Source organism: Brevundimonas sp. Root608, from assembly GCF_001427825.1.
In the GTDB taxonomy this organism is placed as follows: Bacteria; Pseudomonadota; Alphaproteobacteria; order Caulobacterales; family Caulobacteraceae; genus Brevundimonas.
Genome location: NZ_LMGT01000005.1, coordinates 1 through 53591 on the forward strand (window position 1 = coordinate 1; position 53591 = coordinate 53591).

Genomic DNA, 53591 nt, shown 5'->3' on the forward strand with positions numbered 1-53591 from the left:
CCCCGCCGCACGTTGATGGCCCTGGCGCCAGACGCCCTCCCCCGCGACGGGATGCAGATAGTATGCGGCCGCCGGGAGGGGGTGCTGACAATAGAGTTTGAGAAAAGCGGAAGCGGTTGATCGGGGAGGATATTTTCTTCCGAACCCGACTATATCAAACCTGATCCTTCCCCCATTTCGGGGGAAGGTGCGCGGCGGAGCCGCCCGGATGGGGGCTCTGTCCGGGTCAGCGGTCGGCGGACGGTGGTCCGCGATCAGACAGCCCCCACCCGTCTCGCTGCGCGAGCCACCTTCCCCCGAAATGGGGGAAGGGGCGATTTGGTCAGTTCCCTTCGCGCGGGGCCGGGGCGGCGTCCGCCGGACTGGCCGGTGTCGCGCCGGCGGCGTCGGCGGCGGCCTGGCAGTCCTGACCGGCGTAGAGGCCGTTCAGATAGTACCAGCGGTGGCGGACGGCGGCCTCCTCGGCCTCCTTGCGCTCGCGGTCGGGGCGGGTCAGGGCCTCGGCGCCGGCGATGGCCAGACCGGCCCCGGGGATCAGCAAGGCCGCGCCGGCCGTAGCCACGCCGGTGATCGAGGAGAGAATGCCGCCGCCCGGCGTTCCGCCCAGCCGCTGGCTGAGCTGGGCCGCTTCTTCCGAAATCTGGGGGCAGGTCATGGCGGTGTCGCTGGCGCGCATGATCTCGACGGGGCCGTCGGCGGAAGCCGAGGCTTCCTGTGCGACGGCGGGCTGGACGACGCCCACGGTCAAGGCGGCGACGGCGGTCAGGATGCGGATATTCATTTTACTCAACCCTCAAAGCCCCGCGACAGAACGGGCTCAGAGGGCGAGGGTTGCGTTCTCCCTCCCCTTCATGGGGAGGGGGGCGCCGAAGCGACCGGGTGAGGAATTCCAGCCCTGACCCACCCTGTCGCCGCTTCGCGCCGACATCCCTCCCCATGAAGGGGAGGGAGAACGCGTGCTTACGCCCGCACCGCCCGCGTCGCCTCGACGCCCAGCGCCTGAAGGGCGGCGGCGGCGATGTGTTCGGCGTTGAGGCCCGCGGTCGCGTACATGGCGACCGGATTGTCCTGGTCCTGGAAGACGTCAGGCAGGCAGAGGGTGCGGATCTTCAGCCCGGCGTCGAGCGCGCCCTTTTCGGCCAGCAACTGCAGCACGAAGGCGCCGAAGCCGCCCATGGCCCCCTCCTCGACCGTGATCAGGCATTCGTGCTCGCGGGCCAGACGCAGGATCATGTCGGCGTCCAGCGGCTTGGCGAAGCGGGCGTCGGCGACGGTGGCGGAGACGCCGCGCGCGGCCAGGGCGTCGGCGGCCTTGAGCGATTCCTGCAGGCGGGTTCCGAGCGACAGGATGGCGACCGTCGTGCCCTCGCGCACGATGCGGCCCTTGCCGATCTCGAGCGGGGCGGCGAGCTCGGGAATCTCGACCCCGACGCCGTCGCCGCGCGGATAGCGGAAGGCAGACGGGCGGTCGTCGATCTCGAGGCTGGTGGCGATCATGGCGGCCAGATCGGCCTCGTCGGCCGCGGCCATCAGCACCATGCCGGGCAAGGCGCCCATGAAGCCGATGTCGAAACTGCCCGCGTGGGTGGCCCCGTCGGCGCCGACCAGACCGGCGCGATCCATGGCGAAGCGCACCGGCAGCTTCTGGATGGCCACATCGTGGACGACCTGGTCGTAACCGCGCTGGAGGAAGGTCGAATAGATGGCGCAGACCGGCTTCATCCCGTCGGCGGCGAGGCCGGCGGCGAAGGTGACGGCGTGCTGTTCGGCGATGCCGACGTCATAGGTGCGGGTCGGGAAGGCCTGGCCGAACAGGTCCAGCCCGGTGCCCGACGGCATGGCGGCGGTGATGGCGACGATGGAGGGGTCGAGATGGGCGCGCTTGATCAGCTCGGTCCCGAACACCTTGGTGTAGCTGGGGGCGTTGGAAACGGATTTGGACTGTTCGCCCGAGACGACGTCGAATCTGGCGACGGCGTGCAGCTTGTCGGCGCTGCTCTCGGCGGGGGCGTAGCCCTTCCCTTTTTGCGTCACGACGTGGACGATCACCGGACGGTCGGTGATGGCGGCGGCGTTCCTGAGGATGGGGACCAGGTTGTCCATGTCGTGGCCATCGACCGGCCCGACGTAGTAGAAGCCCAACTCCTCGAAGAAGGTGCCGCCCACGATCATGCCGCGGGCGTATTCCTCGGCCTTGCGCGCGGCGTTGCGGAACGGGCGCGGCAGATGTTCGGCGACCGACTTTCCGAAGCGGCGGAAATTGCGGTAGGCGCCGCCCGAGACCTGTTTGGCCAGATAGGCGCTCATGCCGCCGACCGGCGGGGCGATCGACATGTCGTTGTCGTTGAGGATGACCATCAGCTGGCCGTGGGTCGTCTCGGCGGCGTTGTTCATGGCCTCATAGGCCATGCCGGCGGACATGGAGCCGTCGCCGATGACGGCGACGACGCGGTTCGTTTCGCCCTTCTGGTCGCGGGCGGCGGCGAAGCCGAGGGCGGCGCTGATCGAGGTCGAGGCGTGGGCCGCGCCGAAGGGGTCGTATTCGCTCTCGCTGCGTTTGGTGAAGCCCGACAGCCCCCCCGGCTGGCGCAGGGTGCGGATCCGGTCGCGGCGTCCGGTCAGGATCTTGTGCGGATAGCACTGATGGCCGACGTCCCAGATCAGGATGTCCTTCGGCGTCTCGAAGACTTGGTGCAGGGCCACGGTCAGCTCGACCACGCCGAGGCCGGCGCCGAGGTGGCCGCCGGTCGTGGAGACGGCGTCGATGGTTTCGGCCCTCAGCTCATCGGCCAGCTGGCGCAGCTGGGGGATGTCGAACCCGCGCGTGTCGGCGGGGAGGTGAACCTGGTCGAGCAGCGGGGTGTCGGGCATGAACTCACGTGTTCCTTACGAGCTCTTCTCTACCCGTCATCCTCGGGCTTGTCCCGGGGATCAGACGTTCCGGCGCTCGGTATTCCAGGGTGGCCGGCAGTCAGAGAAGCCTTTGGATAGCCAGCTGTTCCCAACCTCTGATCCTCGGGTCAAGCCCGAGGATGACGGCGAAGGGTCGTCAAGAACGGCGCTGAAGGACGTAATCCACACTGGCCTTGAGGATTTCGGCGTCGGGACCGAAGACGTCGAGGTGGGCGCGGGCCTGGTCGGCGAGATGCGCGACGCGATGCCGCGCGGCGTCGACGCCCAGCAGGGTGACGAAATTGGTCTTGCCCTGGGCCGCGTCCTTGTTGGCCGCCTTGCCGAGGATATCCTCGTCGCCCTCGACGTCGAGCAGGTCGTCGACGATCTGGTAGGCCAGGCCGATGTCGTGGGCGAAGCTGATCAGGGCCTGGCGCTGGGCCTCGCGGGCGCGGGCGATGATCAGGGGAATCTCGAAGGCGTAGGTGAACAGGGCGCCGGTCTTGAGCCGCTGCATGCGGGCGACGCCGCCGAGATCGTCGCGCACGCCCAGCAGGTCGATCATCTGGCCGCCGGCCATGCCGCGCGCGCCCGAGGCCAGCGACAGGCGGGCCGCCAGTTCGCAGCGGACCTCGGCGTCGTCGTGGGTGTCGGGGTGCAGCAGGATGTCGAAGGCGGCGGTCTGCAGGGCGTCCCCGGCGAGGACGGCGGTGGCCTCGTCATAGGCCTTGTGCACCGTCGGGCGGCCGCGGCGCATGTCGTCGTCGTCCATGCAGGGCAGGTCGTCGTGGACCAGGCTGTAGGCGTGGACGCATTCTAGGGCGCAGGCGGCGCGCAGCACCGGCCGCTCCTCGATGTCGAACAGATTGGCGGCCTCGAGGGCGAAGAAGGGGCGCAGCCGCTTGCCCGGGCCGAGGGCGGCGTAGCGCATGGCCTCGGTCAGGCGCGATTCGGGGCCGCTGGCGCGGGGCAGAAGCTCGTCGAGGGCGACGGTGACCAGATCGGCGATCTCGGCCACGCGGTCGATGACGTCCTGCTCCGGGGAGTTGGCGGCGGGGGCCTGGGGCGGGTGGAGGGTCAGAACAGCCTCCCGCCGATCTCGACCTCGCGGTCGACGCCGACCAGCACGACCTCGCCCGCGGCGTCCGGGAAGCCCAGGGTCAGGACCTCGGACATGAAGTGGCCGATCCGGCGCGGGGGGAAGTTGACCACGGCGGCGACCTTGCGGCCGACCAGGTCGTCGCGCGTGTAGTGGGTGGTGATCTGGGCCGAGGACGTCTTGACGCCGACCTCGGGGCCGAAGTCGATGGTCAGCTTGTACGCCGGCTTGCGCGCCTCGGGGAACGGGTCGGCGGTCAGGACCTGGCCCACGCGCACGTCCACCTTCATGAAGTCGTCGAAGGCGATCGGGGCGGCCGGGGCCGGCATCAGCTGAACTCGGCGGGTTCGACGCCTTTCGCCTGGCCATCGGGGCCGACGACGATCTTCTCAACGCGCAGCTGGGCGGCCTTCAGGCGGTTTTCGCAGTGAGCCTTGAGCCGGGCGCCCTCCTCGTACAGGGCGATCGATTCCTCGAGCGGCGCCTGGCCGGACTCGAGCTTGGACACGATGGCCTCGAGACGCTGCAGGGCGTCCTCGAAGCTGAGATCGGCGGGAATGGCGGCGGGGTCGGTCATCGGCGACGACCCTAGAGGGGGCGGCGGCCCGTCTCAAGCGGAAGGCCGGACTTTCCTGCTAGGGGAGGCGGCGGACGGAGACGACGCCGATGCGCGGGTCCAGCATCTGGCCGCGCATGAAGCCTTCGCCCTCGGTGGGGGATTTGGGGGCGGCGAGGATCCGGCGGACGATGTCCATGCCCTCGACCACGCGGCCGAAGACGGCGAAGCCGGGGTCGCCGGGGGCGGACTTGCCGGCGTCGAGCGAGCTGACGTCGCCGACGATGATGAAGAAGTCGCCCGTGGCCGTGCCGGGATCGAAGCGCGCCATGGAGAGGGCGCCGTCGGTGTGGCTGAGGCCTGTCTCGCTGGTCGGCTCGTGGGCGATGGGCGGCAGGACGCGTTCCGGCGCGCCGCCGGTTCCGCCCTGGATCAGGCCGGCGGCGGGGCCGAGGACCATGCCGCGGTAGAAGGTCACGCCGTTGAAGCGGCCCTCGTCGACATAGCGCAGGAAGTTGGCGGAGGTGACCGGGGCGCGGGGGTCGGTTTCGGCCAGAATGGTTCCGGCGGTGGTTTCGATGGCCACGCGCACCGCGCCGGCGGGAGCCGGGTCTTGGGCGGAGGCCCGGTCCGGAGCGAGGAAGGCCAGGCTGAGGACGAGGGAAAGCAGGGACCGTCGGATCATCGTGCTCTCCGCGCCGTCAGCGCTTCTCGTAGCGGCGCTGGGACCAGTATTTGAAGCCCTGGTTGTGGACCAGATCCCAACCGTCGGCGCGCAGGCGGCGACCGACCATGTGGTTGAAATAGCCGTGGGCGAGGACCAGCACATCCTGACCGCTCTCTGCCCGGGCGATCAGGGCCCGGGCGGCGGCCTCGGAACGGGCCTCGGCCTGGGCGCGGGTTTCCTGACCCTCGTGGTGATTGAAGGCGTGCCACCAGAAGCGGGCGACGGCGCCCCAGTATTTGGGCGGCAGCTTGAACCACGACGGGAAGTGCGGCGGCGGCAGGGGCGCCTCGATGAACAGGGCGTCCGACATGACCTCGCGGCCGGCGGCGATGGCCGCGGCGGTTTCCTGGGCGCGGGGACGGGTCGAGGCGTAGATGGCGCCGGCGCCCTCGGCCGTGGCCAGCAGTTCGGGCGGCGGGGTCTGGCCGGCGCGCAGGCCGCCGACTTCGTATTTCGCCCACCAGTCGCGATACTGGTCGGAGGTCAGCAGGCATTTGCGCGACAGGGCCGGCTCGCCGTGGCGGGCCAGGATGATGGCGCCGGGACGCACCGAGACCAGAGCCGGGCGGGCCGGCGGGGCAGTCACGGGAATCGGCGGGTCTGCCATCAATGGGTCTCGGGCGGGGGCGGGCATGATTTGCGGAGGGATAAGCCTTTGGCGAACCGTCCTTATTCCTCCCCCAAGGCCTGAACGTGAGCGACCGCGGAACGGCCCAGCCCTTCTAGGTCGTAACCGCCCTCGAGCGAGGCTGCAACCTTGCCGCCACAACACGAACGCGCGACCTCGAGAACGGCGCGGGTGGCCCAGGCGAAATCGTCGGCCTCCAGACTCTGATGCGCCAGCGGATCGCGGCGGTGGGCGTCGAAGCCGGCGGAGATCAGGATCAGGTCCGGATTGAAGGCCTGCAGCGCCGGCATCAGCCCGCCCGAGAAGGTCGCGCGCCAGGCCTCGCGGGCCGCGTGGGGCGGCACCGGGGCGTTGACGATATTGCCGACGCCGGTTTCGGAGGCCGCGCCCGTGCCGGGATAGAGGGGCATCTGGTGGATCGAGCCGAGGAAGAGGCTGGCGTCGTTCTCGAACGCGGCCTGGGTGCCGTTGCCGTGGTGGACGTCGAAATCGATCACGGCGACGCGGGCCAGTCCCTCGGCCTGGGCGACGCGGGCGGCGACGGCCACGTTGGAGAACAGGCAGAAGCCCATGGCCTGATCGGGCTCGGCGTGATGGCCGGGCGGGCGGACGGCGGCGAAGGCCCGGGTCGTCTCGCCGCGGGCGATGGCGCGGACCGCGTCGATCACCGCGCCGGCGGCGAGGCGGGCGGCGCGGAGGCTGCCGGGGGACAGGACGGTGTCGGCGTCCAGCTGGTTCAGGCCGGCGGAGGGCGAGGCCCTGAGCAGGCGGGCGACGTAATCAGCGGGGTGCAGCCGTTCGAGGTCGGCGACGGTCGCCTCCGTCGCGGCGCGGCGGTCGAGGGACAGGCCGGAATCGTCGAGGGCGTCCAGCACGGCCTTCAGCCGCTCGGGCCGCTCGGGGTGGCCGACGCCGGGACGGTGCTCGATCATGTCGGGGTGGGTGAACAGGGCGACGCTCATTGTTGGAGACTAGGCGGGCGGCCTGACAAAATCATCCGCTCATCCCGGGGAAAGCCGGGACCCAGTTCTTTGGGCGATCCGGTCGTTCAGAATTTTCACAGCCGCTGCCCCACGCATCCTGCATCACGAAAGCACTGGGTCCCGGCTTTCGCCGGGATGAGCGGAGGGGGTTGAGTCCCGGGGTGCAATGGCTGAAAGCGGAAGCATGAGCGAACCCATCATCCGTCCCGCGACCGACGCCGACGCCGACGCGCTGGCCGCGATCGGGCGCCAGACCTTCATCGACACCTTCGTGGCCGCCGACGGCTTCGCCATCCCGTATCCGGCGGATGATCTGACCGCCTTCCTCGACGCCAGCTTCAGCCCGGAGACGATCCGCACGAAGTTGAGGGAGCCCGGCGCGGCCTGGTGGGTGGCGGAGCGCGACGGCGAGTTGCTGGCCTTCGCCAACACCGGGCCGAACACCCTGCCCCACCCGGACGCCCGGCCCGGCCACGCCGAGCTGCGGCGGCTGTATGTGGCGAAGGCGGCGCAGGGCCTGGGGCTGGGGACGAAGCTGCTGGCCGTGGCGCTGGAGTGGATGGAGGCGCACAGCGACGGGCCGCTGTGGATCGGCGTCTGGAGCGGCAATCTGAAGGCGCAGAAGCTGTACGAGGCTTTCGGGTTCGTGAAGGCCGGGGAGTATCAATACCCCGTCGGTCGGTGGCTGGATGACGAGTTCATCTTGCGGCGGGGCTGAGCCGGGCTCAGGTTGGTCCCATGCTCCTCCCCTTCTTCACCGCCCTGAGACACGCGCGCGTGCCCGTGTCGATGAAGGAATGGCTCCATCTGATGGAGGCCATGGACCGGGACGTGGCCGGGCGGAAGGTGGATGATTTCTACCACCTGTCGCGGGCGGTGCTGGTCAAGGACGAGAAGCACTACGACCGGTTCGACCAGGTGTTCGGCAAGGTGTTCGCCGGGATCGAGACCGTCGGGGCGGGCGAAGAGCCGTCGCTGGACGTGCCCGAGGACTGGCTGAAACTGCTCAACGAAAAATACCTGACCGACGAGGAGAAGGCGCAGATCGAGGCCTTGGGCGGGTTCGACAAGCTGATGGAGACGCTGAAGCAGCGTCTGGAAGAGCAGAAGGGCCGGCACGAGGGCGGCAACAAATGGATCGGCACCGGCGGGACCAGCCCGTTCGGCCACGGCGGCTACAATCCCGAGGGCGTGCGCGTCGGGGGGCCCGGACGGCAGGGGCGGGCGGTCAAGGTCTGGGAGAAGCGCGAGTACCGAAATCTGGACGACCAGGTCGAGCTGGGCACGCGCAACATCAAGGTGGCGCTGCGGCGGCTGCGCCGGTTCGCGCGGCAGGGCGCGCCGGACGAACTGGACATGGACGCCACCATCGACGGCACGGCGCGGCAGGGCTGGCTGGACATTCACATGCGGCCCGAGCGGCGCAACACCATCAAGGTGCTGCTGTTCCTCGACATCGGGGGGTCGATGGATGCCCATGTGAAGATGTGCGAGGAGCTGTTCTCGGCCGCGAAGACCGAGTTCAAACACCTCGAGTTCTTCTACTTCCACAACTGCCTCTACGAAGGCGTGTGGAAGGACAACCGGCGCCGGCACGAGCAGAAGATCCCGACCTGGGAGGTGCTGAACAAATACCCCGCCGACTGGCGCGCCATCTTCGTCGGCGACGCCACCATGAGCCCCTATGAGGTGACCATGCCCGGCGGCTCGGTCGAGCACTGGAACGAGGAGGCGGGCGCGGTCTGGATGAAGCGGGCGACGCAGCAGTGGGACAAGGTGGCCTGGCTGAACCCGTCGCCCGAGCGCTACTGGAGCTATTCCGCCTCGGTCGGGATGGTGCGCGAACTGGTCGACGAGCGGATGTATCCGCTGACCCTGGAAGGCCTGGAGAAGGCGATGCGGGCGCTGGCCAAATAGGCTAGGGTGCGGGCGGTTTCCGGGAGTGTTCCGACATGCTCGCCATCGTGTTCGCCGTGATGCTGCAACAGGCCGCCGCGGGTCAGGTCGTTTGGGAGGAGCCGCCTCCGCCGCCGCCCGCCGCGCCGGTCGGGATTCCCGCCATCCCCGACAGCGCCCGCGCCGACCCCTATGGCTATGAACGGGCCGAATGCAGCCCGCTGATCCGCAAGGCCTCGGAGTCGATGGAGGCTTGCCAGGCCCGGGTTCGGACCGCGCTGGCGGCCAATCTGGGGGCCGATCTGCCGCCCGGCCTGGCGCCCGCGGGCGCGCCCGACGCAGGCCGGCTGGCGGCGGCGGGCGACCGCTACGCCCTGCAGTGCGGCGCTCCGGATCGACCTGCCCGCGCCGCCCTCGCGCCGCAGGAGCAGACGTGTGAAACCCGCCCGCAGGCGCGGCCCCAGGGCGGTGTGGCCTGGACCGAGGAATGCCGGCCGGCCGACGGACGGGCGCCGACGCAGGATGGGCTGAGGGTCCGGTTGGGCGGGGACTGACCGGACGCGCAAACGCCGCCCGCGGTGCGGACGGCGTCACGGTCGTTGAACGCGAAACCTAGTTGCGGTTGTCGCGGAGGGTGTCCTTCAGACCGCCGACGGCGTTCTGGATCTTGCCCTCGGCCTGATCGGCGCGTCCTTCGGCCTTGAGCTTTTCGTCGCCGGTCAGCTTGCCGGCGGCTTCCTTGATATTGCCGCCCATGTTCTTGGCGGCGCCTTCGATACGGTCATGATCGGGCATGGAAATCTCCTCACTGACACGCCGTCGGACTGACGGCGCCTGTGCAGGAAAAAGCGAACGACGGCCGCGCCCGTTCCGTATGGTTCAGCTGGCGTGGCGTCGCAGCCAGAGCGTCACGGCCCAGGCGTGGGCGTCGTGGCGCAACCGGGCGGCGGCCGTATGCGGATGCAGCCAGACCAGTTCGTGATCGATCTCGACCTTGACGGCGGGATCAAGCGACAGTTGTTCCGCGATCCAGAAGCCGCCGTGGTTGTTGATCGGCGATCCGTCGGACTTGCGGAAATACTGCGAGGCCTCGGCCAGGCGAAGCAGAGGCCGGACGGACATCCCCGTCTCCTCGATGAATTCGCGGACCAGGGCCTGCTCCTCGGTCTCGTCGCCGTCGACGGCGCCGCCGGGCAGGTCGAAATAGCTGCCTTCGCCCCGGTCCACCCGGACACAGGCCAGTTTCGCATCGTGGAAGACCAGGCCGAACGCCGTGGGGCGCGGGGCGTAATCAAGGTCGGGATCTCGGCAGCCGAACTGGAGCATGGGCGGATAATGCGTCCGAAGCGTCAAAGATCGAAGGCGAGGCGGGCGCGTACGCCGCGGTGCTCGCCGTCGTACTCGACCTTCGAGCGCAGGCCCGAGGCCATGGCGGTGATGATCTTGCCGCCCAGACCGGTGCCGCGGGCCTTGCCGTCGCCCATGCCGGGGCCGTCGTCCTCGACCGTCAGCAGGGCGCGGCCGTTGGCGTCCGGCTCGAGAATGACCCGGATCTCGCCGGCCTGACCGGGAGCGTAGGCGTATTTGACGGCGTTGGTGACCAGTTCGGTGACGACGACGCCCAGCGACACCGCCTGATCGGTCGAGACGCGCATGGGCTCGGCGCGCAGGGTGATGTTCGGCGAGTTGTCGCCGGGACCGACCGACTTGCCCAATTCGTCGATCAGGCCTTCGAGATATTCGTCCATGGCCACGGAGGACATGTCGTCGGATGTGTAGAGGCGGCGGTGGACGTGGGCCACGGCCTCGATCCGGGCCTGGGATTCCTTCAGGGCGGATCGGGCGCCTTCGTCGGTCATGTGGCGCAGCTGCAGAGACATGAAGCTGGACACCAGCTGCAGGGAATTGCCGACGCGGTGGTTGACCTCGCGCAGCATGGCCTCGGCGCGGTCGCGGGCGAGGCGGACCATCTCCTGGGCCGCCTCGTTCTCGCGCTGGAGCCGGCGGCGCGACACCGCCTCCTCCAGCGCGTTGCGCAGCAGGGCGGTGAAATCCTCGGACACGTCCTTGATGACGTAGTCGGCGGCGCCGGCGCGCAGGGCGGCCACGGCGATACGGCCCTCCTGGGCCCCGGTGACATAGACGACGGGCGGCGGGTTCTTCAGCGCGATGATCTCGGGCAGGACGTCCAGGCCCTCGCGGCCCGGCATGTAGTGGTCCAGGGCGACGACATCGAAATCAGCGGCGCGCTCGACGAGGATTTCCAGACCCGCGTCCCCGTCGGGGGCGCAGGCGACGGCGAAGCCGTGGCGGCCCAGCTCCTTCTCGACCAGCCGCGAGAGGCCGCGGTCATCGTCGATATAGAGCAGGCGGATGACCTCCCCCTCGGGCTTCACTGTGCGCTCACTCGATGTCCGGCGCCTGCATCACCGACAGGAACAGCCCCAGTTGGCGGATGGCCCCGGCGAAGCTTTCATAGTCCACGGGCTTGGTGATGTAGACGTTGCAGCCGAGGTCGTAGCAGCGCTGGATTTCCGTCTTGTCGTCCGTGGTGGTCAGGACCACGACAGGGGCGCGGCGCAGGCGCTCGTCCTTCTTGACCCGCTCGAGGATGTCGGTGCCCGACATGTCCGGCAGGTTGAGGTCCAGCAGGATCAGCATCGGCCCGTTCAGCCGAACCTCCTCGCTGAACAGATAGTCCATGGCCGAGCCGCCGTCGGCGAAATGGGCGATGTCATTGGCGATGTTGGCGCGGCGGATGTTCTTTTCGATCAGCTTGGCGTGACCGAGGTCGTCCTCGACCATCACGATCTTCACGGCAGTGCTCATCAATCGTCTCCGGCGTCCGCGAGGACGAGGCGTGTGGGGAATTTCAGTGTAAATGTCGAGCCTTTTCCGAGCTCCGACCCGACGGTGATTTCGCCGCCCAGACGACGCACGCTGTTGCGCACGAAGGCCAGACCGACGCCCTCGCCCACCCGGTCCTGCTTGCCGGAGCGTCGGAAGAGTTCGAAGATGCGTTCGTGATCGCGGTCGGAAATTCCGCGCCCGTTGTCGGCGATCCGGTAGACGACGTGGCCGTCGCCGGTTTCCCGACCCGAGACGACGATGCGTCCGGGACGGGCCGGGTCCAGATATTTGACGGCGTTGTCGACCAGATTGCCCAGCACCTGCTCCATCGACAGCCGGTCGCTTTCGACCGACGGCAGGGGTTCGACGACGATCTCGGCGTCCGAGGCCTCGGTCTGGTGCCGGACGCTGTCCGCCACGCCGCGGGCCATGGCGGTCATGTCGAGCCATTCGGGCGTGAGATTGCGGCGACCCTCACGGGACAGCTTCAGGATGGCGTTGATCAGCCGGTCCATCTTTTCGGTCGAGGCGCGGATGAAGCCGACGGCTTCGGGAAGGTCCTCGCGCACCGCCGTCAGGGCGTCCTGCTCGACCAGCTTGGGCGCCCGGGTTTCCACCGCCGTCATCTGACGGTCGATGACCTTGCCGGCCTGCTCCAGTTCCGAGGTGAACCCCATGACGTTGACCAGCGGGGCGCGCAGGTCGTGGCTGACGATATAGGCGAAACGCTGGATTTCCTCGTTGGCGCGGGTCAACTGGAAGGTGCGGTCGCGGACCTTGTGCTCAAGCCCGGCGTTCATCGCATCGAGGGCGTCGCGCGCCTGCTGGATCTCGAGCACATAGCGGCGGATCAGCCAGGCGCTGACGCCCGCCAGCGCCAGGATCAGCAGGGCCGCGATGGCGTTGACGAGAACCGTCACGCCGGCGGCCCACTCCGTCTGGCGGGTGCTGAACTGGAGACGGGTCTCCTGCACCTCGTCGATCGCGGCGGTTTCGGCGCGCATCTGATCCATCACCCGCTTGCCGGAGCCCTCGCGGATAATCCGCACGGCGTCCTCGAAGCGGCCCATCCGCCCCAGGGCGATGGTGCGATCGATCACGTCGAACCGTTGCTGGGACAGGCTGCGCAGCTGCTCGACGCGCGGCGACAGGTCCGGATCCCCCGCCGTCAGCCGCGCCAGTTCGTCCAGCCGCTCGGGCAGCCGGGCCGTGCTGATGTTATAGGGTTCGAGATACTCAGGCTGCCGCGTCAGCAGAAAGCCGCGCTGACCCGTTTCAGCGTCGATCAGCAGGCGCATCACCTCGACCGCCGCCAGCCGGATGCGCTGGCCGCGCTCCACATTGTCGTTGAAGTCGCTTGTCCGCTGCAGCATCACGAAGACGCCGACATTGACGATCAGCAGCAGGCTGATCGCGCCGGTCAGCAGCGCCACGACGGACCGGCTGAGCGACGGAGTGCGCAGGAAGCGGCCAAGGGCCAGAAGCGTGGGACGCAGCGCCGGTATCATCGGGCGCGAGCATTAGCGGCGCGTTCGGCCCTGTCCAGTCGCGTCCCGGGAGAAACCCTGCCCGTTCCGGCGATTTAAGGTAAAGGTGCGTTCGTCAGGATCGGGGGAGAACGACATGGTGTGGTGGTGGTGGATCGTTCCGGCGGTCGTCGGACTGATCGGCGTCGTCCTGCTGCTCAAGGGCCTGGGAGCCCTGTTCAGGGGCCGGATCTTCAGCGGTTTCCTCGTCGGCGCCGGCGGCGCGGGCTTCATGGCGGCGGCGGTCATCGCCTCCCTCCTCGCCCTCGACATCCAGACCTATGGCCGGCTGACCTATGAGCGTCCGGTGGCCACGATCCAGACCCGCCAGCTGGGGCCGCAGTTTTTCGAGGCGACAGTGATCCAGCCCGACCGGGGCGAGCACGCGCCGGCGGCGACCAACCTGTATCCGCTGCACGGCGACGAATGGCGCATCGAGGCCCAGGTGCTGAAGTGGAAGCCGTGGGCCAATGTGCTGGGTCTGGACACGCAATACCGGCTGGATCGCCTGTCCGGGCGGTACGCCTCGATCGAACAGGAAATCAACGCCGAACGCAGCGTCCATCCGCTGTCGGGCGGCGACCCCTCGGTCACCTGGCTGCCGTGGACGATCAGCACCTGGGACACGGCGCGGCGTTACCGGCGCTATGTCGACGCGGTCGACACCCTGTACGGCGGCGGCGCCTATATGCCGATGGCCGACGGGGCGAAATACGAGGTGTGGATCACCCAGTCCGGCCTGGTGGCGCGCCCGGCCAACGACGCGGCGCGCACCGCGTCGTCGGGGGGATGGACCGAGGTTCGGTAGAGAACTCTCCTCCCCGCATCGTGGGGAGGTGGCGCGGCGCGAAGCGCCGTGACGGAGGGGGCGACGCGGTGGCTGACGGAAAGAGCTACGAACGCGCCAAGGCTTTCCGCAAGGCGCTGACGGCGCCGGAAGCCCGGCTCTGGCTGTACCTGAAGGCGCGCAAGCTTCGGGGCCTGCGGTTCCGGAAGCAGCATCCTCGACTTCTTTTGCGCGGAAGCCGCTCTCGCGGTTGAGATGGACGGGTCGTCTCACGAGCATCCTGAGCGAGCCGAGCATGATCGGCGACGGACGGTCTGGCTGCGCGGGCGGGGCATTCGCGTGGTTCGCGTCGCGGCGCGTGACGTGCTGGGTGAACTGGAGGGCGTACTCGGGTTCATCGCGGGGGTTGCGAGGAACGATTGCCGTCCGCGTCGCCCCCTCCGTCACGGCGGCTGCGCTGCCGCGCCACCTCCCCATCTGGCGATGGGGAGGAGATTGACGGGTCGGCCTAGACCGTGCCGATCGTCCTCAACCGCGCCCGCGGATGGACCTCGTTCTGGCTCATCACCACGGTCTGGCCGCGGAAGCGTTCGATGATCGAGCGAACATAGGGCCGGATCTGCGGGCCGGTCAGCAGGACGCCGGTCTCGCCCGCCATGGCGGCGCGCTCGAAGACGTCGCGGACGGCCCGGATGAAGTCCTGGAGACGGGACGGCGCCATGGCCAGCTGGCGGTCCTCGCCCTGTCCGACCAGGGCGTCGGCAAAGGCGGCTTCCCATTCCGGCGACAGGGTGACGATCGGCAGGGCGCCATCGTCGCCCTTGTGCTGCCAGCACAGCTGACGGGCCAGACGGCCGCGGACGTGTTCGACCAGGGTGGTGACGGAGCTGGTGTGCGGCGCGGCCTCGGCGAGGCCCTCGAGAATGGCGCCGAGATCGCGGATCGAGACCTTTTCGCGCAGCAGGGTCTGGAGCACGCGCTGCAGGGTGGTGACGGTCACGACCGAGGGGATCAGTTCGTCGACCAGCTTCTTCTCCTCGGTCCCCAGCTCCTTCAGCAGCTTCTGCACCTCGGCGTAGGAGAGCAGGTCGGCCATGTTCTCCTTGAGGATTTCGGTCAGGTGGGTGGTCAGCACCGTCGAGGGATCGACGATGGTGTAGCCGCGGAACGTCGCTTCCTCGCGCAGGCTTTCGTCGATCCAGGTGGCGGGCAGGCCGAAGGCGGGTTCCTTGGTGTGTTCGCCCGGCAGTTCGACCTGGCGGCCGGCGGGGTCCATGGCCATCAGGGAGCCGAGACGGACCTCGCCCTGTCCGGCCTCCATCTCCTTGATGCGGATGGCGTAGCCCTGGGTCCCCAGACGCATGTTGTCGAGGATACGGACCGACGGCATGACGAAGCCGTACTCCTGGGCCAGCGAGCGGCGCAGGGCGCGAACCTGGTCGGTCAGGCGGCGGCCCTCGAGATCGTTGATCAGGGACAGCAGGGAATAGCCCAGCTCGATCTTGACCTCGTCGATGGTCAGGGCGGTGCCGATGGGCTCCTCGACATCCTCGCGCGGGCCGGAGGCGGTGGCGGCCATTTCGGCCTCGGTGGGCTTGGGCCTGAGCCGTTCGCGGCCCAGCTTCCAGGCCATGAAGCCCGTACCGATGGCCAGCGCCGCGAACGGGATCAGGGGCATCCCCGGAATCAGGCCGATCAGGGCGGCGGCGGCGGAGACGACGCCGAGGCTGACGGGGTTGGTGGCCAGCTGGGCGACCAGGGCCTTGTCGGCCGTGCCCTCGACGCCCGCCTTGGACACCAGGAAGCCGGCGGCGATGGAGATGACGATGGCCGGGACCTGGGTCACCAGGCCGTCGCCGATGGTCAGGGCGACATAGGTGTCGGCCGCCTCGCCGATCGGGAGGCCGTGCTGGATCGTGCCGATCAGGATGCCGCCGATGGCGTTGATGAAGACGATGATCAGGCCGGCCACGGCGTCGCCGCGGACGAATTTCGAGGCGCCGTCCATGGCTCCGAAGAAGGTCGATTCCTGCTCCAGCTCCTTGCGGCGCAGCTTGGCCTGGTCCTCGGTGATCAGGCCGGACGACAGGTCGGCGTCGATGGCCATCTGCTTGCCCGGCATGGAGTCGAGGGTGAAGCGGGCCGAGACCTCGGCGATGCGGGTCGAGCCCTTGGTGATGACCACGAAATTCACCACCAGGATGATGGCGAAGATGATGATGCCGATGATGAAGCTGCCGCCCATCATCAGGGCCCCGAACGACTGGATCACCTGGCCGGCGGCGCCGTGGCCCTCGTGGCCGTGGGTCAGCACCAGGCGGGTCGAGGCCAGGTTCAGCCCCAGGCGGAACAGGGTGGTGACCAGCAGCACCGTCGGGAAGATGGCGAAGTCCAGCGGCCGCTTCATCATCACGGCCGTCATCAGGATCAGCACGGACGAGACCAGCGAGATGGCCAGCAGCAGGTCCAGCAGGAATTTCGGCACCGGCAGGATCAGCAGCAGAATGACGCCGATGACGCCGATGGCCATGGCCACCTCGCCGCGCGCGACCCAGCCCATCATGTCGCGGCCGGTCGGACGGGCGTAGCCGTCCTTCATCATCACCGAGGCGGGGATGTCAGTCATGGCCGAGCGCCTTCAGGGCCAGGCGGGCGGCGTCGGCGATGACGGCGTCGTTTGCAGCCGCCGAAGACGCCGAGGTCGCGTGATAGTAGGCGGCGACGATCACCGGCTTGCCGTTGGGTGGATAGAGCAGGCCGATGTCGTTGGTCGGGCCGTAGCCGCCGGTGCCGGTCTTGTGCGCCACCCGCCATCCGGCCGGGACGCCGGCCTTGAGGCGATCCGCGCCGGTCGGCGAGTCGACCATCCAGCGCAACAGCCGCGCCTGCGACCCTGCCGTCAGCGGCGAGTTCGGTGAAAGGAAGAGACGCTGCAGGTTCGTGACCGACTGCGCCGGCTGGATCGTGTCCTTGTCGCCGTCCAGCCGGTTCATCTCGGGCTCGAAACGATCGGCGCGGGTGCTGTCGTCGCCGATCGAGCGGTAGAAATTCTGCATGGCCGCGATGCCGCCGTTCGCCTTGAGCAGCAGGTTGGCGGCGGGGTTGTCGCTGACCTCGACCACCGCCTGCATCAGCCGCCCGACGCTGAGGCTGGAGCCGATGGCGGGCTCGGTCACCGGCGCGTGGTTGACCATGTCGGCCCGGCTGATCGGGATCATCCGGTCGGCGGTTTCGCGGCCGTCCTGGATGCGGACGAAGGTCGCGGCGGCCAGATACATCTTGAAGGTCGAGCAATAGACGAACCGCTCGGTCGCCCGCCAGCCGAGGCTGCGGCCCGTCGCCGTATCCAGCGCGACGAAGCCGAGACGGCCGCCGTTGCGCGTTTCCAGCCCCGAGACGTCGATGGCCTGCATCGCCACGGCCGGTCGTTCCGGCTGGGCCGTCGGGGCCGCCTCGGGGGCGGCCTGCTGCGAGCAGCCCATGACGCCGATCGCGCCGAGGCCGGTCAGGACGCTTCTGCGGTCCGTACCCGAGGTCATGCTCAGGCCGCCGCGTAGCCGACAGCGGCGATGCCCGATTGCGGAGCCGGGATGCTGGTCCCCTCGTCGGCGTATTCGTTCAGCTTGTTGCGCAGCGTCCGGATCGAGATGCCCAGGATGGTGGCCGCATGGGTGCGGTTGCCGAGGCAGTGCGACAGGGTGTCGAGGATCAGGGTCTTTTCCATCTGCGCCACCGTCTGGCCGACGTGTGCGCGGGTGACGGCGTCGGCGGTCTGGGCGGCGCGGGCGGCGGGGTTGTCATAAGCGGCGGCGCCGTGCGAGCCGGCGCTGAGGGGCTGGCCGTCCGGCAGGCGGATGGCCTCGACGTCGATCTCGGGCCCGACCGCCAGCAGCACGGCGCGGTGCATGGCGTTCTCCAGCTCCCGCACGTTGCCGTTCCAGCGATGCGAGACCAGGGCGCGGCGGGCGTCGACCGAGATCGGCCGCGCCGGCACGCCGTTGGCGGCGGCGTATTTCTTGACGAAATGATCGGCCAGAACGGAGATGTCGCCGGGCCGCTCGCGCAGGGCGGGCAGGCGCAGGTTCACGACGTTGAGGCGGTAGAGCAGGTCTTCGCGGAAGGTCCCCTCGGCGACCGACTTGGCGAGATCGCGGTTCGAGGTTGCGATGATGCGGATGTTGACCGGCACAGGCTTCGTTCCGCCGACGCGATCGATGACGCGTTCCTGGATCGCGCGCAGCAGCTTGGCCTGCAGGCGCACGTCCATCTCGGAGATTTCGTCCAGCAGCAGGGTGCCGCCGTCGGCTTCCTCGAACTTGCCGATGCGGCGGGCCATGGCGCCGGTGAAGGCGCCCTTCTCATGCCCGAACAGCTCGGATTCCAGCAGGTTGTCGGGGATGGCGGCGCAGTTGACGCTGATGAAGGGCCGCTCGGCGCGCTTCGAGCCGGTGTGGAGATAACGGGCCATCACCTCCTTGCCGACGCCGCTTTCGCCGGTGATCAGGATCGAGGCCTCCGAGCGGGCGACCTGGTCGGCCAGCATGACCACCGCCTTCATCGACGGATCGGCCGAAATCAGCGGCCGATCATCGTCGGCGACGGCGGACAGGACGGCGGCGATCAGATCGGCTTCCGGGGGAAGCGGGATGAACTCCTTGGCTCCGGCGCGGATGGCGTTGGCCGCGTCATTGGCGTCGGCGTCGACGCCGCAGGCCACCACCGGCACATGGATGCGCTCGGCCTCGTTGGCCGCGATCAGGGCGGCGATGTCGATGCGGTAGTCGACCATCAGCAGGTCGGCGCCCTGCCCCCGGCGCAGCTGTTCCGTCGCCTGATCGCCACGCTCGACGTGGCTGACCTTGGCGCCGTGCGCCATGGCCATCTTCACCGCCGTCGCCAGCTGTCCGCTGAGCCTGCCAACCACCAGAAGCCGCATGGGTCTTCTCCTCTAATCACTACAAGCCGCGCCGATCAGGCGTTGCTGTCTTCCGTCTTGATGATTTCCGTCATGGTCACGCCGAGCCGGTCCTCGACGACGACGACTTCTCCGCGCGCGACCAGCCGGTTGTTGACGAAGATGTCGATGGCCTCGCCGACCTTGCGGTCCAGCTGCAGCACCGATCCGCGGTTCAGCTTGAGCAGCTGGGCGACCGACATATGGGCCTTGCCCAGCACCGCCGAGATGTTGACCGGCACGTCGAAGACCGGGGCCAGGTCGCTGGCGGTCTTGTCGGTCGCCTCGTCGTTGACGGTGATCGCGGTGGAGTCGGGAAACTCCTCCAGAGCCATGGTGTCGGACGCCATTACGGCCTCTCTTCCAGCGGGGTTTCGGGGGTCAGGGTTTCGGCATGGCCGGCTTCGGCGGCCAAGGCGGAGTTCAGGGCCTCGCTGATGCGGGCGAAGGCGTCCGCGGGGTCAAAGGCGGCGCGCCCGTCGGCCCATTCCAGCTGGAAGGCCGCGGCGGGCATCATGGGTTCGTTGCGGAAAGCCACCACCCCGGAGAAGCCGGCGTCCGTGCACAACTGTTCGATACGGGCGCGGGTCGCGTCGTCCAGATCGCCGGTGCGGATGACCAGACGGGGCGAGGCGTCGACTTCCTGGCCCAGGGCTTCCAGCGCGGCCTGGAGAGGGGCGGCGGGGAACCGGTCCAGCGCCGAGGCGGCCACCACGCGCGCGGCGGACATCGCCAGATGGGCGGACTGTTCGCGGTGGGCCTGGGCCACCTGCGTCAGGGCGGGGACGGCGGCGTCCAGGGCCTGGGCGATGGCGGACAGGGCCATGGCCTGCACGTTCGCGCTCTCGGCCAGGGCCTCCCTACGGGCCTCCATTCGAGCCTGGGCGATCAGGGCGTCGACCTCGAGCGGGGCGTAGGACCGCTTGGTCGGGCGGAAGGACGAGGCGTGGACGACCACGCCCGAGGCGTCGAACTCGGTATCGAAGGAAAACGGGGTGCTGAGGGGCTGATGGGTCATGTCAGTAGATCAGCTCGTCGTCGCCGCCCTGGCCCACCAGCATGATCTCGCCCTTGGCGGCGAGATCCTTGGCGACCTGGACCATGGCCATCTGGGCCTGGTCGACGTCCTTGAGGCGGACCGGGCCCATCGACTCCATGTCCTCGCGCATGATCTTGGAGGCGCGCTCGGACATGTTGGAGAAGAACAGTTCGCGCAGGGATTCCGACGATCCCTTGAGCGCCAGGCCCAGGGAATCCTTCTCGACCGCGCGCAGCAGCGTCTGGATGCCGCCGGGGTCCAGCTTGGCGAGGTCCTCGAACACGAACATCAGGGCGCGGATGCGTTCGGCCGCCTCGCGGTTGCGTTCCTCCAGGGCGCCGATGAAGCGGGCCTCGGTCTGGCGGTCAAAGCTGTTGAAGATGTCGGCCATCATCTCGTGGCTGTCCCGCTTGGACGTGCGGGCCAGGTTGGACATGAATTCGGTGCGCAGCGTCTGCTCGATCTTGTCGAGAATCTCGCGCTGCACCGGCTCCATGCGCAGCATCCGCTGGACGCATTCGAGGGCGAAGTCCTCGGGCAGGCTGGTCAGCACCCGGGCGGCGTGGTCCGGCTTGATCTTGGACAGGACCACGGCGACGGTCTGGGGATATTCGTTCTTCAGATAGTTGGCGAGGACGGCCTCGTTCACATTGCCGAGCTTGTCCCACATGGTGCGGCCGGCGGGACCCCGGATCTCCTCCATCAGGCCTTCGACCCGATCGGCGGGCATGAAGGAGGCCAGCAGGCGCTGCGTCTGTTCGAAGCTGCCCATGACCGCGCCGGAACCGCTCATGCCCGAGACGAACTCGACCATCAGTTCCTCGACCACGCCCGACGTGACCGTGCCCAGGCTGGCCATGGCCTGGGAGATTTCCTTGATCTCCTCGTCGTCCAGGCTCTGCCACAGGCGGGTGTGGTCCTCGCCGAGGGACAGCAGGATGACGGCGGCCTTCTCGGGCCCCGTCAGCTTCCTGGCGTCCTCGACGGCCGGCTTCTTGGAGGCGAGGCGCGCCGCCATCAGCCTTCGTGCACCCAGCTGCGCAGGATCGAGGTGGATTCGTCAGGATGTTTCTCGACGAAGTCCGCGACCTTCTTGACCGACGACGCCTTCACCTGACCCTCGATGCGGGCGATGTCGAGCCGCTGCTCCATCTCGGACGGGGGGCCGGTCAGCTGCTGCATCGGCGAGCCGCCGCCCATGACCGTCGTGGTCTGCAGGGAGGTTACGGAACCGCCGCCCGGCAGGGCCCCGGCCAGCTGCATCGCGCCGCCGCCCGACGCCGACTTCAGCAGCGGACGCAGGACGAAGAAGATCAGCAGGACGCCGGTGATCAGGAGAACCAGCAGCTCGACGCCGCGCATCAGGTCGTTCTTGGTGAAGTCGAACAGCGACGATTTGGCCTCCTCGCCGCCGACCACCGCAAGGTCGCGGTTGAAGCGGGTGTTCAGCACCTCGATCTTGTCGCCGCGCGTCAGGTCGATGCCGACGGCGGCCGAGACCAGGGCCTTGATCTGTTCGATCTCGGCGGGCGTCCGGGCGGCGTAGGTCGGAGCCGCGCCGTCGGCGCCCGGCGTCCATTTGCCGTCGACGGCGACCGAAACGGCCAGGCGCTTGATCTCGCCGGCCTCCTTCACCGTGGTCGTGGTGGTGTTGGAGATTTCGTAGTTGGTGGTCTCGGTGTTGGCGGTGTCGCGCGAACCGGCGGTTCCGGTCGCGGGGGCCTCGGCGCCCGGGATGTTGTTGGTGGCCGTGGCGCCGCCGTCCGAGGTCGGCGTGGTGTCGCTGGATTCCGTGCCGTTGGTCGAAGTCGAGCGCACCACCTGGCCGTCCGGATCGTAGCGCTGTTCCTGGGTGGTCGAGCGGCTGTGGTCGATGTCGGCCGTGACCTGGACGCGCGCGGAGCCGACGCCGACGACGCCCTCGACGATGTCCTTGATGCGGGCCTGCAGCCGGGACTCGGTGGTCTCCTGCGCGTCCTGGGCCGAGGCGGCGCTGAAGCCCTCGGCGTCGGCGCCGGCGGCCAGGGTGCGGTTGGAGGTGTCGGTCAGGGTGACCTTCTCGGGCTTCAGGTTCGGCACCGACGAGGCGACGACGTTGCGGATGGCCTGGACCTGGGCGGCGGCCAGCTGGCCGCCGGTGACGCCGACGACGATCGAGGCGGTCGGGGCCGCGGCTTCCGACTGGAACAGTTCGCGCTGCGGCAGGGCGATCATGACGCGGGCGGAGTTGATGCCGCGCATGCTCATGATGGTGCGCGACAGCTCGCCCTCGAGCGCCCGCTTGGCATTCAGGTTCTGCTGGAACTCGGTCTGGCCCAGCACCGACTGGTTGTCGAAGATTTCGTAGCCGACGCTGCCCGAGGTCACGAGACCCTTGCCGGCGACCAGCATGCGGGCCTCGCCGACCTGGTCGCGGCTGACGAAGATGGTCGAGCCGTCGCCCTTCGAGGAATATTTGATGCCGGCGCCGTCCAGGGCGGTGGTGACCTCGGAGGCCTCCCGCAGGTCCAGACCGGAATACAGCAGGGCGTCGGGGGCCTGACCGACCCGCATCATGATCAGGATGAGGGCGATCGTGATGCCGGCGGCGACGCCCAGCACCACGGTCAACCGACCGATCCCGAATCTCTGCAATGCCGCCGTGAAGCCGCCCACGCGTCCCGCCCCGGTTACTCACGGGTACCGACTGGAGGCCCGCCAGGCAGAAAATGCCGGGCGCATGGTAAATGGCGGGTTAAGAGTGTTGAACGATCAACGCTTCTTCCGCTTCTGCATCACGAAGCCGATGACCCTGGCGGCCGCCTCGAAATGCTCGCGGGGAATGGTCTGGTCCACCTCGACGGCGGCGTAGAGGGCGCGGGCGAGCGGCACGTTCTCGACGATCGGCACCTGGTGCTCGCGAGCGACCTCGCGGATGCGCAGGGCCAGGGCGTCGACGCCCTTGGCGACGCAGATGGGCGCCGGATCGCCCTCGCCCGGCTCGTAGCGCAGGGCCACCGAATAGTGAGTGGGGTTGGTGATGATGACCGTGGCCTTGGGGACGTTCTGCATCATCCGCTGGCGGCTGCGCTGGGCCCGGATCTGCTTCAGCTTGGCCTTGACGTGCGGATCGCCCTCGGACTGTTTGTAGTCTTCCTTGATCTCTTCCTTGGTCATCTTCATCCGCTCGGCGAAGCGGAATTTCTGCCACAGGAAGTCGGCGCCCGCGGTGAAGGCCAGCAGGATCAGCGTCGCCACCACCAGAGCGAGGATCATGTCGCGCGCGACGGGCAGGATCATCGCCGGCGGCATGGCGGCCATATTCTCGAGGTCGCGCAGGCGCGGCTTCAGCACCATCCAGCAGATGAAGCCGACGGCCAGCAGCTTGATGAAGGTCTTGATGAACTGAACCAGGCCGTCGGGGCCGAAGATGCGTTTGAACCCCTTCATCGGACTGACCTTGGACCAGTCGGGCTTGAGCTTGTCGGCGGAGAAGATCAGGCCGGACTGGGCCACGTTGCCGCCGACGCCGCCGAGGATGGTGGCCAGCATGACCACGCCGAGGAAGGGCGCGACGGCCCACAGGGCGATGGCGCCGATCTCCACGCCCGCCCCCGCCTCGAGCCCGCCCAGCATGGTGTGGGGCGCGGCGATGAAGGGCAGAAGCTGTTCGGCCATCGACGTCGCGAAATAGCCGCCGGTCATCAGGACGGCGGCGGAGGCCCCCGCCAGGGACAGGGTCGAGGCGACGTCGGGCGACTTGGCGACGTCGCCCTTTTTTCGCGCGTCCTCGAGTTTTCGGGGTGTCGCCTCTTCTGTCTTCGACTCTGGATCGGCGCCTTCAGACACCCGCGCCTCCCGCGAAGATCCGGGCCAGGGCGCGGTAGCGGTCGATGAAGACCGTGCCCACGACGCCGAGGCTGAGGGCGAAGACCGACAGGCCCAGGATGATGCTGAGCGGGGCGGCGGCGAAGAAGACCTGGAACTGCGGCATGACGCGGCCGATCAGTCCCGAGGCGACGTTGAAGATCAGGGCGAAGACCAGCAGCGGCGCCGACAGCTGGACGCCCAGCATGAAGGCGTCGCCGAGGGTGCGGATGGCCAGTTCGGCGAAGTCGCCGGTGACCAGCGGCCGCGCCGGGGCGATCAGCTCATACGAACCGACCAGTCCGGCGATGAACAGGTGATGGGTGTTGGTGGCGAAGACCAGGGTCGTGCCCAGCAGCATCAGGAAGGCGGCCAGGGTGGCGCCCGGCTGGGCCTGCATGGGATTGGCGGTCTGGGCGAAGGCCAGGGTGGTCTGCAGGGCCACGATCTCGCCGGCGGTCGACAGGGCGGTGGTGAAGCTGCGCAGCAGGGCGCCGATCATCAGTCCGACGATGACCTCGCGGATGATCCAGCCGGCCACGCCGCCGACCGTCGCCGGCAGGGCGGGCAGCACGCCGGCGATGACCGGCCACAGGGCCAGCGACACCACCAGGGCCAGCGACAGGCGAATGCGGGGCGGCACATAGCTCTCGCCGATGCCGGGCAGCATCATCAGCACCGCGCCGATCCGCGCGAAGATCAGCGCGCCCTGCCAGACCTGGTCCGATGTGGCGTATGGCTCCACCGATCAGGCGATCACATGCCGGCGATGCGGGCGGCGATCTCGCGCATGAAACCGCCCAGCAGGGCGCCCATCAATGGCAGGAACAGAAGCAGCGAGACGAAGATGGCGATGATCTTGGGGGCGTAGATCAGGGTCTGTTCCTGGATCTGGGTCAGGGCCTGGACCAGGCCGATGACCACGCCGACGACCAGACCCACCAGCAGGACGGGGAGGCACAGCTGGATCGTCAGCCACAGGGCGTCGCGCCCCACATCCAGAACTTCCGCGCCGTTCATTTTACGCTCCACCAAACACCGGGCAGAAAATGCCGGGAGCGTGGTTAACGGGGCGTTAGGATGGACGAAGCCCTTGCCCTGATGTCATGAGGCCCCAGCTAAAGGCCGCAGTCGCAGAGTTGAGGATTCCCCCATGACCGACCCCCGTCACGTCCATGATGAGAATTGCGACGGCAGCTGGCGGGAACGCGAGGCCCTGGCGCGCGCCGCCGGCACGCCACTGCCGCGCCGGGGCGGACAACGGCCCGAGGTCGATCTGCCCGACGAGGACGAGGTCCGGGCCGCCGTCCGCACCCTGATCCGCTGGACCGGCGACGATCCGGACCGCGAGGGCCTGGTCGACACGCCCGACCGGGTAGCCCGCAGCTATCGCGAGATGTTCGCCGGCTACGACGTGGATCCCCGCGAATATCTGGAGCGGACCTTCGAGGAGGTCGGCGGCTATGACGAACTGATCGTGCTCAGGGACATCCGCTTCGTCAGCGTCTGCGAACACCACATGCTGCCGGTGATCGGGCGCGCCCACGTCGCCTATCTGCCGACCGACCGGGTGGTGGGCATCTCCAAGCTGGCGCGCGTGGTGCGGGGCTATGCTCGGCGGCTGCAGATCCAGGAGAAGATGACGTCCGAGATCGCCAAGGCCATCCAGGAGGTGCTTCAGCCCCAGGGCGTCGGCGTCGTGATCGAGGCCGAGCACAGCTGCATGACCCTGCGCGGCGTCAATGCGCCGGGCACCAGCCTGATCACCAGCCATCTGACGGGCGTGCTGCGCGACGACGCCCGGACGCGGGAAGAGTTCCTGCGGCTGGTGCGGGGCGGCTGAGGCCTCTGGTCTTCAGCCCCTCTATCGACCACTGTCTCCCGACATTCATCGGGGGACGGCCATGGGACTTTTCGATTTTCTGACAGGAAGCAAGGCGGCGCCCGCCGGCGTGAAACGCCAGTCCACGGCCGAGCTGCGCAAGAGCCTGATGGCCGTCAACCGGGCGACGGCGCCGTTCGTCATCCGCGACGGCAAGAAGGAAGGCGTCGACATGGTCGCCGAATGGCGGATCGTCGATGCGAAATGGTACGAGATCTTCGCCAAGGCCGGCATCAAGAAGGTGTTCAAGGTGCTGATGAAGTTCGACGAGGCCAAGGGCGAGGTCCGGGCGGTCGACGAGCTGTGGGAGGTCGAATGGCGCGCCGGCGTTCCGACGCTCAGCGCCGCCGCCAGCGCCTCGCGCGGCCAGCAGTTCGAGAAGAGCTTCGAGACCGTCTACGCCTTCCGCGAGGACGGGTCGTTCGGCGAGGTCTACGACTACGCGTTCGACACCACCGAGATCAAAAACCCGGTGCGGGCCGCCGTCCTGGCGGCGGGCTGGGGCTGGCGGGGCGTGGCCTTCGGCAAGCTGTAGGGTTCCCGCCGCGGCCCGGTCCTTGCGGAATTCGCCTCGAAGGAGGCCTTTCCCATGGCCTGGACGGCGATATCGACCCGAAATGAGACAACGCCCATCGTTCGGGGCGGGTGGCTGGACGCCCTGCGTTTCATTGTGGCTGCTCTGATCATCCTGCACCACTTCCAGGGCGCGGGGCCCGCGCCGCTGGCCGAACAGTGGCATCCGGTGTTCGAGCGCGGCGGCTTCCTGCTCACCAACTTCTTCCTGATCGACAGCGGCTATGTGCTGATGCGCGTCTATGGCGCGGCGGTGGCCGGGGGCCGGATGTCGGCCGGCGACTTCTTCGCCAAACGCTTCCTGCGCGTCTGGCCGGCGCACATCATGATGGGCCTCAGCCTGGTCGCGCTCGTCGTCGGCGGGACGGCCGTCGGCGTCGGGCCGCGGGCGCCGGAGTGGTTCGACTGGAGCCAGCTGCCCGCGCAGATGGGGCTGGTGCAGGCCTTCGGCGTGCCTGGCGGCTACGGCTGGAACGCGCCCAGCTGGTCGATCTCGGCCCTGATCGGCTGCTATCTCGCCTTCCCGTGGATGCTGAAGGGGCTGGTCCGGCTGGGGCCGTGGAGCGTGCTGGCGCTCGGCGTCGGCCTGTACCTGCTGGCCAACCAGCTGACCTGGAGTCTGCTGGGCTATCCCGTCTATCAGATGCCCATGGGCTTCGGCTTCTTCCGGGCCCTGCCGCTGTTCTTCCTCGGCATGGCGCTGGCCTGGTTCGCGCAAAAGGTCTGGATCGCGCCGAAGCTGGCGCGATGGGCCGGAACCGCCGCCGCGGTCGGTCTGGCCGTGGCCCAGTATTTCGACAAGAACGCCCTGTTCTCGCTGGCCTGCATCTCGACCATCATCCTCGCCGCCGGCGCCATTCCGACGCCGCGCCCCTCGAAATGGATCGAGAAGGCGGCGCAGGTGTCGTTCTCGATGTTCATCACCAACGAGGTGGTGCGCATCGCCTGGTTCGGGGTGGCCAATGTCGCCATCGCCCGGTTCGCCCTGCCCGTCGCCGCCCAGTGGGCCCTGTGGGTCGCCGGCGTGGCGGCGGCCTTCCTCTTCGCCTGGGCGTTTCACGTCGCGATCGACACCCCGGTCCAGGACCGCATCCGCGTCTGGCTGAAAGGCCGGTCCGGGCGCCGGACCTCGGCCGGGTTGCAGCCGGTCGTGTCGCTGGAAGGCTGAAGCCGACGCCGGATCGCCGGCTTGGCCTGCGCCGCCCGGGCTTCTAGAACAGCCCGGTGAACGACGTCCCTGTCGACAACGATCCATCCACGCTCGCCGAGGCCGCCGAAGCAGGCGACGGGGCGGCGGCGGCGCGTCTGGCCGTGCTGACCGGCATGGGGCTGGGCGTCGCGCCGGACTGGGATCGGGCGATGGCCTTGCTGGGCCGGGCCGCGAGCCTCGGGTTCGAACCTGCCCGGCAGCAGATCGTGCTGCTGGCCGGAACCCCGGAGCCCGACGACTGGCTCAGGGCGGCCCGGGGCGTCGACATCGCCGGCTGGCTGAATGCGCCGCGCCCGCGCGTGCTGTCGGAGGGTCCGGCGATCCTCGCCATCGATGGATTCCTGCCGCCGGCGGTCTGCGACGGCATGATCGCCCGGGCCGAGGCCATGGTGGAACCGGCCCTCGTCTATGACCCCGAAACGGGCGAAGGACGGCGCGAGAGCGTGCGCACGAACCGGGCGGCGCAGTTCGACCTGGAGAAGATGGACGTGCTGCTGGCCCTGGTGCGGGAGCGGATCGCGCGCGCGGCGGGCCTGCCGGCGCCGGGGCTGGAATGGACCCAGGTGCTGCATTACGCCGTGGGGCAGACGTTCGACTGGCATGTGGACTGGCTGGATCCGTCGCTGCCCGGGTACGCCGCCGATCTGGCGGCGCGGGGGCAGCGGATCGCGACCTTGCTGGTCTTCCTCAACGACGATTTCGAGGGCGGGGAGACGGCGTTCGAGGCGGGAGGACTGCGCCACCGGGGCCGCAAGGGCGACGCCCTGCTGTGGGCCAACACCCTGCCCGACGGCTCGATCGACCGGCGGACACGCCACGCGGGCCTGCCGCCGACCCGGGGCGAGAAATGGGTGCTGTCGCAGTGGCTCAGGGGGCGGGCGCCGACGGCCTGACGAACGTCAGATCGGCATCCGCATGATCTCCTGATAGGCCTGGATCACCTGGTCGCGCACGGCCATGACGGTTTCCAGCGAGGCCTCGGCCGAAGACACGGCGGTGACCACGTCGATCAGGCTGCCCTGCCCCTGCACCGCCGAGGCCATCTGGGTCTCGGCCGCGCGGGTCGATTGGGTCATGTCTCCCATAACGCTGGTCAGCATGTCGGCGAAGCCGGACTGGCCGACGTTCGCGCCCGGTCCGACCGGCGAGGCGCCGTCCTGGATCGCCGCATAGGCCTTGGCCGCCATCAAGGGATTCATCGCTCAGGCCTATTTCTTCAGCAGGTCGAGGGTGCGGCTGTCCATCGAACGCGCGGTCTCGATGACGTTCAGATTGGCTTCGTAGGCGCGCTGCGCCTCGCGCATGTCCATGGCCTCGACCAGGGTGTCGACGTTGGGGCGCAGCACATAGCCCTCGGCGTTGGCCGCCGGGTGGCCCGGATCGTATTCGCTGCGGAAGTCGCTCATGTCGGGCCGCACCTGGGCCAGGGTCACGCCGGTGGCGCCGTCGATCTCGCGCGCCTGGAAGACGGGGACCTGGCGACGGTAGGGCTGGCCGCCCGCGACCTGGGCGGTCGACTCGGCGTTGGCGATATTCTCCGCGATGATGCGCATGCGCGACTGCTGGGCCTTGAGGGCGCCGGCGGCGACGGCCATGGCGCTGTTGCGCGGCGGAATGGGGTCAGGCATCGGTCAGCTCCTCATCGTCCGGGCGCGCGGACGGCCATGCGCAGCATCTGCATGGATTTCTGGTACAGGCCGATCGCGGCGTCATAGGCCATGCGGCTCTCGGCCATCTTGAGCATCTGCTCCTCGACCACGACCGAGTTGCCGTCGAGCGTGGTCTCCGAATCGGGGGCGGCCTGGGTCTGGAAGCGGGCGGTCTGGCCCGCCGGGGCGATGTGCATGGCGCTGGTGCGGGTCATGCGGACCCCGCCGCCGCCCTCGGCGAGGGCTCTGGCGAAATCGGTCGGCTGGTTCAGGTCGCGGCCGGCGTAGCCGGGCGTGTCGGCGTTGGCGACGTTCTGGGCGATGACGCGCTGGCGCTCGTCCAGCCAGGACAGGCGGCCCTTGATCTGGCTGAGCAGCGGCAGGTCGGCGAAGCCCACGGGCGACTCCCGGGGCGCGGATCGCCCGTTGAGATGGGCAGAAACTGCCGCGTCCATGGTTAACGGGACGTTATCTCAATACGGCGTTAACCATGATCGCCGAAGGCTGGGGCATGAATTTCCTCGACCTGCTGCGAGCCCTGTTCGCGCTCGCCTTCACCCTGGGCATCATCGGCCTGGCCGCCTGGGCGGCGCGGCGGTACGCCCCGGCGCTGCTGGCGCGCCTCAGCGCCGAGCGCGGCGAAAAGCGTATGAAGGTGGTCGAGACCCTGATGCTGGACCCGGCGCGACGGCTGGTGCTGGTCTCGATCGACGGCGAAGAGCGGCTGCTGATGCTCGGCGAAGGGCGCGAGCTGATCGAGCCGCGCGGGGCCGTCACGCCTCCGGGAGCCGCCCAGTGAGCCTCAGGGACGTCTTCGTCCTGCCCGGCCGCGCGGAGCTGAAGCGTGCGGCGCTCCTGTCCCTGATCACCACCCTCGCCTGCCTGCTGTGGCCGCTGGCGGCCCTGGCCCAGGATATCGCCGCCGCCGGCGGACCCGGCGCGGCGATCAATGTCGACCTCGGCACCGGCGCGGGCCTGACCGAGCGTGTGGTGCAGCTGGTAGGCCTGATGACCGTGCTGTCGCTGGCGCCGTCGATCGTCATCATGACCACCAGCTTCGTGCGAATCGTCGTCGTGCTGTCCCTGCTGCGCACCGCCCTGGGCATGCAGCAGTCGCCGCCGAACGCGGTGCTGGTGTCGCTGGCGCTGTTCCTGAGCGCCATCGTCATGGCTCCGACCTGGCAGGACGCCTATGATTCGGGCATCCGCCCCCTGCTGGATCAGCAGATGGAGCTGCCCCAGGCCTTCGATGCGGCGTCGGAACCTGTGAAGACTTTCATGCTGGCCCAGGTGGATCAGGACGACCTCGCGCTGTTCGTCCGGCTGTCCCGCCTGGAGGCCCCGACCGCGACCGCGGACCTGCCCCTGAGAGTGGTCACTCCGGCCTTCATGATCAGCGAGTTGAAGAAGGCCTTCGAAATCGGATTTCTCCTTTTCGTTCCGTTCCTTGTGATCGATCTGGTGGTCGCCAGCGTGCTCATGTCCATGGGCATGATGATGCTGCCTCCGGTAGTGATTTCACTGCCGTTCAAGCTGATCTTTTTCGTGCTCGTGGACGGGTGGAGACTGGTCGCCGGAAGCCTGGTCGAGAGCTTCCAGAGAGCGTCCGGCGCCGGGTAAATCCCCAGCCCGTGGGGGTTACAGCGGCGAAGTCGCTTGCCAAGGGAAGAAAAAGCGGCGTCAATCCGTCCGTCATCGCCCCTGAATCGGGGCGAGCTTTCATCGGGAAACGACCCACATGACCACCCAAGCAGAACTCATCGCCTCCGTCGCCAAGGACGCCGGCGTCAGCCAGGCCGACGCCGGCCGGATGCTCGACGCCCTCGTCAAGAACATCCACAAGTCGCTGACCGGCGGCGGCGACGTGCGCATCTCCAACCTCGGCGTGTTCGACACCGCCGCCCGCGCCGCCCGTGAAGGCCGCAACCCCGCCACCGGCGCGACCATCAAGATCGCCGCCTCGAAGGCCGTGCGCTTCCGCGTGTCGAAGCCGCTGAAGGATGCGGTGAACAAGTAAGACCGGAAGGTCCCGGCGCGTGGCCTCTAGGGGGCCGGCGTCGCAGCTTGAGGACGGGCGGGGGCCGCGGCGCGGTTCCCGCCCGTTTTCGTTCTGAGGTCCCCCTTCATGGCGGTGACCCAACCCGCGAAGGTGTCGGCCGAGGCGGTCAGGGTCGCGAAATCTCCCGGCGCGACGCCGTCGTCGTCGAGGGCGATCGCCAGCGCCGACCTGGCCCGGGCGCCGGCCACGAAGGGGCGGTAGTTCCGCGACAGGCGGTTCAGGGCCGCGCCGTCCCGTCCCAGCGAATAGCCGATCCCGGCGCGAATCAGGCGCGCCTCTTCCTCGGCGGTCAGCGGAGTCGGATCGGCGTACCGCTGACCGAGACGGGCGTCGTACAGGGCCGCCGCCTGGAGCCATTTCTGCTGCTTCCAGAAGATCTCGGCGCGGACGTCGCCGGCCTCGGGCGAGCCGTCGGAGCCCAGCACCTCCAGCGCGTGATCGAAGCGGCCGAGGCCCGCCAGGGCGCGGGCCTCAAGGGCGCGCCGCTCGGCGTTCAGGGCGTTGGGCAGGATGGTGGTCCGCGAACCCCAGATCGCCTGCAGGGCGGGTTCCGGTTGCCGATCCATCAGATAGACCGCGGCCAGGTCGGTCGCGACCTGGGCCTTGGCCACCCCCTCCAGCCGGTTGTCGACCTGATACTTCAGCAGTTCGGCCGCCTGATCCAGCAGGTCGACGTCGACCAGCCGGCGCGCGAGGCGGCGCACCATCTCGTCGCCGTCGGCGCCGATCGGGGTCAGGTCGCGGAAATCGTAGAACAGACCCAGGGCCTGCACGGGCTGCAGGCCGTCGGCGCCGCCTTCGAGGAACAGCATCCGGAAGGCCGCGCCCAGATCGGCCTGGATGTCGGCGGCGCCTTCCAGCCGGTTCAGACCGGGCCCCGCGCCCTTCAGCACGGTCAGGGCTTCGCGGTAGAGCCCCTGCGACAAATAGAGTTGGCCCAGCTGGCGGATGACAGCCAGTTCGGTGGCGTCGCCCCGCCAGCGCCACCGCAGGCCTTCCAGTTCAGAGGCGGCGGCGTCGGGCTTCATCCGGCCCTTGGCCAGGGACAGGCGGACGACGCCCAGCTTGGCCGGCACCGAGACGGCGTCCAGCGGCGCCCGGCTGATGGCGTTGTAGACCGACAGGGCCCTGTCGGACTGGCCGTCCAGTTCGAACAGCTTCGCCTGCACCAGGCGCGCGGTCAGCTGATCGGCGGCGGGCGCTTCCTGGCTGAAGCTGTAGGCCAGCAGGGCGCGGGCGGCGTCCAGGTCGCCGGTCTCAAGGGCCGCCAGCGCATGGGCCGCGCCGAAGCGGGCGCGCCAGGCGGCGGGAAAGGCGTCGGCGGCCACGGCTCCGGTGGCGAACGCCTGCCGGGCGGCGGCCCAGTCGCCCTGGCTGGAGGCGATATAGCCCCGCCACATCGCGGAAGCGGGATCGCCGGCCACGGCGGAGGCGGCGAAATCGCCTTCCGCCTCCTCCATACGGCCGATGGAGGCGCGGGCGGCGCCGCGCAGGCCGCGAAGCTCGGGCTCCCCGACCATGTTGGGAGCCCTGGCGACGATGTTGTTCAGGACGCCGACGGCCTCGTAACCGAGACCCGACCCGACGAGGAAGCGGGCCAGGGCGAAGCGCGCCTCGGCCGGCGCGCGCGGATCGTCGCCGGCCGCCATCGCCTCCTGGGCGGCGGCGTCCTGAAGCTGACGATAGCGGGCGGAGAAGCCGGCGTGGCCGACATCGGCCCATTCGGCCAGCACGAGGGCGGCGTATTTCGCCTTCCGGGGGGCGCCGTTCCGATCCGTCGCGGCGTCGAGCGCGGCGGACGGCGGCGACAGGATCAGGCCGTTGGGCCGGCTGAAGGTGACCCGATCGCCGTCGGCCTGGATGCCAAGGTCGGCGGAGGAGGTTTCGACGGCCAGTCCCTGGGCGGTGGGCAACAGGGCCAGATCGACGGTCCGGCGACGGTCGGCGAAGCCCTTGCCGGGCGCGAGGGCCGTGACGGCCGCGAACCGGTCTCCGGCCAGCGGATCCGTCAGCCAGACCGCCTTGGTGGCGCCGGCCATCCGGGCGACCAGAACCGGCTCGCCGCTGTCGTCGCGGTTGATGGCCACGCCCTCGACGGCGACCGGCTGACCGCCGATCGTCACGGTCCAGGCCGAGCCCCGGGCGACGGCGGAGACCGCCAGACCGGCAGGCGCGGCGATGCGGACGGCGACATGGTCCGTTCCGGCCGTCCAGTGCGCGTCGGAGGCCGGGCCCAGCTGTCGCGCGCCGGACATGTCGAGCCGGGCCGGGGTGTCGAACACGACCCAGACCGCCTCGCCGCGACGGAAGACGGCCGCCCCGACCGGCTTGTCCCACTGGAAGGCCAGCGACACCTTGGCGGGGGTGGCCCGGGTGACGACGGCCACGGTCTGCGCGGCGACGGCGACCGGCGGCGCATCCGGGGCCGAGGCGAAGAGGTTCAGATAGACGGCACCGTCGGCCGAGCCCGAGCGGGCGTCGGCTCCCTCGGCCAGGGTCAGGACCAGTTCGGTGGCGCCCTCGACGGCGCGGGTCTCGACCTTTTCCACGCCCCGGGGCGGATCGACCTTCAACCGCGAGACATCGGGCGCGGCGGTCGACCCGATGCGAACGATGACGTCGCGGCCCTCGCGCCGGACTTTCGACCGCGCCCCGATGACGCCGGCGAATTCGATGCGGGTGAACTCGGCGTTGGCCCCGATGCGGATCGAGATGGGATCGGCGGCCGCGCCGACCTCCTGGGCCAGGGGCGCCATGGGCGCGAAGACGACCGCGCCCGCCGCGGCGGCGGCCACGGTGGTTCTGAGAACGCGCTTGCTGACGGAGACCCCGGACATACGCGCGCACCCTCGCGCGACCGGCCTTACAACGCGGTTAACGGTTGGTGACCGCGACAATGCGGCCGGTTGCATGGCGGCCCCCGCAGACCGACATGCGCTGTGGCTTCCCGTCAGGACCCGAATTGTGACCGATCCCCAGTTTCCGCGCCTCAGCACCCTGTCCACCGGCCTGCGCTGCCGATGCCCGCGTTGCGGCAAGGGTCCGCTGCTGAAGGGCTTCCTGACCATCCGCGACGCCTGCCCCGCGTGCGGCCTCGACTACAGCTTCGCCGAACCGGCCGACGGCCCGGCCTTCTTCGGCATGAGCCTGGTCGGCGTCATCGGCATGGCCCTGTTCATGTGGTTCGAATTCGGCGCCCACCCGCCGATCTGGGTGCATCTGGTGGTGACCATGCCGCTGCTGGTGCTGGGCTGTCTCGCCGTCTTGCGGCCGCTGAAGGGCTGGCTGGTTTCGGAACAGTACATCCACAAGGCCGCCCCGCCCGAGTTCCAGAGTCTGGGCGGACACGGCGAAGGGTCGAAATGGCGCTGATCGCCGTTTGACTTCGGACGCGGCGGCGCGCTCCCTGCGCGAGCCTCGAGGAGGGGCGAGCCATGGACGTCGAACGCATACTGTCTTGGCTGCTCATTCTCGTGCCCGTCGTCATCCTCGGTATGGGCGTCCGCATGATCCTGACGCGCACGCGGAAATAGACCGGTCAGCGCGGCCAGGACCAATGCGCGAAGGGACAGGTCCATCCGCCGTCCCGCCGGCGGCTCGTCGCTAGAGCGTCCGCGGCTCGAGGGTGGAGAAGACAGCGTGGGTCGCGCCGGCGGCCTGGGCCGGCAGCGCCCGGTCGGGCCTGAGATTGACCAGCATCAGCTGACTGCAGATCTGACGCGCCGCCGCCACCAGTTCCGCCGCGCTGAGCCAGTCGCGCACGGTCTCGTGCGCGACTCCGGCGAAATCGATGGCCAGGCAGTGGGCCCGCACGCCGTTCAGCCGTCGCGCGGCGTCGATGTCGGGCGCGACGTGGAGCACGACGCCGCGGGTCTGGGTCTGGAAATGCGCCAGGGCGTCGTCGATGACCTCCACGGGCGCGTGCTCGATGCCGCCGAAGACCTCGACCAGCAGACTGCCGGGTTCGGCGCTGTGCTGGCTGGCCGCGCAGAGCAAGGCATAGGATCCGCGCCCGGCGGCGAACGTCCGCCAGAAGGCGGGCACGATGCCGCTGTCGCCCGGTCCCAGCCGCAGCAGCCGCAGGCCGTGTTCGATGGTCAGGACGTCGATCTGCTTCAGGTCGTCAACCTCGAGCGTCCTTCGTTCGAACAGCGAGCGTTCGCCACAGCGCCGGATGGTGCGCCTCAGACGCTGGCTTATGGGGGTCGAGGACGCCAGGTCGAACACGGGCTGCGAGGCCAGGGTGACGGTCAACTCACAACGGGACCGGGTGGCGGTTGAAAACGTGACGCTTTCGTACGGGGCACCGAAGGCGCGCCGCTGCGGGGCCGCTCCCGCCTCGGCCTCTTCGCGCAACCGGCCATAGCCCCAGTCCCCCCGTCCCGCATGCATGCCCGACCCTCCTGGCTTCCACCTCGTCCGACTGATTGAATGAACGCTGATAGATTAACTCGAACCTTAGCCTTCTGGTTAACATGCCAAGTTAATGCAGTAATGATGCTCGAAAATACGCCGTTACAGTGATTTTAGAAATTAATCTCGACTCATCCTGATTCGTATTTTGAGTGAACAACGAAACACCTCACGAAATATAGGTCACATTGCTTTCTGAATATATCAGTGTTTACTTTTATATACTTTAAATATAGCCAAATACGGCTCCAATGTATCAGAAATGGCAGACGTTTGCCAGACCGTATTCTTCGATTACATTGAGAAAGGGCAGGCGGTTATGCCCTGAAGGATAGAACACTATACTTGTCTCTATCGATGCGTGCATGATCGGACCCTTGGACCCGGGAGGCGGAGGCGTTCCGGTAAACGGGGAAACCATCTTCAGACCGGAGGAATCCTGTGGACGGAAGAGGTCCGTCGGGGGCGGATTTTTGCGGGATGGTGAGGATGGCGACCCCGGAGGGACTCGAACCCCCGACCTCTGCTTTAGGAAAGCCTTGCTCTATCCGGCTGAGCTACGGGGCCACGCAGCGCTGACCTAGCGGCTGGGACGGCGTCGGGGAAGCGGCCAGATGCGTTTTCCGGCGACACCCGCCCCGGTCCGCGCGCCGCCGGTTGAAAGCCGCCCTATCTTCTTGTGATTAAGAGCCGTTAAGATACAATATCTTGTAGGGAACAAACCCCGAATCGGGCCGTGTCGATGATTCGGTCCTGATTCGTTTCGCCCCTGTTCCGCCAGCCGAACCTTCGCTGTTTACGTGTCCGCCGGCCGCCACGGCGCCGCTTGAGGAACCGGTCGGGACACGCCACCTTTTCAGCATCATGAGTGATCGCAGCACCGGTCAGCCCCCCTCGCGCGTCGTCGCGGTCCTGGGGCCCACCAACACCGGCAAGACCCATCTGGCGGTCGAGCGGATGCTGGGCCACGCCTCGGGCATGATCGGTCTGCCCCTGCGGCTGCTGGCGCGCGAGATCTACGACCGGATCGTCAAGCGCCGCGGCGCGGCGGCTGTGGCCCTGGTCACCGGCGAGGAGAAGATCGTCCCGCCGCGGGCCGTCTATTTCGTCTGCACCGTCGAGGCCATGCCGATGGAGCGGTCGGTCGAGTTCCTCGCCGTCGACGAGATCCAGCTGGTCGCCGATCCCGAGCGGGGTCACGTCTTCACCCAGCGGCTCCTGCATGCGCGCGGGCGGTTCGAGACCATGTTCCTGGGCGCCGGGACGATGGCTCCGCTGATCCGCGCCCTGGTTCCCGACGTGGAGATCGTCTCGCGCGAACGGCTGTCGACCCTGTCCTACGCCGGATCCAAGAAGCTGACCCGCCTGCCGGCCCGCAGCGCCATCGTCGCCTTCTCGACCGAGCAGGTCTACGCCATCGCCGAGTTGATCCGGCGCCAGCGCGGCGGCGCCGCCGTGGTGATGGGCTCGCTCAGTCCCCGCACCCGCAACGCCCAGGTCGAGCTGTTCCAGTCGGGCGAGGTCGATTTTCTGGTCGCCACCGACGCCATCGGCATGGGGCTGAACATGGAGGTCGACCACGTCGCCTTCGCCGGCCTGCGGAAGTTCGACGGGCGACGGACGCGCTGGCTGCACGCCCACGAGATCGGCCAGATCGCGGGCCGCGCCGGACGGCATCTGCGTGACGGCACCTTCGGGGTCACCGGAGAATCGCTGGAGCTGGACCCCGATCTGGTCGAACAGGTGGTCGAGCACCGCTTCGACCCGGTCGAGGGGGCCGAATGGCGCAATGCCCGGCTGGATTTCGACACCCTGCCCGACCTGTTGCGGTCGCTGGTCGTCACGCCGGGCCGGACGGGTCTGAGCCTGACCCAGCCGGCGCTGGACGAAACCCTGCTGCGGCGCCTGATCAAGGATGAGGAGGTCGCGCGCGTCGGCCGCTCGCGCGGCGCCATCATGCGGCTGTGGGAGGCCTGCCAGCTGCCGGACTTCCAGAAGACGACGCTGGACGAACACGGCCGGCTGGCGAAGGACATCTTCCAGGCTCTGACCGGCAGGCGGGGCCGACTGACCGAGGACTGGATCGCGCCCCGCTTCGCCGAACTGGACCGCGACGATGGCCAGATCGACCAGCTGTCGGCCCGTCTCAGCGGCGTGCGCACCCTCAGCTACATCGCCAACCGTCCCGACTGGCTGGATCAGGCCCAAGGCTGGCGCGACCGCACCAGGGCGCTGGAGGAGCGGCTTTCGGACGTCCTGCACGAACGACTGACCGCGCGCTTCGTCGACCGGCGCACGACCGCCCTGATGCGGGCCCTGAACGTGCGCGAGGACGCGGTCGCGGACGTCGACGCCGAAGGGGCGGTCATCGTCGAGGGCCATGCGGTCGGGCGGCTGACCGGCGTGGACTTCCAGATCGACAAGGGATCCTCGGCCCTCGAGGACCGGGCCCTGCGGCATGCCGCGCGGCAGGCGGTGACGCCCGAGATCGCGCGCCGGCTTGGCCGGCTGGCGGCCGACGCGGACGAGGCGTTCAGCGTCACCCCCGAAGGCGCGGTGCTGTGGCGCGGCGTTGCGGCCGGTCAGGTGACGGGCGGAAGCTGGTTCGCGCCGCGAGTGCGGCTGTCGGGCGAACTGGGGCCGGCGGCGGGGCGCGAGCGGGCGCAGCGGCGGCTGGAGGCGTGGCTGGCCGGCGAGGCCGGGCGGGCGCTGAAGCCGCTGGCGCGACTGAAGGCGGCGGTGGAGAGCGGGACCTTGAAGGGCCTGCCGCGCGGGATCGCCTTCCGCCTGATCGAGGCCGGGGGAGTCATCGACCGGCGCGACGTCGAGCGCGATCTGGCGGCGCTGAGCCAGGTCGAGCGGCGCACGCTGAGGACCTTCGCCGTGCGCATGGGGACCCATTCGGTCTGGCTGCCGGGGGTGCTGAAGGCGCGGGCGCGAACCCTGGCCCAGGCCTTTGTCGCCGGCGAGCCGTTCCGGCCGGGAGCCACGACCCTGACCGCCCTGCCCGAGCCGCCGCCCTCGCCGCGCCTGCTGTCGGCCTTCGGCCTGCGCGCGGTCGGCAAGGTCGCCGCCGCGGTGGACCTGCTGGAGTCGATGAGCGAGCGCCAGGCCGCCGGCAAGGGCGTGCTGACCGACGCCGACGTCGGGGCCCTGGGCGTTTCGCTGGACGAGGCCAGGGCCCTGACCGCCGCGCTGAAAGCCTCGCGCGCGCAGAAGCCGGATCGGGGCGACCGGCCAAGGACGGTGAAGGACTCGCCGTTCGCCGTCCTGTCGGCCCTGACGGCGGCGCCCCCGCCCGCCCGCGCGAAACGCAGACGCCCCCGCCGGAACCGCGCGCCGGCATGAGCGAGACGGCCTGTCGCATCGATGTGTGGCTGTGGCGCGCACGCTTCGCGAGGACGCGGTCGCTGGCGGCGGCCATGGTCGAGCGGGGCGCGGTCCGGCTGACCCACCAGGGGCGACAGGCCCGGCTGGACAAGCCCAGCCGTTCCGTTCACGTCGGCGACGGTCTGGTGTTCGCCATCGGCGGACGGCTGGTCGACCTCACGGTCGAGGGCCTGGGCGAGCGGCGCGGTCCGCCCGAGGAAGCCCGCGCCCTCTATGTCCTCGCCCCGACCGACTGACGCCTACGGCTGCCGGACGAACTCGCCTTCGATGTGCAGCGTCACCTCGTCGCCCAGCACCGGGAGGCCATAGGCGATGCCGAACTCGGACCGTTTGATCGTGGCCTCGCCGTCGAACCCGGCCTTGTAGGCGCCCATGGACGGGCCGGCCTGGTTGAACTCGACCGCCATGGTCACCGGACGGGTGACGCCGCGCAGGGTCAGGTCTCCGACCACGACGGCTTCCGACGGGTCGGCGGCGTCGATCGTGACCGAGCGCGAGACGAAGGTGGCGACAGGATGGTTTGCGGTGTCGAAGAAGTCGGCCGTCTGCAGGTGGGCGTCCAGTCCGTCGGAATTGGTGTCGACCTCGGTCAGGGGGATGGTCGCCGTCAGCGTCGAGGCCGAGGGGTTGGCAGGGTCCAGGGTCAGGTTCGCCTGCACCGCCACGAACTGGCCGACGTAGGTCGAGAAGCCCATGTGGTCGACCGACCAGGTGATCTTGCCGTGCGCGGAATCCAGCTTGTAGGTCCCCGCCTGGACCTCGGCCGGGGTCTGGGTCAGGACGGCCTGGGCGACCACGGCGCCGCCGGCCAGAAGGCTGAGCGAGGCGGCGGCGGCGATGACGGTGCGGGAGACGGGATGCATTGTGTGAAATCCTCTGGATGTCGGGCGATCTGTAATCGCATCTGATACAGATAGAGCGCCCATCGTCCATGACAACCCCCCGGATGCGTCACGTCCGCCCACCGAGTTGACAGCCGCGGCCGCGGGGGTCATCTGCGCAACCCGTCCCCGAAACCGCGCGATCCCCTCCGCCCCATGACCTACATCGTCACCGACGCCTGCGTGAAATGTAAGTTCATGGACTGCGTCGAGGTCTGCCCGGTCGACTGCTTCTACGAGGGGGAGAATTTCCTCGTCATCGCCCCGGACGAATGCATCGACTGCGGCGTATGCGAGCCGGAATGCCCGGTCGACGCCATCGTGCCCGACACCGAGGACGAGCCCGACGGCAAATGGCTGCTGGTCAACGCGGAATACGCCAAGGTCTGGCCCAACATCACCGTCAAGGGCACGCCCCCGGCCGACGCCGAACAGTTCGAGCGCGAAACCGGCAAGTTCGAGAAATACTTCTCGGAAAAGCCCGGCAAGGGCTCCTGACGGCAACGGCGGCGCCTGTTCGCCGCCATCGGCCGGTGGGATTTACCGTTACGGCCACGCTGACGCTGTGGACGTTTTGAATTTCCCCAATTTTGTGATAGGTTCCTGTCATTGGGTCGGGCGGTAAGCGATTTTCTCGCGCCGCCCGCGTTTGCGACAGAACTCCGCCCACGAAGGCGGGGTCGGCCAGAGGTTTGGTGATCCGTTTTCGCTCCTGACGACTGATACAGCTGCGCCGCCGACGGTTCCCGTCGATGGAGAGCGCAGCCGTCACTTGCGTTGCCGCCTCATCCACCCTGCGCCGGGAAAGGAATGACATGACGAACAAGAGCGGTCTGGAATTCAAGGTTGGCGACGCGGTCGTCTATCCGGCGCACGGCGTCGGCAAGGTGGCGGCCGTCGAGACCCAGGAAGTCGCGGGCATGTCGCTGGAGGTCTATGTCGTGACCTTCGACCACGAGAAGATGACCCTGCGCGTCCCGACCAAGAAGGCGAAGACCGCCGGCCTGCGCTCGCTGGCCGCCGACGACGTCGTGACCAAGGCGCTGACGACCCTCAAGGGCCGCGCCCGCGTCAAGCGCACCATGTGGTCGCGTCGCGCCCAGGAATACGAAGCCAAGATCAACTCCGGCGACCTGATCTCGATCGCCGAGGTGGTCCGCGACCTGCACCGCGCCGACAGCCAGCCGGAACAGTCCTATTCGGAGCGTCAGCTCTATGAATCGGCCCTGGACCGCATGGCCCGCGAGGTCGCCGCCGCCAACCGCATCGACAAGGACGCCGCCGTCCAGCTGCTGGCCAAGTCGCTGAGCGCCAAGAAGGCCGTCATCGCCGCCGCCGAGGCCGCGGAAGAAGCCGCCGAGGAAGCCGAAGCGGCCTGATCAGGACGCATCGCCGAACGACGCGAAGGCCCGGGAGCAATCCCGGGCCTTCTGCCATTCAGCGGCCCGGACCGGTCCCGGACACGCTTTCGAGATAGGCGATGACGTCGGCGATCTCGGTCGGCTGAAGCTCGAAGGCCGGCATGGCCGGATGGGCGGTGACCAGCCCCTCGGCGAAGGCCTCCTGCAGGTCCCGCACAGGATACAGCACGCCCATGTCCCGGAACGGCGGCGCGGCGGCCAGGGGACTGTCCCCCGAGTGTTCGACCGCATGGCAGCCGGCGCATTGCTGTCGCACGAGGATCGCGCCCCGATCCGCGGAGCCCATGACCACCGGCTCGGTTCCATTCTGGCGGACGGCCTCGCCCGCGCAGCCCGCGAGCGCCAGCGCCCCCAGCAAGATCCAAGGTAGACCCGCCATCTCTCGATCCTCCCGTATCGCCGCCACAACGGCCGGTTTTCCCTTAGCACAGGGCCCCGCGCCGGGCTTGATCCATAGCAAGACGGAAGGCGCGATCTCGCGCTATCCTGCGGATATCGACATCCGGTTCCAGCGAGAGCGCCCCCATGACCCAATTCCACCATGTCCGCCTTGAACTCGCGCGCGAGCCCGGCCATCCGGCGGGCGACCCCACGGAAGGCTATGACATCGTCGCGCCTCTGGACGCCGACGGCCGGTTGGACGGGGAGGCCCTGCGCGCCGAGCCGGAGCGCGGCCATGTGCGGCGTTTTACCGACGGCCAGACGGTCGGAACCGGCCATCTGAAGCATGGTCCCGGCGGCCATTGGACCCTCGACCTCGACGGGGGCGACACGGCGGACGCCCGCGGCTTCCGCTTCGGCGAGGAACGGTTCGTCGCGGGGGAATACGTCAGCCTGACCCTGCCCTCGGGCGAACAGCATACCTATGTCGTGGCGCGGGTGGCCCCGGTCTAGAAATACTCGGCGTTCGCCGGGCACTGGGCGGCCAGACGGCGCGCCGTGATCGTGGCCGGAATAAAGGGGCTCCAGACGCCGGCGGCCTTGATCGAGGCGCCGCCGCGGAAGCTGAACTGCTCGGGCTGATAGGTGCCGTTCAGGCGCACGCGCACCTGACGGCCGCTGCGCGAAACGCAGTTGCCCTCGAACCGGGCGTTGCCGGCGCCCACCTCGCGCGTCGGATAGGTGCAGCGGTAGTGGCGCGTCGACAGGCCGCCGAAGAAACGATTGATCTCGCTGGGGCGCACGCATTTGGTTTCGGTGTCGCCCTGCCCCAGCGCCCGGGTGGTGTACTGCCAGTAGCCCGGCAGCACGGGCTGCGACGCCGACTGCACCGGTGCGGCCGGGCCGGCCATGGGCGCGCTGGCCATCAGCAGGGCGCCGATCAGGACGGGGGCGGTGCGGATCAGGACGGACATCTTCATGGACGGACCTCGGGCGCAGGGCTTCGCTGCATGGATAGAGCCGATATATGGCGGGATTTGAACGGCGGCTGAACGGATCACGCGCCGCCACAAGCCTTGACGCGGCGCGGTGACTTCCACTATACGGCCCCCTCTCGCGCGGGGACCCCGTCCCTGCGCGCCATTGTTTCATGCGCCCGCATCGTTCGTGGGCCGCTCCGTCAAGGATAGTCAGATGTCGCGTCGCTGCGAACTCACCGGTATCGGCCCCATGGTCGGCCACAGCGTGAGCCACTCGAACGTCAAGACCAAGCGCCGCTTCCTGCCGTCGCTGAAGACGGTCAAGGTCGCCTCGGAAGCCCTGGGCCAGTCGTTCAGCCTGCGCATCTCCAACGCCGCCCTGCGCACCCTCGACTTCAAGGGCGGTCTCGACCCGTTCATCGTCAAGGCCAAGGACGAGCAGCTCTCGACCGCCGCCCAGCGCATCAAGCGCCAGGTGAAGGCCAAGCTGGCCGAGCAAGCCGCCGCCTGATCCGGCGACGCTGCTGAAGATCTGAAGAGGCCGGCGGAGACGCCGGCCTTTTTCTTTGCCCGCGAGGTGGCACACTGCCGCCATGACCCGCGACGAGATGTACGCCTACGCCCTGTCCCTGCCCGAGGTCGAGGAGTCGACGGTGCACGGGGTCCGCTGCGTGCGCCTGCGGGGCAAGCTGCTGATCAACGACACCCGCCGGCCCGAGGCCGTCTCCCTGTCGCTCGACCATGGCGACATCGACCTTCTGATGGAGACCGAGCCGCAGACCTATTTCAAGACGCCGCATTTCGACGGCTGGCCGGCGGTGCTGGTGCGCTATGAGACCGCCGACGACGATCGCCTGCGCGAGCAGATCGACAAGGCCTGGGTCCGGCGCGCGACGAAGGCGCAACGCAAGGCGCGCGGCATATAGGGCTTTCGGGTTGCGCGGCGGACGCGCCTGTCTAGGCTGGCGGCCCAGTCCTCGGGAGCCGTTCGTGTCCTTCATCGCCTGCCGCGCCGCCCTGACCGGCGCATCCCTGCTCGCCCTCTCCGCCTGCGCCACCGCGCCGGCTGCGACAGAGAGCGTTCCGGCTTCGAACGAGCCCGCCGCCGTCGTCACGCCGGCGCGCGAATCGACCGCCTTCACCCTCGGCACCGACCAGCCGCGCACGCCCGAACAGCTGGCCATGGTGTTCGACAGGGCGGACCTGTCGATCAAGGTCATCCCCGACGACAAGGCCATCGACGCCATCGCCGTGCTGGACTTCACCGCCGCCGCGCCGCTGGCCGCCGTGGTGGTCGAACTGGACACCCTGCTGACCGTCTCGTCGGTGCAGGTCGACGGGCGCGAGGTTCCGGCGGGCGACTGGACCAATCCCGAGGGCCGGATGACCATCCCCTTGCCCCGGCCGCTGGCTGCCGGCGAAAAGGTCTCCGTCCGCATCGCCTATGCCGGCCAGCCGCGCGTCGCGCCGCACGCCCCGTGGGACGGCGGCTTCGTCTGGGCCAATACGGCGGACGGCACGCCGTGGATCGCCACCGCCGTCCAGCCCGAGGGCTGCGACCTGTTCTGGCCCTGCATCGACAGCCCCCTGGCCGAGCCGAAGCGCGTCGATCTGCACATCACCGTGCCGTCGAACCTGTCGGCGCCGTCGAACGGACGCTTCCTCGGCACGGTCGATCACGGCGACGGCTGGACGACCTGGAACTGGTCGGCCGCCAACCCCAACACCTACGCCATCGCCCTGAACATCGGGCCCTATGTCGAGCTGAAGGCCGACTACCGCAGCCGCTTCGGCAACACCGTGCCCCTGTCGTACTGGCACCTGCGCTCCGACGACCCGGTCAAGGCCCAGGCCCTGTTCGACCAGTTCGCGCCGATGATGGACTTCTACGAGGCCACCGTCGGCCCCTACCCCTTCGGCGACGAGAAGATGGGCGTGGTCGAGACCCCGCACCTGGGCATGGAGCACCAGACGATCAACGCCTATGGCAATGAATACAAGCTCGACGGCCGCGGCTTCGACTGGCTGCTGCATCATGAGCTGTCGCACGAGTGGTTCGGCAACCAGCTGACCAACCGCAACGCCGACGACATGTGGCTGCACGAGGGGTTCGGCAGCTATATGCAGCCGCTCTACGACCGCTGGCTGAACGGCGAGCGTTTCTTGCAGGCCAGCCTGCTGGAGCAGCGCCGCGACCTGAAGAACAAATTCCCCGTCGTCTCGGGCACGGAGAAGTCCGAGGACGAGGTCTACAAGGGCGACGTCGGCCCCGGCCTGGACATCTACAACAAGGGCTCGCTGATCGCCCATTCGCTGCGGATGCTGATCGGCGACGAAGCCTTCTTCCGCTCGGTGACGCGCATCGTCTACGGCACGGCGACCCCGCGGCCCGGCGCCTTCGAGCCCCGCTACGGCACGACCGACGAACTGCTGGCCATCGTCAATGAGGAGGCCGGGCGCGACCTGACCTGGTTCTTCCGCGGCTATCTCTACAACGCCGCCCTGCCCGACCTGACGCAGACCCGCGACGGCGGCGACCTGATGCTGGAATGGGTCACCGGCGACGGCGGGATCTTCCCCATGCCGGTCGAGATCGAGATCGACGGCCGCCGCCAGACCGTGGCCATGACCGGCGGCCGCGGCCGCATCGCCGCGCCGACGGGCGCCCATGTGCTGATCGACCCGGACAACAAGGTCCTGCGGCGGCTCGACTTCATCGAGGCCTGGCAGGCGGCGGGCTCCCCCGACTAGATCGCCTCCGCCGTCACCGACTGCCGCACCAGCTGGCACGAGCCCTGGGTGGTCAGGAAGGCGATGTCGGCCGCGTCCCGCCCGCAGGCGATGCGCACCAGCCCCTCGACCGGGGCCAGGCCCGTCGGATCGACCAGCCACCAGCCGTTCGACAGAAACACCTCGAAGATGGCGTGGAAGTCGGGCGGGTTCAGCTGGTGGGCGAAGGCGCTGACGGCCCGCGCCGGAATGCCGGACGCCCGGCACAGGGTGATGCCCATGTGGGTGAAGTCGCGGCACACCCCCGCCCGGTCGATGAAGGTGCGCGCCGCCGTGGTCTCGCTGTCCGAGGCGCCCGGCTCATAGTCGATCTCGGCCCTGATCCATTCGAGGATCTTCAGCACCCGGTCGCCGCCGACCGTGCCGCCGAAGGTGCGCTCGGCGAAGCGGCCGAACTGGTCCGAGGGGCAGTAGCGGCTGGGATTGAGGTAGGTCAGCACCTCGGCCGGCAGGTCGTTCCAGTCGTGCTGCACCGTCACTGGCGGCAGCCCCTTGAGCACGCCGTTGTCGACCACCGCCGAATAGCTGAGGGCCACTTCGCCCGACAGATGCGCGCGCAGGGTGCGGGCTCCGAATTCCTCATCCTCGTCCTGGATGAAGTCGATGGCGGGCGTCGTCGTCAGGCTTTCCTCGAGCACGGTCTGGCCCGGCCAATGGGCCACCTGAATCTTGTAGATGGCGTCCGTCGGCGGGTCGAAACGGTAGACCAGATCGGCGCGGACACGGATTTTCATGGAGCCTCGGGGATCGGAGCGACGGTGGAGGCGCGCGGCCCCACGACAGGAACCCCCCGCGCGACCGATCGTTCTCCCGGATGGGCAGGGGCCTGATTACGTGAGGACCAACACAATGAAAACGCTTGTATCAACCACCGTGTTCACCGCCGCCCTGCTTGTCGCGGGCGGCGCTTCCGCCCAGATCGCCGGCGGCCTCGGCGGACAGGTCGGCGGATCGGTCGGCGTTGGCGTTCCCCACACCGGATCGATCACCCATGGGGTCGGCTCCATCGCCCGCGACGGCGTCGGCATGACCCGCGAAACCGTGCGGGAGGCGCGCGACAGCGCCCGTGACGCCCGGCCCAACGCCCGGGTGAACGCCAACGCCAATGCTCGCGCCGACGCCCGCGCCAATCGCGATGGAGCCGCGGTCGACGCCGCCATCCAGACCGGCGCCATGGTCCATAGTTCGGATGGGGCCATGCTCGGCTCCGTCGTGGACGTGACGCGCAACGCGGCAGGCCGCGCCACCGCCTTCGTCGTCCGCTCGGCGGACGGCGCCACGCGCACCGTTCCGGCCGGCAGCGTGTCCGCCGACGGCAATGTGCTGGTGACCGGCTGGACCGAGAGACAGTTCAACCGTCGCCGCCGCTAAATCCGCCGGAAGACAGGAAGCCCGCGCCATCGGCGCGGGCTTTTGCTTGCCGTCACGGCTCCAGCTCGATGTCCCAGTACAGATAGTCGAGCCAGCTCTGGTGCAGATAGTGGGGCGGAAAGCGGCGCCCGAATTCCTGCAACTGCCAGGCGTTCGGCCGGTGCGGGACGCGGCGCAGCGGCATGCCGGCCTGCTGCGGCGTGCGGCCGCCCTTGCGCAGATTGCAGGGCGAACAGGCGGCGACGATGTTCTCCCAGGTCGTGCGGCCGCCCCGGGACCGCGGCACGACATGATCGAAGGTCAACTGCTCGGTCGCGTGGCAATACTGGCAGGTGAAGCCGTCGCGCAGGAAGACGTTGAAACGGGTGAAGGCGGGCTGCCGGTCCTGGTCGACATAGTTCTTCAGCGCGATCACGCTGGGCAGGACGAACTCCATCGACGGGCTGCGCACGACCTTGTCATAGGTCGAGACCACGTCGACGCGGTCCTGATACACCGCCTTGACCACCTCCTCCCACGGCCAGATCGACAGCGGATAGTAGGACAGCGGGCGAAAATCGGCGTTCAGCACCAGCGCGGGCCAGCCGGACGGGGGACGGCTCAGGACCTGCATCAGGGCCTCGCCGTCGGGGAGAGGATCATGGACGCGAACGGACTGAAGACGTGTCTCCTTCCCTGGCTCTGATCCAAGCCTAGTCCCGATTCGACGGCTTGGCGATGACCGGCCCGCGACGGTTCCGTAACGCTCAGCCCCGCGACGCGGTCCCCGGGAAGGCGGGCAGGCTCCAGCCCCAGATCAGGGCCCCGGCGCGCAGGGCGAAACCGCAGGGCGCGGCGATCAGGGCGGCGGGCCAGACGTCCATCCCGGCCACGCGCGCGACAACGAAGACGGTCGAGGCCAGAAGCGCGGCGGACACCGTGATCTCGCGTCTCAGCAGGATCGACGGCTCGCCGGCCAGCAGATCGCGCACCACACCGCCGAAACAGGCCGTCAGCGCCCCCATGACGACGCAGATGAGCGGCGCGACATCGAAGGCCTCGGCCTTGGCGGCGCCCATGACGCCATAGGCGGCGAGGCCCAGGGCGTCGAGCCACAGCAGGGCGCGGAAGCGCCACGTCCGCGCCCCCAGCATCCAGACCACCATCGAGGCCGCCAGACAGACGGCGATATAGCGCCAGTCCTGCACCCAGAAGACCGGCGCGCCGATCAGCAGGTCGCGCAGTGTTCCGCCGCCCACGCCGGTGATGGCGCCGAAGAAGGCGAAGGTGACCAGGTCGTGCCGCTGCCGCGCCGCCGCCAGCGCCCCCGTGGCCGCGAAGACCGCCACGCCCGCGAAGTCGAGCGCGCCGAGCACGGTCTCGGGGTCGGTCAGGTTCGGGTCGACGATGGGGCTCACGCGGGTTGGTCCTCCAGCGCGACCTCGCCGCGCTTGACCGTCCCATACCATCCCCAGAGCAGATGCGCCGCCACGCTGCGATGCGGCGTCCACATCGCGGCGCGGGCGTAGGCGTCCTTTTCGCGCGGGCGGAGCGGCGCCCGGTCGGCCCAGCGCATCGCCTCCTGCAGGGCGATGTCGCCGGCGGGGAAGACGTCCTGCCGTCCCTCGCAGAACATCAGAAAGGTCTCGGCCGTCCATTTGCCGACGCCCTTGATGGCGACCAGCCGGGCCACCGCCTCTTCGTCCGACAGCCGCTCCAGGTGATCGAAATCGATGCGGCCGTCTGCGTGGGCCCGGGCGATCTCGTGGCCATAGGTCGCCTTCTGGATCGACAGGCCGAAGCCGCGCAGGGTCTCGATCCCGGTGGCCAGCACCCTGTCAGGCGTGACCTCGCCCTCCAGCCCGGCGACGACACGCGCCCATATGGCGGCGGCCGAGGCGACCGAGACCTGCTGTTCCACGATCATGCGGAACAGGCCCTCGAAGCCGCCGGTGCGCAGCCGCCATTCGAACGCCGGGGTCTGCGCATGGGCGCGCTCCAGCGCCGGATCCAGCGAGGCCAGGCGTTCGCGCGCGGCGGCGATCCATTCCAGGGAAGGCGCAACAGCCATTACATCTCATCGACAGGACTGGGCGGGGGATCTAGCCTCGCGGAATGCTCAGTCTGGACGAACTGCTCCACCCGATCACCCCCGCCCGGTTCAGGGCCGACTACTACGGCCGGAAACCGCTGCATATTCCGGCGGCGGAGGGCGGGCGCAAACGCGACATCCTCACCTGGGACGGGTGGAACGCCCTGCTGGGTCAGCCGGGAATCTGGACCTCCCAGACCCTGCGTCCCATGCGCGATCACATTCCGGTTCGGAAGGATCTGTATTGCGACACGGTCCAGACGGCGAACGGGCAGGTGCATCGCCCGTCGATGCCCCGTCTCGAGATCTTTCTGGCTTCCGGCGCAAGCCTGGTGGCCAATGAGGTGCATCACCTGCACCCGCCCCTCACCCGGCTGGCCGCCATGCTGGGCGAGGCCTTCGCCGCCGGCGTCGGTTGCAATGTGTATTATTCGTCGAAGGGCGTCCGGGCTTTCGGCACCCACTACGACAACCACGAGGTGTTCGCGATCCAGACCGAGGGCGAGAAGGTCTGGAACATCTACGAGGCCCGAGCTGACAATCCCGTCGACGCCATGCCCGACAACATGGAGACGCGGCGCTGGCTCGAACAGACGCGCGGCAACCTGATGCAGGAAGTCCGAATGAGGCCCGGCGACGTACTGTACATCCCGAGGGGCTGTTATCATGACGCCCTGGCGACCACCGGTCCGTCCCTGCACGCTACCTTCGGCGTCAATCCCCTGACCGGCGCGACGATCATGTCCCTGCTCGGTCTCATGGCCGGAAAGGCGTCCCTGTTCCGGGACTGGCTGCCATCGGCGCATACGGAGGACGGCGCGCTCAAGGATCGTCTCCATGAACTGGGCGACCTGCTGGCCCATCTGGCCAAGTCTCCGCTGCTGGCCGAGGAAATCGGTCGCCTTCAGCGACGACAGATCGAGCGGCCCCGCGAGTTCGCCCTGCCGCAACTGCAGGCCATGACCCTGTATCGCACGACCGGGCGGGCTTTCCCGGACGCCGGTTTCGACCAGCGACTGGCCTACGACTGGGCCACGACGGCGCGGGAGTTCGCGGCCGAGGAAATGGCCGTCCAGTTCGACTATCTTTCCGAAGCCGAGATCCGGCTCGCTCTGGAGGCGGCGGAGCAAGCCGGCGCTATCCAGAGGGTCTGAGCGTGGCCTTCGTCACCCGCTTCGCCCCGTCGCCCACCGGCCGGCTGCACCGGGGCCACGCCTTCTCCGCCCTGAACGCCTGGACGGCGGCGCGCGCGGCCGGCGGACGGTTCCTGCTGCGCATCGAGGACATCGACCCGACGCGGTGTCGGCCCGAATTCGAGGCCGCCATCCTGGACGATCTGGCCTGGCTGGGTCTGGTTTGGGAGCAGCCGGTCCGGCGGCAGTCCGATCACCTGACCGACTATGCCGGGGTCGTGGACGTGCTGGACCGGCGCGGCCTGCTGTACCGCTGCTTCCGCACCCGCAGGGACATACTCGACTCCATCGGCGACGCGCCGCACGGACCGGTCGAGGCGGCGCGGCCCGGGCCGCACCCGGCCGATGAGGAAGCCGCCTTCCTCGCCGGGGGGCGACCCTTCGCCTGGCGTCTTTCGCTGGACCGCGCCCGCGACCTGCTGGGTCGGCGCGCTTGGGACGCCCTGACCTTCGTCGAGGAGGGGCGCGGACCGGACGGCGAACGCGGCCTGATCCGGGCACGGCCCGAGACCGCCGGCGATGTCGTCCTCGCTCGCAAGGACGCCGGCGCCGCCTATCACGTCGCGGTCACGCACGACGACGCCCTGCAGGGCGTGACCCATGTCATCCGCGGCGAGGACCTGTTCGAGGCGGCCCATATCCAGGTGCTTATCCAGAATCTGATGGGCTGGCCCACGCCCGTCTATCGCCACCACCCCCTGCTGGTCGGCGGGGATGGACGGCGCTACGCCAAACGCGACCGGTCCGTGACGCTGGGCGAACTGCGGGCCCAAGGCCTCAGTCCCGAAACCTTGAGGGCCCAACTGGGCTTCTGATCAGGACGCCAGCCGTCCCTTGGCCCGTGCGGGGTGGAAGGCCACATCGGCGTCAGGCCGCGTCTTGGAGCCTGGCCCGCCTATCGTATGCAGGATGTGGCGGATGACGTTCAGGCGCGCCGTCTTCTTGTCGTCGGTGGCGACCACGGTCCAGGGCGCGCCGCGGCTGTCGGTCTCTTCCAGCATCCGGTCGCGCGCGGCGCTGTAGGCGTCCCATCGGATCTGGGCTTCGGCGTCGAGCGCCGAGACCTTGAACCGCTTCAACGGGTCCTGAAGACGCTCGGCCAGACGACGGGCCTGTTCTTCCTTGCTGATGTCCAGCCAGATCTTGATCAGGGTGACGCCGTCGTCGACGAGCGTCCGCTCGAACCGCGGGGCGTCCTTCAGGAACTGGGCGTACTGCTCGGGTTTGCAGAAGCCCATGACCGACTCGACGCCGGCCCGATTGTACCAGGATCGATTGAACAGGACGGTCTCGCCATCGGCGGGCAGGTGGGCGACATAGCGCTGGAAATACCACTGGGTCAGTTCGCGATCCGTGGGTTTGGGCAGGGCGACGACCCGCGTCTGGCGGGGAGAGGCGTACTCCGTGATGCGCTTGATCGCCCCGTCCTTGCCCGCCGCGTCGCGGCCTTCGAAGACGATGAGGGTCTTGCGCCCTTCCTGGATGGTCCACGCCTGGGTTTCGACAAGCAGGGTCTGAAGCTTCAGGAGTTCGGCGTCGTAGTCTTTTGATTTTCCCATGCCGCCACCGTGAACCTTTCGGCGCGCCTTCAGCAAGCTCGCGCTGCGCGCGGGTCCCCGCTCAAGCCCGATCGCCGCGCAATCATTACTCCCTTCTAACGTGCCGTGAGCCGCCGATCCGGCTATCCGTCCGCAAGATCCGGGGACACGACCATGATCGCCACGCGCCGCGCCCTGTTGGGCGGCTTCTCCGTCCTGCCGCTGGCCGGCGCCTTTCCCGCCCTGGCGGCGGATGAACGCGACAGCAGGGCCGCCGCCGCCCTCGACGCGCAGTTCGCGCAGCACGCGCCGCCCGCCATGGCCTCGGCCGCGGTCGGCCGCGACGGGCTGATCTGGTCGGGCGCGCGCGGCGTCCGGCGCGCGGGCTCTGACGAGCCGGCGACGCTGGATCAGCTCTGGCACCTCGGCTCCAACGGCAAGGCGATGACGGCCGTCCTCTATGCCCGCCTGGTCGAGCAAGGCCGGGCGCGGTGGGGCGCGACCCTGCCCGAGCTGTTCCCCGGCGTCGCCATCGATCCCGCGCTGCGGGCCGTGACCATCGACGATCTGCTGTGTCACCGCTCCGGCCTGTCGGACCGCGACCTGCTGACGCGCGAGGTCATGATGGCCGGCCATGCCGACACCCGGTCGACCCGCGACCAGCGGGTGGACTTCGCCGCCATGGTCCTGGGCCAGACCCCGACCGGAACCCGCGGGACCTTCGCCTATGGCAACGGCAACTACATCCTGGCCGGGGCCGCCGTCGAACGGCTGGCCGACCGGTCGTGGGAGGAGACGATCCAGGCCGAGGTCTTCGATCCCCTGGGCATGACCTCGGTCGGGCACGGCGCGCCGAAGGGCGACAATCCGTGGGGGCACCGGTCCGTCGGCGATCAGCTGATCCCGGTCGATCCCGCCGGCGTGGCCGACAACCCGCCCTTCCTCGGCCCCGCGGGACGGATCCATATGACGGTGGCGGACTACGGTCGGTTCCTGCGCCTGTATCTGACGGAGGGCGCCGGCCTGCTGCGGCCCGAAACCATGGCGCGGCTGATGACACCGCCCGAGGGCGCGCCGCCGGCCTATGGCTACGGCTGGGGCGTGCAGCCGGGCCCGCGGCTGGGTCACGACGGCTCCAACACCCTGTGGCATGTGACGGCGCGGGTCCTGCCGGCGCGGGGCGTCGCCGTCCTGTCGGTCGCCAACCATCACGGCCGCGGCCAGCCGGCGAACCACGCCATGGTCGAGGCCCTGGCCGCCCTTTACGCCCCGGCCTGAGCGGTTCCGCTTCCGCTCCCCGCGGGGGACCGCTAAGGCTGGTCCGGCAATGAAGCGCGACTTCGCCGATTTCTGGAACCTGTTGTGGGAGCTGACGCTGGGCCTGTGCGCCGCGTTCGCCCTGCTGAACGCCTTTGTCCCGGGCCAGGACCTGCCGTGGAAGCCGCTGGATCTGAACCATCCGATTGGCCAGGCGACCGGCGCCAAGGTGGCGGATTTCGAGCTGGCCCGCACCGCCGCCCCGGAAGAGACCGCCGCCGTCACCGACGCCTGCATCCAGGTGCTGCGCGAGGCCGGCGTGACCGTCGAACGGGCCGAGGACCGCGACGACGGCGGCTTCTGCGTCGTGCGCGGGGCCGTCAGGATCACCGGCGGCGACGTCACCCCGCTGGACGGCCGCCCGGTGATGCAGTGCCCGCTGGCGGTGCGCTACGTCATCTGGGACCGCCAGGTGCTGCAGCCCGCGGCCGAGGCGGCGTTCGGCAGCCGGGTGGCGCGGATGAACGAGGTCGGCACCTACGCCTGCCGCCGCATCTATGGTCAGACCGATGTCGACGCCCGGCCCAGCGAGCACGCGCGGGCCAATGCGCTGGATATCGGGAGCATGACGCTGGAGGACGGGCGCAAGGTCTCCGTCCTGGCCGACTGGGACGGAACCGGTCCGCGGGGGGCGGAGGGCAAGGGATTCCTGAAGCGCATCCGGGACGGCGCCTGCCGGGCCTTCTCGA

The 53591-nt window shown here is 69.0% G+C and carries 61 protein-coding genes, 1 tRNA gene and 1 pseudogene (1 of these 63 running past the window's edge); 26 read left to right on the forward strand and 37 right to left on the reverse strand.

Features of this window, described 5'->3' with window-relative positions; all coding sequences use genetic code 11:
* Positions 1-322: 322 nt before the first annotated feature.
* The 8 genes from ASD59_RS08230 to ASD59_RS08265 all read right to left on the reverse strand — a co-directional run bounded on the left by ASD59_RS08230 (position 323) and on the right by ASD59_RS08265 (position 6864).
* Positions 323-781: a hypothetical protein gene (locus ASD59_RS08230; RefSeq protein ID WP_055830739.1), complete on the reverse strand. Its 459-nt coding sequence runs from the start codon at positions 779-781 to the stop codon at positions 323-325.
* A gap of 179 nt (positions 782-960) precedes the next feature.
* Positions 961-2871, reverse strand: a complete 1911-nt coding sequence (gene dxs, locus ASD59_RS08235; protein WP_055830741.1) for a 1-deoxy-D-xylulose-5-phosphate synthase — start codon at positions 2869-2871, stop codon at positions 961-963.
* Positions 2872-3049: 178 nt separating this feature from the next.
* On the reverse strand, positions 3050-3919 hold the full coding sequence (locus tag ASD59_RS08240; protein WP_156376991.1) for a polyprenyl synthetase family protein: 870 nt from the start codon (positions 3917-3919) through the stop codon (positions 3050-3052).
* A 50-nt stretch (positions 3920-3969) separates the two neighbouring features.
* Positions 3970-4320, reverse strand: coding sequence for a tRNA-binding protein (locus tag ASD59_RS08245; RefSeq protein WP_055830743.1), 351 nt, complete (start codon positions 4318-4320; stop codon positions 3970-3972).
* A complete protein-coding gene (locus tag ASD59_RS08250) occupies positions 4320-4568 on the reverse strand; it encodes an exodeoxyribonuclease VII small subunit (RefSeq protein ID WP_055830745.1) in 249 nt (82 codons plus the stop codon). Before ASD59_RS08250 ends, ASD59_RS08245 begins: the two co-directional genes overlap by 1 nt.
* 58 nt (positions 4569-4626) lie before the next feature.
* A complete protein-coding gene (locus ASD59_RS08255; protein ID WP_055830747.1) occupies positions 4627-5232 on the reverse strand; it encodes a peptidylprolyl isomerase in 606 nt (201 codons plus the stop codon).
* 16 nt (positions 5233-5248) lie between these two features.
* Positions 5249-5881 (reverse strand): histidine phosphatase family protein, encoded by a 633-nt coding sequence (locus ASD59_RS08260; RefSeq protein WP_082560129.1) that lies wholly within the window; start codon positions 5879-5881, stop codon positions 5249-5251.
* A gap of 62 nt (positions 5882-5943) precedes the next feature.
* Positions 5944-6864 (reverse strand): histone deacetylase family protein, encoded by a 921-nt coding sequence (locus ASD59_RS08265; protein WP_055830749.1) that lies wholly within the window; start codon positions 6862-6864, stop codon positions 5944-5946.
* 205 nt (positions 6865-7069) lie between these two features.
* Here ASD59_RS08265 and ASD59_RS08270 point away from each other — a divergent pair, with 205 nt between their 5' ends.
* The 3 genes from ASD59_RS08270 to ASD59_RS08280 are packed head-to-tail and all read left to right on the forward strand — an operon-like array spanning position 7070 to position 9335.
* Entirely contained in the window at positions 7070-7603 is a 534-nt protein-coding gene (locus tag ASD59_RS08270) for a GNAT family N-acetyltransferase (RefSeq protein ID WP_055830751.1), read from the forward strand.
* Positions 7604-7623: 20 nt separating this feature from the next.
* On the forward strand, positions 7624-8802 hold the full coding sequence (locus ASD59_RS08275) for a vWA domain-containing protein (RefSeq protein ID WP_055830753.1): 1179 nt from the start codon (positions 7624-7626) through the stop codon (positions 8800-8802).
* 35 nt (positions 8803-8837) lie between these two features.
* The gene (locus tag ASD59_RS08280) at positions 8838-9335 is read left to right on the forward strand and encodes a hypothetical protein (protein WP_055830755.1); all 498 of its coding nucleotides are present in this window, start codon (positions 8838-8840) and stop codon (positions 9333-9335) included.
* Between the two features lie 58 nt (positions 9336-9393).
* Here the strand turns inward: ASD59_RS08280 and ASD59_RS08285 are convergent, their stop codons facing one another.
* The 5 genes from ASD59_RS08285 to ASD59_RS08305 all read right to left on the reverse strand — a co-directional run bounded on the left by ASD59_RS08285 (position 9394) and on the right by ASD59_RS08305 (position 13139).
* Complete coding sequence (locus ASD59_RS08285; protein WP_055830757.1) at positions 9394-9576, reverse strand: CsbD family protein; 183 nt, start codon at positions 9574-9576, stop codon at positions 9394-9396.
* Between the two features lie 84 nt (positions 9577-9660).
* Positions 9661-10107 carry an NUDIX domain-containing protein gene (locus ASD59_RS08290; protein WP_055830759.1) on the reverse strand — a complete coding sequence of 149 codons (447 nt, stop codon included), beginning with the start codon at positions 10105-10107 and terminating at the stop codon, positions 9661-9663.
* Positions 10108-10130: 23 nt separating this feature from the next.
* The gene (locus tag ASD59_RS08295; protein ID WP_055830761.1) at positions 10131-11177 is read right to left on the reverse strand and encodes a sensor histidine kinase; all 1047 of its coding nucleotides are present in this window, start codon (positions 11175-11177) and stop codon (positions 10131-10133) included.
* Positions 11178-11184: 7 nt separating this feature from the next.
* Positions 11185-11610: a response regulator gene (locus ASD59_RS08300; protein WP_055830763.1), complete on the reverse strand. Its 426-nt coding sequence runs from the start codon at positions 11608-11610 to the stop codon at positions 11185-11187.
* Positions 11610-13139 carry a sensor histidine kinase gene (locus ASD59_RS08305; RefSeq protein ID WP_055830765.1) on the reverse strand — a complete coding sequence of 510 codons (1530 nt, stop codon included), beginning with the start codon at positions 13137-13139 and terminating at the stop codon, positions 11610-11612. Before ASD59_RS08305 ends, ASD59_RS08300 begins: the two co-directional genes overlap by 1 nt.
* A 115-nt stretch (positions 13140-13254) precedes the next feature.
* Here ASD59_RS08305 and ASD59_RS08310 point away from each other — a divergent pair, with 115 nt between their 5' ends.
* Together ASD59_RS08310 and ASD59_RS13925 are read left to right on the forward strand one after the other, a co-directional pair.
* Positions 13255-13965 carry a hypothetical protein gene (locus ASD59_RS08310; RefSeq protein ID WP_055830768.1) on the forward strand — a complete coding sequence of 237 codons (711 nt, stop codon included), beginning with the start codon at positions 13255-13257 and terminating at the stop codon, positions 13963-13965.
* A pseudogene (locus tag ASD59_RS13925) lies at positions 13947-14541 on the forward strand (endonuclease domain-containing protein). The gene ASD59_RS08310 and the pseudogene ASD59_RS13925 overlap by 19 nt, the downstream one beginning before the upstream one ends.
* Here ASD59_RS13925 and flhA read toward each other — a convergent pair.
* The 10 genes from flhA to fliQ form a co-directional block, all read right to left on the reverse strand.
* Positions 14453-16546 (reverse strand): flagellar biosynthesis protein FlhA, encoded by a 2094-nt coding sequence (flhA, locus tag ASD59_RS08315; protein WP_055831247.1) that lies wholly within the window; start codon positions 16544-16546, stop codon positions 14453-14455. The pseudogene ASD59_RS13925 and the gene flhA overlap by 89 nt on opposite strands.
* A 16-nt stretch (positions 16547-16562) precedes the next feature.
* Entirely contained in the window at positions 16563-17483 is a 921-nt protein-coding gene (gene bla / locus ASD59_RS08320; protein WP_055830770.1) for a class A beta-lactamase, read from the reverse strand.
* Between the two features lie 2 nt (positions 17484-17485).
* Positions 17486-18880, reverse strand: a complete 1395-nt coding sequence (gene flbD / locus ASD59_RS08325; protein ID WP_055830772.1) for a sigma-54-dependent transcriptional regulator FlbD — start codon at positions 18878-18880, stop codon at positions 17486-17488.
* Between the two features lie 35 nt (positions 18881-18915).
* A complete protein-coding gene (gene fliN, locus ASD59_RS08330) occupies positions 18916-19248 on the reverse strand; it encodes a flagellar motor switch protein FliN (protein ID WP_055830774.1) in 333 nt (110 codons plus the stop codon).
* Complete coding sequence (locus tag ASD59_RS08335; RefSeq protein WP_055830775.1) at positions 19248-19916, reverse strand: flagellar assembly protein FlbE; 669 nt, start codon at positions 19914-19916, stop codon at positions 19248-19250. The genes fliN and ASD59_RS08335 overlap by 1 nt, the downstream gene beginning before the upstream one ends.
* 1 nt (position 19917) lies before the next feature.
* Positions 19918-20955, reverse strand: a complete 1038-nt coding sequence (fliG, locus tag ASD59_RS08340; RefSeq protein ID WP_055830777.1) for a flagellar motor switch protein FliG — start codon at positions 20953-20955, stop codon at positions 19918-19920.
* A complete protein-coding gene (gene fliF, locus ASD59_RS08345; protein ID WP_055830779.1) occupies positions 20955-22592 on the reverse strand; it encodes a flagellar basal-body MS-ring/collar protein FliF in 1638 nt (545 codons plus the stop codon). Before fliF ends, fliG begins: the two co-directional genes overlap by 1 nt.
* 96 nt (positions 22593-22688) lie before the next feature.
* Positions 22689-23765, reverse strand: coding sequence for a flagellar biosynthesis protein FlhB (flhB, locus tag ASD59_RS08350; protein ID WP_055830782.1), 1077 nt, complete (start codon positions 23763-23765; stop codon positions 22689-22691).
* Positions 23758-24528 carry a flagellar biosynthetic protein FliR gene (gene fliR, locus ASD59_RS08355; RefSeq protein WP_055830784.1) on the reverse strand — a complete coding sequence of 257 codons (771 nt, stop codon included), beginning with the start codon at positions 24526-24528 and terminating at the stop codon, positions 23758-23760. Before fliR ends, flhB begins: the two co-directional genes overlap by 8 nt.
* 11 nt (positions 24529-24539) lie before the next feature.
* On the reverse strand, positions 24540-24803 hold the full coding sequence (gene fliQ, locus ASD59_RS08360) for a flagellar biosynthesis protein FliQ (protein WP_055830786.1): 264 nt from the start codon (positions 24801-24803) through the stop codon (positions 24540-24542).
* Positions 24804-24936: 133 nt separating this feature from the next.
* Here fliQ and folE point away from each other — a divergent pair, with 133 nt between their 5' ends.
* From folE to ASD59_RS08380, 4 genes are all read left to right on the forward strand, one after another.
* A complete protein-coding gene (folE, locus tag ASD59_RS08365) occupies positions 24937-25626 on the forward strand; it encodes a GTP cyclohydrolase I FolE (protein WP_082560131.1) in 690 nt (229 codons plus the stop codon).
* Positions 25627-25735: 109 nt separating this feature from the next.
* Positions 25736-26200, forward strand: coding sequence for a hypothetical protein (locus tag ASD59_RS08370; protein ID WP_235561771.1), 465 nt, complete (start codon positions 25736-25738; stop codon positions 26198-26200).
* Between the two features lie 54 nt (positions 26201-26254).
* On the forward strand, positions 26255-27406 hold the full coding sequence (locus ASD59_RS08375) for an acyltransferase family protein (protein WP_055830789.1): 1152 nt from the start codon (positions 26255-26257) through the stop codon (positions 27404-27406).
* A 56-nt stretch (positions 27407-27462) separates the two neighbouring features.
* The gene (locus ASD59_RS08380; protein WP_055830791.1) at positions 27463-28341 is read left to right on the forward strand and encodes a prolyl hydroxylase family protein; all 879 of its coding nucleotides are present in this window, start codon (positions 27463-27465) and stop codon (positions 28339-28341) included.
* Between the two features lie 6 nt (positions 28342-28347).
* Here the strand turns inward: ASD59_RS08380 and fliE are convergent, their stop codons facing one another.
* From fliE to flgB, 3 genes are read right to left on the reverse strand one after another with little or no spacing between them, the layout of a single operon-like run.
* Entirely contained in the window at positions 28348-28647 is a 300-nt protein-coding gene (fliE, locus tag ASD59_RS08385; RefSeq protein ID WP_055830793.1) for a flagellar hook-basal body complex protein FliE, read from the reverse strand.
* Between the two features lie 9 nt (positions 28648-28656).
* On the reverse strand, positions 28657-29076 hold the full coding sequence (gene flgC, locus ASD59_RS08390) for a flagellar basal body rod protein FlgC (protein ID WP_235561773.1): 420 nt from the start codon (positions 29074-29076) through the stop codon (positions 28657-28659).
* An 11-nt stretch (positions 29077-29087) separates the two neighbouring features.
* Positions 29088-29495: a flagellar basal body rod protein FlgB gene (gene flgB / locus ASD59_RS08395; RefSeq protein ID WP_055830794.1), complete on the reverse strand. Its 408-nt coding sequence runs from the start codon at positions 29493-29495 to the stop codon at positions 29088-29090.
* A 113-nt stretch (positions 29496-29608) separates the two neighbouring features.
* Here flgB and ASD59_RS08400 point away from each other — a divergent pair, with 113 nt between their 5' ends.
* The 3 genes from ASD59_RS08400 to ASD59_RS08410 all read left to right on the forward strand — a co-directional run bounded on the left by ASD59_RS08400 (position 29609) and on the right by ASD59_RS08410 (position 31114).
* The gene (locus ASD59_RS08400; protein ID WP_055831252.1) at positions 29609-29896 is read left to right on the forward strand and encodes a FliO/MopB family protein; all 288 of its coding nucleotides are present in this window, start codon (positions 29609-29611) and stop codon (positions 29894-29896) included.
* Positions 29893-30717, forward strand: coding sequence for a flagellar type III secretion system pore protein FliP (fliP, locus tag ASD59_RS08405; protein ID WP_055830798.1), 825 nt, complete (start codon positions 29893-29895; stop codon positions 30715-30717). Before ASD59_RS08400 ends, fliP begins: the two co-directional genes overlap by 4 nt.
* A gap of 118 nt (positions 30718-30835) precedes the next feature.
* Positions 30836-31114, forward strand: coding sequence for an HU family DNA-binding protein (locus ASD59_RS08410; RefSeq protein WP_055830800.1), 279 nt, complete (start codon positions 30836-30838; stop codon positions 31112-31114).
* Positions 31115-31140: 26 nt separating this feature from the next.
* Here the strand turns inward: ASD59_RS08410 and ASD59_RS08415 are convergent, their stop codons facing one another.
* Positions 31141-33993 (reverse strand): tetratricopeptide repeat protein, encoded by a 2853-nt coding sequence (locus ASD59_RS08415; RefSeq protein ID WP_055830803.1) that lies wholly within the window; start codon positions 33991-33993, stop codon positions 31141-31143.
* Positions 33994-34120: 127 nt separating this feature from the next.
* Between ASD59_RS08415 and ASD59_RS08420 the strand changes: the two genes are divergently transcribed.
* Positions 34121-34528 carry a DUF983 domain-containing protein gene (locus ASD59_RS08420; protein WP_055830805.1) on the forward strand — a complete coding sequence of 136 codons (408 nt, stop codon included), beginning with the start codon at positions 34121-34123 and terminating at the stop codon, positions 34526-34528.
* Between the two features lie 231 nt (positions 34529-34759).
* Here ASD59_RS08420 and ASD59_RS08425 read toward each other — a convergent pair whose 3' ends face one another.
* Complete coding sequence (locus ASD59_RS08425; RefSeq protein WP_056619306.1) at positions 34760-35548, reverse strand: hypothetical protein; 789 nt, start codon at positions 35546-35548, stop codon at positions 34760-34762.
* Positions 35549-36059: 511 nt separating this feature from the next.
* Positions 36060-36136, reverse strand: a tRNA-Arg gene (locus tag ASD59_RS08430).
* 297 nt (positions 36137-36433) lie between these two features.
* Between ASD59_RS08430 and ASD59_RS08435 the strand changes: the two genes are divergently transcribed.
* The gene (locus tag ASD59_RS08435) at positions 36434-38917 is read left to right on the forward strand and encodes a helicase-related protein (protein ID WP_055830809.1); all 2484 of its coding nucleotides are present in this window, start codon (positions 36434-36436) and stop codon (positions 38915-38917) included.
* Positions 38914-39195, forward strand: a complete 282-nt coding sequence (locus ASD59_RS08440) for an RNA-binding S4 domain-containing protein (RefSeq protein WP_055830811.1) — start codon at positions 38914-38916, stop codon at positions 39193-39195. Before ASD59_RS08435 ends, ASD59_RS08440 begins: the two co-directional genes overlap by 4 nt.
* A 3-nt stretch (positions 39196-39198) precedes the next feature.
* Here the strand turns inward: ASD59_RS08440 and ASD59_RS08445 are convergent, their stop codons facing one another.
* Entirely contained in the window at positions 39199-39822 is a 624-nt protein-coding gene (locus ASD59_RS08445; protein WP_055830813.1) for a YceI family protein, read from the reverse strand.
* A gap of 174 nt (positions 39823-39996) precedes the next feature.
* Between ASD59_RS08445 and fdxA the strand changes: the two genes are divergently transcribed.
* A complete protein-coding gene (gene fdxA / locus ASD59_RS08450; RefSeq protein ID WP_055830815.1) occupies positions 39997-40338 on the forward strand; it encodes a ferredoxin FdxA in 342 nt (113 codons plus the stop codon).
* 317 nt (positions 40339-40655) lie between these two features.
* Complete coding sequence (locus tag ASD59_RS08455) at positions 40656-41219, forward strand: CarD family transcriptional regulator (RefSeq protein WP_055830821.1); 564 nt, start codon at positions 40656-40658, stop codon at positions 41217-41219.
* 58 nt (positions 41220-41277) lie between these two features.
* Here ASD59_RS08455 and ASD59_RS08460 read toward each other — a convergent pair whose 3' ends face one another.
* Positions 41278-41640 (reverse strand): c-type cytochrome, encoded by a 363-nt coding sequence (locus ASD59_RS08460; protein WP_082560132.1) that lies wholly within the window; start codon positions 41638-41640, stop codon positions 41278-41280.
* Between the two features lie 146 nt (positions 41641-41786).
* Between ASD59_RS08460 and ASD59_RS08465 the strand changes: the two genes are divergently transcribed.
* The gene (locus ASD59_RS08465; protein ID WP_055830824.1) at positions 41787-42155 is read left to right on the forward strand and encodes a hypothetical protein; all 369 of its coding nucleotides are present in this window, start codon (positions 41787-41789) and stop codon (positions 42153-42155) included.
* On the opposite strand, the gene ASD59_RS08470 is transcribed toward ASD59_RS08465, so the two are convergent.
* A complete protein-coding gene (locus ASD59_RS08470) occupies positions 42152-42622 on the reverse strand; it encodes a DUF3617 domain-containing protein (RefSeq protein ID WP_055830826.1) in 471 nt (156 codons plus the stop codon). The genes ASD59_RS08465 and ASD59_RS08470 overlap by 4 nt on opposite strands.
* Before the next feature lie 214 nt (positions 42623-42836).
* Between ASD59_RS08470 and rpmB the strand changes: the two genes are divergently transcribed.
* From rpmB to ASD59_RS08485, 3 genes are all read left to right on the forward strand, one after another.
* Positions 42837-43133 carry a 50S ribosomal protein L28 gene (gene rpmB, locus ASD59_RS08475; protein ID WP_055830828.1) on the forward strand — a complete coding sequence of 99 codons (297 nt, stop codon included), beginning with the start codon at positions 42837-42839 and terminating at the stop codon, positions 43131-43133.
* An 82-nt stretch (positions 43134-43215) separates the two neighbouring features.
* Complete coding sequence (locus ASD59_RS08480; protein ID WP_055830830.1) at positions 43216-43548, forward strand: MmcQ/YjbR family DNA-binding protein; 333 nt, start codon at positions 43216-43218, stop codon at positions 43546-43548.
* A 64-nt stretch (positions 43549-43612) separates the two neighbouring features.
* Positions 43613-45373: a M1 family metallopeptidase gene (locus ASD59_RS08485; protein WP_235561774.1), complete on the forward strand. Its 1761-nt coding sequence runs from the start codon at positions 43613-43615 to the stop codon at positions 45371-45373.
* On the opposite strand, the gene ASD59_RS08490 is transcribed toward ASD59_RS08485, so the two are convergent.
* Entirely contained in the window at positions 45370-46146 is a 777-nt protein-coding gene (locus tag ASD59_RS08490; protein WP_055830832.1) for a transglutaminase-like domain-containing protein, read from the reverse strand. The two genes, ASD59_RS08485 and ASD59_RS08490, sit on opposite strands and share 4 nt — an antisense overlap.
* Positions 46147-46261: 115 nt before the next feature.
* Between ASD59_RS08490 and ASD59_RS08495 the strand changes: the two genes are divergently transcribed.
* The gene (locus tag ASD59_RS08495) at positions 46262-46783 is read left to right on the forward strand and encodes a hypothetical protein (protein ID WP_156376980.1); all 522 of its coding nucleotides are present in this window, start codon (positions 46262-46264) and stop codon (positions 46781-46783) included.
* 52 nt (positions 46784-46835) lie between these two features.
* Here ASD59_RS08495 and ASD59_RS08500 read toward each other — a convergent pair whose 3' ends face one another.
* The 3 genes from ASD59_RS08500 to ASD59_RS08510 all read right to left on the reverse strand — a co-directional run bounded on the left by ASD59_RS08500 (position 46836) and on the right by ASD59_RS08510 (position 48833).
* On the reverse strand, positions 46836-47396 hold the full coding sequence (locus ASD59_RS08500; RefSeq protein WP_055830837.1) for an HNH endonuclease: 561 nt from the start codon (positions 47394-47396) through the stop codon (positions 46836-46838).
* A gap of 133 nt (positions 47397-47529) precedes the next feature.
* Entirely contained in the window at positions 47530-48180 is a 651-nt protein-coding gene (locus ASD59_RS08505) for a trimeric intracellular cation channel family protein (RefSeq protein WP_235561775.1), read from the reverse strand.
* Positions 48177-48833, reverse strand: coding sequence for a DNA-3-methyladenine glycosylase family protein (locus tag ASD59_RS08510; protein ID WP_055830841.1), 657 nt, complete (start codon positions 48831-48833; stop codon positions 48177-48179). The genes ASD59_RS08505 and ASD59_RS08510 overlap by 4 nt, the downstream gene beginning before the upstream one ends.
* Before the next feature lie 44 nt (positions 48834-48877).
* Between ASD59_RS08510 and ASD59_RS08515 the strand changes: the two genes are divergently transcribed.
* Together ASD59_RS08515 and gluQRS are read left to right on the forward strand one after the other, a co-directional pair.
* Positions 48878-50008: a cupin domain-containing protein gene (locus tag ASD59_RS08515; RefSeq protein WP_055830843.1), complete on the forward strand. Its 1131-nt coding sequence runs from the start codon at positions 48878-48880 to the stop codon at positions 50006-50008.
* Between the two features lie 2 nt (positions 50009-50010).
* Positions 50011-50862 carry a tRNA glutamyl-Q(34) synthetase GluQRS gene (gene gluQRS, locus ASD59_RS08520; RefSeq protein WP_055830845.1) on the forward strand — a complete coding sequence of 284 codons (852 nt, stop codon included), beginning with the start codon at positions 50011-50013 and terminating at the stop codon, positions 50860-50862.
* On the opposite strand, the gene ppk2 is transcribed toward gluQRS, so the two are convergent.
* On the reverse strand, positions 50863-51606 hold the full coding sequence (gene ppk2 / locus ASD59_RS08525; RefSeq protein ID WP_055830847.1) for a polyphosphate kinase 2: 744 nt from the start codon (positions 51604-51606) through the stop codon (positions 50863-50865).
* A gap of 153 nt (positions 51607-51759) precedes the next feature.
* Here ppk2 and ASD59_RS08530 point away from each other — a divergent pair, with 153 nt between their 5' ends.
* Complete coding sequence (locus ASD59_RS08530; protein ID WP_055830849.1) at positions 51760-52863, forward strand: serine hydrolase domain-containing protein; 1104 nt, start codon at positions 51760-51762, stop codon at positions 52861-52863.
* Positions 52864-52912: 49 nt separating this feature from the next.
* Positions 52913-53591, forward strand: the 5' portion of a protein-coding gene (locus ASD59_RS08535) for an extensin-like domain-containing protein (RefSeq protein WP_055830851.1). The gene runs 80 nt beyond the window's last position; 679 of the gene's 759 nt are visible here — the first part of the coding sequence; its start codon is at positions 52913-52915; the stop codon falls past the right edge of the window.

Bases quoted from the DNA above. Each gene is read 5' to 3' on its own strand.
- ASD59_RS08270 (WP_055830751.1), top strand. From the start codon at position 7,070: ATGAGCGAACCCATCATCCGTCCCGCGACCGACGCCGACGCCGACGCG.
- fliE (WP_055830793.1), bottom strand. From the start codon at position 28,647: ATGAATCCCTTGATGGCGGCCAAGGCCTATGCGGCGATCCAGGACGGC.
- flbD (WP_055830772.1), bottom strand. From the start codon at position 18,880: ATGCGGCTTCTGGTGGTTGGCAGGCTCAGCGGACAGCTGGCGACGGCG.
- bla (WP_055830770.1), bottom strand. From the start codon at position 17,483: ATGACCTCGGGTACGGACCGCAGAAGCGTCCTGACCGGCCTCGGCGCG.
- ASD59_RS08460 (WP_082560132.1), bottom strand. From the start codon at position 41,640: ATGGCGGGTCTACCTTGGATCTTGCTGGGGGCGCTGGCGCTCGCGGGC.
- fliQ (WP_055830786.1), bottom strand. From the start codon at position 24,803: ATGAACGGCGCGGAAGTTCTGGATGTGGGGCGCGACGCCCTGTGGCTG.
- ASD59_RS08510 (WP_055830841.1), bottom strand. From the start codon at position 48,833: ATGGCTGTTGCGCCTTCCCTGGAATGGATCGCCGCCGCGCGCGAACGC.
- fdxA (WP_055830815.1), top strand. From the start codon at position 39,997: ATGACCTACATCGTCACCGACGCCTGCGTGAAATGTAAGTTCATGGAC.
- flhA (WP_055831247.1), bottom strand. From the start codon at position 16,546: ATGATGAAGGACGGCTACGCCCGTCCGACCGGCCGCGACATGATGGGC.
- ASD59_RS08310 (WP_055830768.1), top strand. From the start codon at position 13,255: ATGGTGTGGTGGTGGTGGATCGTTCCGGCGGTCGTCGGACTGATCGGC.
- ASD59_RS08515 (WP_055830843.1), top strand. From the start codon at position 48,878: ATGCTCAGTCTGGACGAACTGCTCCACCCGATCACCCCCGCCCGGTTC.
- ppk2 (WP_055830847.1), bottom strand. From the start codon at position 51,606: ATGGGAAAATCAAAAGACTACGACGCCGAACTCCTGAAGCTTCAGACC.
- ASD59_RS08400 (WP_055831252.1), top strand. From the start codon at position 29,609: ATGAATTTCCTCGACCTGCTGCGAGCCCTGTTCGCGCTCGCCTTCACC.
- folE (WP_082560131.1), top strand. From the start codon at position 24,937: ATGACCGACCCCCGTCACGTCCATGATGAGAATTGCGACGGCAGCTGG.
- rpmB (WP_055830828.1), top strand. From the start codon at position 42,837: ATGTCGCGTCGCTGCGAACTCACCGGTATCGGCCCCATGGTCGGCCAC.
- ASD59_RS08260 (WP_082560129.1), bottom strand. From the start codon at position 5,881: ATGGCAGACCCGCCGATTCCCGTGACTGCCCCGCCGGCCCGCCCGGCT.
- ASD59_RS08530 (WP_055830849.1), top strand. From the start codon at position 51,760: ATGATCGCCACGCGCCGCGCCCTGTTGGGCGGCTTCTCCGTCCTGCCG.
- ASD59_RS08230 (WP_055830739.1), bottom strand. From the start codon at position 781: ATGAATATCCGCATCCTGACCGCCGTCGCCGCCTTGACCGTGGGCGTC.
- ASD59_RS08435 (WP_055830809.1), top strand. From the start codon at position 36,434: ATGAGTGATCGCAGCACCGGTCAGCCCCCCTCGCGCGTCGTCGCGGTC.
- ASD59_RS08265 (WP_055830749.1), bottom strand. From the start codon at position 6,864: ATGAGCGTCGCCCTGTTCACCCACCCCGACATGATCGAGCACCGTCCC.
- ASD59_RS08410 (WP_055830800.1), top strand. From the start codon at position 30,836: ATGACCACCCAAGCAGAACTCATCGCCTCCGTCGCCAAGGACGCCGGC.
- ASD59_RS08280 (WP_055830755.1), top strand. From the start codon at position 8,838: ATGCTCGCCATCGTGTTCGCCGTGATGCTGCAACAGGCCGCCGCGGGT.
- ASD59_RS08480 (WP_055830830.1), top strand. From the start codon at position 43,216: ATGACCCGCGACGAGATGTACGCCTACGCCCTGTCCCTGCCCGAGGTC.
- ASD59_RS08440 (WP_055830811.1), top strand. From the start codon at position 38,914: ATGAGCGAGACGGCCTGTCGCATCGATGTGTGGCTGTGGCGCGCACGC.
- ASD59_RS08455 (WP_055830821.1), top strand. From the start codon at position 40,656: ATGACGAACAAGAGCGGTCTGGAATTCAAGGTTGGCGACGCGGTCGTC.
- ASD59_RS08255 (WP_055830747.1), bottom strand. From the start codon at position 5,232: ATGATCCGACGGTCCCTGCTTTCCCTCGTCCTCAGCCTGGCCTTCCTC.
- ASD59_RS08445 (WP_055830813.1), bottom strand. From the start codon at position 39,822: ATGCATCCCGTCTCCCGCACCGTCATCGCCGCCGCCGCCTCGCTCAGC.
- ASD59_RS08335 (WP_055830775.1), bottom strand. From the start codon at position 19,916: ATGACCCATCAGCCCCTCAGCACCCCGTTTTCCTTCGATACCGAGTTC.
- ASD59_RS08470 (WP_055830826.1), bottom strand. From the start codon at position 42,622: ATGAAGATGTCCGTCCTGATCCGCACCGCCCCCGTCCTGATCGGCGCC.
- ASD59_RS08245 (WP_055830743.1), bottom strand. From the start codon at position 4,320: ATGCCGGCCCCGGCCGCCCCGATCGCCTTCGACGACTTCATGAAGGTG.
- ASD59_RS08290 (WP_055830759.1), bottom strand. From the start codon at position 10,107: ATGCTCCAGTTCGGCTGCCGAGATCCCGACCTTGATTACGCCCCGCGC.
- ASD59_RS08285 (WP_055830757.1), bottom strand. From the start codon at position 9,576: ATGCCCGATCATGACCGTATCGAAGGCGCCGCCAAGAACATGGGCGGC.
- ASD59_RS08500 (WP_055830837.1), bottom strand. From the start codon at position 47,396: ATGCAGGTCCTGAGCCGTCCCCCGTCCGGCTGGCCCGCGCTGGTGCTG.
- ASD59_RS08250 (WP_055830745.1), bottom strand. From the start codon at position 4,568: ATGACCGACCCCGCCGCCATTCCCGCCGATCTCAGCTTCGAGGACGCC.
- ASD59_RS08275 (WP_055830753.1), top strand. From the start codon at position 7,624: ATGCTCCTCCCCTTCTTCACCGCCCTGAGACACGCGCGCGTGCCCGTG.
- ASD59_RS08490 (WP_055830832.1), bottom strand. From the start codon at position 46,146: ATGAAAATCCGTGTCCGCGCCGATCTGGTCTACCGTTTCGACCCGCCG.
- ASD59_RS08465 (WP_055830824.1), top strand. From the start codon at position 41,787: ATGACCCAATTCCACCATGTCCGCCTTGAACTCGCGCGCGAGCCCGGC.
- fliG (WP_055830777.1), bottom strand. From the start codon at position 20,955: ATGGCGGCGCGCCTCGCCTCCAAGAAGCCGGCCGTCGAGGACGCCAGG.
- ASD59_RS08305 (WP_055830765.1), bottom strand. From the start codon at position 13,139: ATGATACCGGCGCTGCGTCCCACGCTTCTGGCCCTTGGCCGCTTCCTG.
- ASD59_RS08415 (WP_055830803.1), bottom strand. From the start codon at position 33,993: ATGTCCGGGGTCTCCGTCAGCAAGCGCGTTCTCAGAACCACCGTGGCC.
- ASD59_RS08495 (WP_156376980.1), top strand. From the start codon at position 46,262: ATGAAAACGCTTGTATCAACCACCGTGTTCACCGCCGCCCTGCTTGTC.
- fliN (WP_055830774.1), bottom strand. From the start codon at position 19,248: ATGGCGTCCGACACCATGGCTCTGGAGGAGTTTCCCGACTCCACCGCG.
- ASD59_RS08375 (WP_055830789.1), top strand. From the start codon at position 26,255: ATGGCCTGGACGGCGATATCGACCCGAAATGAGACAACGCCCATCGTT.
- dxs (WP_055830741.1), bottom strand. From the start codon at position 2,871: ATGCCCGACACCCCGCTGCTCGACCAGGTTCACCTCCCCGCCGACACG.
- flgC (WP_235561773.1), bottom strand. From the start codon at position 29,076: ATGCCTGACCCCATTCCGCCGCGCAACAGCGCCATGGCCGTCGCCGCC.
- ASD59_RS08425 (WP_056619306.1), bottom strand. From the start codon at position 35,548: ATGCATGCGGGACGGGGGGACTGGGGCTATGGCCGGTTGCGCGAAGAG.
- ASD59_RS08300 (WP_055830763.1), bottom strand. From the start codon at position 11,610: ATGAGCACTGCCGTGAAGATCGTGATGGTCGAGGACGACCTCGGTCAC.